This window comes from Erwinia sp. PPS120, assembly GCF_047918655.1.
In the GTDB taxonomy this organism is placed as follows: domain Bacteria; phylum Pseudomonadota; class Gammaproteobacteria; order Enterobacterales; family Enterobacteriaceae; genus Erwinia; species Erwinia tasmaniensis_A.
Genome location: NZ_JBLREF010000029.1, coordinates 1 through 56973, shown reverse-complemented (window position 1 = coordinate 56973; position 56973 = coordinate 1). Strand labels below are relative to the sequence as shown.

Here is a 56973-nt window from a genome sequence, read left to right as displayed (position 1 = left end):
ACGTTTTTCAGGCGCTGTTCGAACTCTCCTTTCACGCCGGCGCCCGCCTGCAACAGGCCGAGGTCAAGCGTGCGCAGGCTGAGGGTTTTCAGCGATTCCGGAACGTTGCCTTCGGCGATACGCAGGGCCAGACCTTCCACCAGGGCAGTTTTACCCACGCCGGGTTCACCGACAAGAATTGGGTTATTTTTACGGCGACGGGAGAGAATATCTACCATCTGACGGATTTCCGTATCGCGGCCGAACACCGGGTCGATGTTGCCCTCTTTCGCTTTGGTGGTAACGTCGAGGGTGAATTTATCCAGCGCATTTTGCAGGGCCGGGTTGAGTTCCCCTTCTTTCAGCTCTGCCCCGGCAGGACGGCCGACAAATTCCACCTCGCTGCCGTGATCCTGGGTCAGTTCGGCTTCCAGTTGCAAATCCGGACGCTCATCAGACTGCGCATCAAGCAGCGGCAGCAGCCGGGAGAGCTGGCTCATCCCGAGCGTCAGCAGTGGCCACAGACCATCACAGTGGGCCAGTTTCTGGTTTTCCGTCAGCGCCATCAGCAGGTGCACGCTGCGGATACTCTTCTCTCCGGCAAGCGAGGCCAGCATCCAGGCTTCCTGCAGCAGGCTCTGAATGGCGTCAGACAGCTGCGGACGGCTGCGCACCGAGCGCGGCAGATTATCCAGCCAGCCGAGCAAATCCTGCCACAGCGCATCCATGTCCCACTCATAACGACGGGCCAGCACCGTCAGGTCACCTTCACCCTGCTCAAGCAGCTTCAGCAGCCAGTGCTCCGGCAGGATTTCCGCGTGCGCCCGGGTCTGACACAGGGAGGCGGCACCTTCCAGTGCGCGGGCACAGTAAGGGTTCAGACGGCGTAACAGGATGGCTGGATTTTCCATGAATTCATTCTCTCTCTTTTTGACACGCTACCGCCCCTGGCCGTTAACCGATGCCCATAAGGTCAGTACTGATAAAAGGTGTGACTGCTTTGCAGAACGTCCGCGGGGCAGGCGTTGTGAAAAGCAAAAAAGCGGACAAAGAAACTCTGCCCGCTCGTAACTTACGCCGTGGCGCGTTCGTTCCACGAATCGGAATGAATAATGTTGCCGTCTTTGTAGGTCCAGGTGATTTTTTCGTAACGCAGTTCAATGCGCTCAAGGTGGTTGTGCTTCTCTTTAGAAGGATCCTTGATGTCATACATTTCAGGATTCACTTTCACCACTTTCACGTTTTCCAGTCTGGTGTTGAAGTACTCCACTTCCTGGCCCGCGTCGTTGATTTTGTACCACCTGAATTCCGCAGATTTCAGGGTCTGACCGGTGGTCACCGCCTTGTAGAGGTACGGGCTGGAGGAGTCGATTTCCTTGGTGAACAGGAACGGGGTGTGGATACGGGTGCCGGTCAGTTTGCCGGTGTTGTTATCGGTCGGGATGTAAAGGTTATGCTCCTGCGCGACAACTTCGATGCTGCCTTCACGATCCTGAACGTCCACGGACCCTTTAATGTCCGCACCGCCGTCGTCTTTCAGCCAAAGATAAACAGGGATTGCCATGTTAATTACTCCGTTTCATTTTTTAATACATCATCATCCTGTGATGACGCGTGGGTATTGCCTGGAATTCGACAGGCGTCGGCCTGTGGAACCAGACTGATTTCGACACGGCGGTTCAGCGCGCGGCCCTCCGGGGTGTCATTGGGCGCTGCCGGGCGGCTGTCGCCATAGCCCTGCACCGCAAAACAGCTTTCCGGCACATCGCCGGTGTCGCGCATCCAGTTACGTACCGCTTCGGCACGTTTCAGGGACAGCGGCTGGTTGATCTGCTGGCTGCCGGTGTTATCGGTATGTCCGGACACGACAATCAGCCAGCCCGGTTTCGCCTTAACGCCGACCAGATAATTCACCAGCATTTTGGTGGACCCGGCTTTCAGCGCCGATTTACCCGAATCGAACAGCGACATGCTGTCGAGACGAATGGTTTTCGGACCCTGAATGATTTTCTTAATAACCGGCGGTGGCGGTGGCGGCGGTGCCCAGTCACTGACGGCGGCCTCAACAATCGGTCCCAGGCGCAGCCCCTGATACAGACCCAGGCGATAACGCAGTGGCTCCCCACGACGCTGCCAGTCGTCCAGCAATGCGCCATCGGCCCGCAGGCGCTGCTGCGCACGCAGTTTCGGGGCAACAGGCTTGCCCGTCAGCTGGTGATACAACGCAAGGTGATCGCCAACATTACGGATAAGGCGCTGGTTGTTCATCCAGGATGCCAGCATGGCAAGTGCCAGGAAAATCCCGCCCAGTAATCCGGCATAGCCCCAGCACACCATTCTGCGGCTCACGCCACGTCGGCGTGGTAACGCCGGTAACAGCAGTTCAGGCAGCGGCAGTGGCTCAGTCGTCACAACGGCATCCGGTGGCAACGCCGTCACGGAAGTAATGTGCTGTTGCCAGAGATTGCCCGCGATACCGCTCACCGGCACCATACACATGCCCTGCACGCACGGCTTCATCACCGGCAGCTCGCCCCGCTGTACCGACAACAGGTCATTCACCGCGCTGTTCTGCCAGGCAAGCAGACTGTCCAGCCACAGGCCCTGACTCAGACGGGAAAGACGCCCGTCTGATCTGGTCTCCCGGGTCCACTCCGCCAGTGACACATTGCCCTGGGCGGACTGATAAACCTGAATACCGCTCCGTTGGCTTACCGTGGTAAACCAGACAGGCTCCGCATCGGTACAGGCCACAGGTGGCGATATCCAGGTCACGGTCCACAGCGGAGGGATCGTGCCAAATGCCGCACGGCACTGGACGACAGCACGCTGCCAGCCCCGCATACACTGGGTAAAATCCTCACCGGATGTATGCAGCTCAGGCACTACCGCCAGCATGACAGAGATTTGCGACAGCAGGGCCGGGCGCACCAGGCTCAGGTGCTGTGCAAAGAGTGGCAGCTGTTCCGCATCCTTCACCCACAGATACCAGCCCTGTCGGGTTTTCCGGTGACGGGAACCCGGCACAAACAGCGGGTTATTGTCGCTACAGACGAGGATAACCGCCCCCTGAAAATCTTCCGGCGGCAGATTTTCATCCACAATATCCCGGACAGCGGTCACCCGCGTCTGAGAAGCCCGACGCTGACGCCATAACATCACTCCAGAAACCAGAACAACCAGCAGGCTGAGTGCCACACGGCTGCCCGTGAACAGTGGCCAGAATCCCAGAATGAGCCACAGCGCCAGTACGGCACCCAGGGCAGTTAACGGACTTCGGTACGCATCCCGCATCGCTTACCCCGGCCTGACGGTCTGGCTTACCAGGTCGGTAAGCGAGGACGAGAGGAAGAACCAGAGAGTCGCCAGGGCGACAGCGGCCATAACCCAGGTCAGCCAGTATCCGCGACGGCCACTGCGCAGGCGTGATGTCCGGGCAATAATAGGGGCGTCCTGTGCCAGCGTGAAGGCCGGCACCCGCTCCGCAAGCGCGCGAACAATATCTTCACGACGCTCATCATCCTGAGCGCGATACTGACCGACAAAACCCAGTTGCAGGGTCCGGTACATGCAGGTCAGGACGGCGGCGTCAGGGGCGGTTTCTTTCAGCAGGTTTCGGATCCGTTCCCATAACTCCTCACCAGCATTCAGGGTGCCAAAGAAGTGTGCCTGCAGCGGGTCACGGTGCCAGGTAAGGTAACCATCATCGGTGGTTCCCCGGTTCATCACGCTCTCATCAAGCAGTGCACACAGGGCATACACCATATGATCGCGGCTGATGTCGCTGTAGCCTGCTTCCGGGAGCGCCGCCCTAACCTCCTGCACCAGACGGCAGGCCCGGCGATAGAGTCCTTCCCCGTCACGGACTTCCTGACCGCCGCGCAGCTGGCTGGCCATCAGCCAGCCTGGATAGAAAATGCGTTCGATTTGACTCTGTTCGGATTTATTCATGAGCGCAGCACCGCAAAGAGTTCAAGTTTCACCTCCCCCAGTGAGCGCGGGGTGTAGAAGGTGCAACTGCCCATCTCAAGCATTGCACGAGCCGCCTCAGTACGCAGATCCAGCGAGAAATACTGGTTTTCCAGACGTAAAGGAATCGCCGCCGGAACATGGCTGACAGGTCTGATGGTCATCCCGCTAAGAGCCACATTCACCACCTCCGAGACATCCTCAAAACTGCCTGCCTTGCACAGCTGTGGGAATTTCGTCTGAAGTTCATGATTCGGCATGGAGGAGCGTACCGAGAGCCAGAAATCTGCCCCTTCGCGCAGGCGCGCATCGTGCAGGGCACCTTTCCAGATCTGGTCCTGATGCTCCAGATGAATACTCACCACCCGCGACGGCAGGCTCGCTTCCAGCAGCTTATCGAGCAGTGTGAGCAACTGTGGGAATACCCGCTCCGGTGCATCGTGCTGGTAAGCAGGAATATCGCCTGCATCGTGCTCCAGTGAGAAGGTCAGCAGGCTGCCAGCCAGACGGGTCAGTTCGCGGTACAGCAATTCCGGATGGCGGGACGGCGTCTGTAACAGCTCCACCAGGACCGGTTCGGCGCTGTTCAGGGCGTTCAGCAGCCAGAACAGGGAGACATCCGCGACCGCAAAGTCGGCCATCCGTTCATTGCTTTCACGGCGCATGGCCATCAGGCGACGGCGGCGGGCCTGCAAACGGATCAGGAGGTCATCCAGCTCAGTGACCAGTAACGGACTGGCGGAAAGCGAAAGCATCGGCGGGATAAAGGCCGGGTCGCGACTCCACTGCCCCTGCGCATTACGCATCAGGCGGGCGACCGGACAGGTCAGGTATGCCGTATTTTCCTGGCTGGATAAGCGCAGCGTGATGGCATTACGCAGAATAGCCAGCTCCCCACTTTCATGCCCGGCCAGTTCCTGCACCACCACCCGCTCGGCTTTCCAGCGGCGAGGGCGTTCGCTGTCCTGCCCGTTATCAAGATTGCCGCCACTGGCACTCAACAGCGGCAGTGTGGCGACTACTTCAACGGCATCACTTCCGGCCGCAGAAGACAGGTCACAGACTGGCGGAAGCTGGTCCGCCAGATCCGTATCCACAATCGTGCCATCCTGAAACCGCAGCACCAGTCGGGTCGTATTCAGGCGGGAAAGCGCCAGGGCCGTATCATCAAATTCTGCCGCAACCACGCCCCAGGGATGAGAAAACCCCATCCGGGCGACCATGTCGGCAACGTGCTCACTCCAGCGGGCCTGCTGCTGAAACTGTTGCGGGGCAAGAGCGGCCCCATCCTCCCATAACGGGCGATAAATCTTCATCCCTGATTACCCCGCGCCTTATGCTTTCGCCTTCGGCATCTGAGAAACCAGTGACAGATTCACATCCATGCCTTCCACCTGGAAGTGAGGCACCGCATACAGCTTCACGCGGAAGAAACCCGGGTTATCTTCGATATCTTCCACGATCACTTTGGCGTCGCGCAGCGGATGGGAAGCCTGCAGTTCGTCACCCGGATCGGTCATTTCGGTCACCAGGCCGCGGACCCAGGTGTTCAGCTCCAGCTCCAGCAGACGACGGTCCTTGGTGGTGCCGATATTTTCACGCTGAATCAGCTTCAGGTGGTGGGCGATACGCGACAGCAGGAAGATATATGGCAGACGCGCGTTGATGCGGCTGTTGGCCGTCGCATCGGCGGTGTCGTACAGCGCCGGTTTCTGGGTGGAGTTCGCTGAGAAGAAGCAGGCGTAATCGCGGTTCTTGTAGTACGACAGCGGGATGAAGCCGAGGCTGGCGAATTCAAATTCGCGGGTTTCCGGGATCATGACCTCAGACGGGATCTTTACCTGATTGCCGGTACCCAGATCATACAGATGGATGGGCAGGTCCTGAACGGCACCACCGGCCTGCGGGCCCCGGATTTGCACGCACCAGCCGTTGTTGATAAAACTTTTCACCATGTTGGCTGCAAAGGCGAAGGAGGCGCTGGTCCACAGGTATTTGTCGTGATCCGGCCCTTTCACTTCTTCAATATAATTGAAGCTGCGCACCGGCATGGTGTCCGGGCCATACGGCAGGCGACCCAGTACGCGCGGCATCACCAGGCCGATATAGCGGCTGTCATCCGTTTCACGGAAGGATTTCCACTTGATATATTCGGCGCGGTCAAAGTAGTTGCCGATATCTTTGATGGCCGCCACTTCCTCCATCGACTCCTTCAGAAAGAATTTCGGGCCGGCAGAGCCAATAAACGGCATATGCGCTGCGGCAGAGACTTTTGATATGTTGCGCAGCAGCGCCACGTCCTGTGCAGAGGCATCAAATTCATACGCAGAAATCAGTGCGGCGAACGGTTCACCACCCGGAGAATCGTATTCTGCGGTATAGGTGTGCTGGTACAGTCCGCTTTGAATAATTTCCGGCGCGTCTTCAAAATCCTGACGCAAATCCTCTTTTGACAGGTCGAGCAGTTCGATTTTGACGTTCTGACGGAAGTCTGTTTTGTCGACCAGGGATTTCAGTCCACGCCAGGTGCTTTCTGTTTTCTGAAATTCCTCATGATGCATGACGGCATCCAGCTGGCGGCTAATCTGGTAATCGAGCTCAGCGATATGGTGGTCAATCAGAGACCTGTCCAGCTTCCCGACTTTTGCACCCGATTTAGTCAGGCATTCCAGAAAGACCTGCATACCGGCGGTCAGCCGCTCGTCAGCCGTGGCATCGGACATTGCCTGGCTATCCTGCCAGCTATCCAGCGCGCTCAGCGTTGATACCGGACTCAGGTTAATTTTTTCAAACAGAGAGGCATACACACCACCAACTTCCGGACGTTCCAGCACGATGCTTTCGCCACCCGCAGCATTCTCATTTTTTACAGACATCAGCATTTCCTTCATTAATCCGTCATTAATCCGTTAAGTATCGTGACCGTTATGGCTGTTTCGGTGCCAGGGCAGACAGCTCGGCTCTGAGTTCAGTGCTGAGCATCGGGTCGAGCAGGATTTTTTCCAGCTCTTTGCGGAATGTCACGTTGTCCAGCAGGTTAGCCTTCAGGTCGCGCAGCAGATTACGCATGGCAAGCATGGCCCTGAGCTGCGGGATTTGACGGGCAATCTGCTCAGGTTCAAAGTCTTTCATTTCACTGAAGGAAAGGCTGACGTTTTCTTCACTGCCGTCACCCGCCAGGGTGTTTTCTACGGAAAGGTTTACTGAGGGAGAGTATTCAGATAACACGTTGTCGAAGTTGTTTTTATTGATGCTGACGGTCTCACGCTCGGACACCGGGCGCTGCACGGCACCATTGCTGTAATCCCCCACGACCATAAGCTTGAGGGGCAGTTCGACTTTTTTCTGAGCGCCGCCCGTGTGCAGGCTTAACTGGATATTAACGCGGGCTTTGGGGATCTCGGACTGATAGGAGTTAGACATGACTATCCCTGTTCTATGGAGCAATAGAAACGGTCAATGCCAGTGAGAAATTAACTAAGAAAGGCAAACCCAGCCAGAACAACGTCCCGGTTCACGTCATCCGACATGAATCAAAACCCTGGTGTCAAAAGCGAGCACATTCCATTCACCAGCAGGCTGACACTGTATTTTGGGCGTTTATCTGAAAATAATAATTTCGGATAAAGCCCTGTAGACGGGAGTGTAGGAATGTTCATTGAGTGTATGGAAATAAAAATATGTAACATAATATTACAGATACCATGTTTAAGAAATAATAATCATCTTTTTGATTTATAAGAATTTTCCTAGGCTTAGTCTTTTAATCCTTATGGAATAAGGATGTACGGTAAATGATCAATTTGACTTAATGTAGAAAACAGCACAAAAAACCATCACTTGCATAAATAACCTGATTTTAACTTTTATTAAAAAATCTTAATCCACTCACTACCGGGCAAGAGGAGCGTTCATAAGCGTCTTCAAAGTAAAATTTTTGTTATTCACTTAAATACAGTACCCGTTGATTCCAGCCCTGAAAGCAGGCGATGCTGGCACTTCCACCGGACAAACCGGCTGAACAGCTGCTGATAAAAAAAGACATTCACTTCTTCGATTGTAACCCACTTCATCATCCCCTGTCGGTCTACGACATGTTCTGTCCGGGAGCCGCCTGATGACTGAAATACCACACCAGCGTCTGGCGCCGCTGGCTGAACAACTGCAGCTGGAAAGCCTGGCTGGCCCGGCATCAGCGCAAACAGGCGATGTATACACGTATGGCGGCCTTCCCTGCGGTAAAAACCTTCGAGGAGTACGACTTCCTCTTCGCCACCGGGGCTCCCCGGAAACAGCTGCAGTCCCTGCGTTCACTGAGCTTCATCAAGCGTGGTGAAAACGTGGTTCTGCTGGGACCATCCGGAGTGGGAAAAACGCACCTGGCCATCGCACTGGGCTATGAAGCAGTACGGGCCGGGATAAAGGTCAGGTTCACGACGGCGGCAGATCTGCTGCTTCAGCTGTCGACGGCCCAGCGACAGGGTCGTTACAAGAACACGCTCCATCGTGGAGTCCTGGCCCCGAAGCAGCTGATAATCGATGAAATAGGCTATCTGCCGTTCAGTCAGGAGGAAGCGAAGTTGTTCTTCCAGGTCGTGGCCAAACGATATGAGAAAAGCGCAACGATCCTGACGTCGAACCTGCCGTTCGGACAGTGGGATCAGACGTTCGCCGGGGATGCAGCCCTGACCTCTGCGATGCTGGACAGGATCCTGCATCACTCACACGTAGTTCAGATAAAAGGAGCGAGCTATCGGCTGAAGCAAAAACGTAAAGAAGGACTTATAACGGAGTCCAATCCTGAGTGAAGGGGTGAGTCAATATTAACCTGCTGTTGTTAAACAAAGGTGGGTCAAACTTCGACTGCTGTTGACACGCATAGCGATCTCCTTCATTAGCAGAATAAGTATGCCGGAAGATCTCTAAATGTGAATGGGCAGTTTTAGCGGGATACTTACACGGTAGCGGCAATGCTTTCGCTATCCATTGTCAGCCGACAATGGGAAAAGGAGAACCTGTGTACTGGGTTATGTCGTCTTAAGCGATCAGCATTCATAACGCGATCCTTCATCGCGTACCCTCAGGGTCTGAATGGGTCAGTGTAGCTCTCACGTGAGGAAGGCTCTGCGGATAATTTTGCTGAATAAACTCAATCATTTTTTCCCGCACGTAGCAGCGTAAATCCCACGCCGTTGGGGAATTCTGTGCAGTCATCAATAACCTGATCGTCATGGTTCTGTCAGTAGTTTCAGTTACCTGGAGCACCTGAGTCTGATTATCCCAGAGTTTTGTTTCGCTGAGGACTTTTTCAAAATGCTTGCGGAGGGGATCTAATGGCATGGAATAATCGAGATAAAGAAAAACAGAGCCTAATATCTGTGCGTTATTACGCGTCCAGTTCTGAAAAGGATTTTCTGTAAAATATGTAATGGGCAGGACCAGTCGACGCAAGTCCCAGATGCGCACAACGACATAAGTCAGATTTATCTCTTCTATCCAGCCCCACTCATTTTCGACGACTACAGCATCATCAATTTTTATCGGTTGCGTAAAAGCTATCTGGATCCCTGCAAACAGGTTGACAAGCGACTTCTGAAGAGCAAACCCAATGATTATTCCGGCAACCCCCGCCCCGGCTAAAATTGTCGTGCCGAATTTTCGAAAGCCGGGAAAGCTGAGAAGTATCAGAGTAAGACAGAATGACACAAGGAGTACAATAGCGACTTTTTTTACATATATTATCTGAGTGCGAATTTTTCGGGCACGCAGATTATTTGAAAGATTAATGTCATAGCGAATAAAAAGCATATCTTGCGCAACGTTGACCAGTCGAATCAAAATCGAGCAAAATGATAATATAATAAATATATTAAGTATGGAGGTAATAAAGCCCAGAGAGCTGGACTGAATATTAATATAATCAACCCCTACATTTATCAATAGTAAGGGAATGAACAGAAACATCGATCCACGAAGGTGCTTTTCAAGCGATTTAAAGAGCTTTCGGTCACGATTCTGCCAGTAGCGGATGAACCTGAGAAGTATAAATCGGGCCAGGAACCCCAGTGCGAGAGAGAGAGTGACGAGCAATACCGCAGGTACCCAAATTGGTGCACCAGATAACTCATCGAATATCATTAGCATTCTTTTTCCTTGTAACCAGCCAACAACCTCAGGTTGTCAGATCAGTAATAAAACTCCAGTAACCGCTGTCTTACCGGTTATCTTCAGAGTAAATGGTGAACGGACATGCGTTTATGAGAAATGTATGATTTTTTTCAAGATAAAAAACTCCGAAAGGAAACCGATAATTTAAGCGTAGCATAGATGCAACTCACTGAAATTAATGACGACGTTTAGTTACTAAACCCGTGTGCAGACTCTCCGTGCTCAAACCACCCGGGTGTCATCTGCCTCTCCCCGCCCCTTGTGCGGTGTTGATGCTGGTAGTACAGGTTACAGATATCCATGCCGCACCAGGGTACGCGCTTTTGCGTCTGGGTTACCCAAAACGCCAGGCCAGCTCCTGCTACGAAGCGTGCATAGCGCATATCAGCTAAGGCGCAGAACGGATGTGCGCCGACGCTTATAGCCTCACATATCCAGCGGATCAGCTGCGCGCGTTCGTAAGCAGGATGCCTGCACTCCGACCTTCACCCTGAACTCCGCACTGTGCAATGCCGCCTTTTTACTTCCGTCATTACCGCCCTCCTCCGTTGAGGCCCCTAACTTAAACTGCCTCAAAACGTTGATCCACTATACTGATCTTTGAGGGTGTCATTCCCATACAAGGCTGCGCAAGGGTAATTATCTGATAGCAGCCTTACCCATGACTATCAGGAGAACAACATGCAAAAAGGTAAAATCTTAAAAGGGTTGTTAACCGCATCGGCAGTGGCGGCTATGTTCTGCGCTGTCGGCGCGCAAGCCCAGACCCCCACCAGCGCCGCACAGAACAGCGCGGCGAGTCAGAGCGATACGAGCACCAGGCTTAGCTCCGGAGACGAAAAGGCGTTGAAGGACATGGCGCAGGCCGATATCAATGAGGTCGCCGCTGCCAAAATCGCGCTGAGCAAAGCCCACAGTGGTGAAGTTAAAGCATTCGCTCAGCAAATGGTCGATGACCACGGCGGTGCCCTGACCAAAGTACAGGCAGTTGCCCAGCAAAAGGGCGTGGCACTGCCGACTGAGCCGGACGCCAGTCATAAGGCCATGGCCGCCAGGCTGGAAAAGCAAAGCGGCGGTACATTTGACAAGGTGTATATGAAAAATGCCGGCACTAAGGACCATAAGATGGTGCTGTCGACGCTGAAGAGTGACGCCAGGAAGATTAAAGATCCGGATGTGAAGGCCCTGGCCGACGCGCACCTGCCGGTCGTTGAGCAGCACCTGAAGTCCGCCCAGAAGCTACAGATGTGACCAGGCATGCCAGCAGATGAGTAAACAGGCCGTTCGGTGGGCACGCAGTCCTGCGACCTGGACTGGCCTGTGTTGAAGATATTGCAGCAAGTCACAGCGGGGCTGGGAGCTGTTGTCCTCACCTCTCGCTGGCAGAGGAAACTATGGCGCTTTCGCACGAATTAATCCTGATTTATACCACTTACTTTGTTGCAACTGCCAGCCCCGGGCCAGGTAATATGGCCATTATGGGTACGGCAATGAAAAAGGGCCGCGGCGCAGCACTGGCGCTGGCGGGTGGTATTATTGGCGGTTCCATGCTGTGGGCATTGCTGGCGACCTGCGGCGTACTAACAGTACTGGCGACCTTTGCCCAGTTACTCATCGTTTTAAAAATCGGCGGGGGTTTGTATCTGTTATGGCTGGCATTTAAATCGGGTAAATCCGCGCTGTCCCGCTCTGGTGGGACTGAATTTGAGGCCGGTGATGAGAGAGTCGCGTATGGCAAACTTTTCCGCCAGGGTATCCTGATGCACGTTGGCAATCCCAAAGCCATCCTCACCTGGGTGGCAATCATGTCTGTTGCGTTCAAACCGGGCCTGTCAGCGTCCACGTTACCCATGATCATCTTCGGCTGTGCGGCTATTTGCGTAATGGTGTTCTGCGGCTATGCGCTGCTGTTTTCTACGGCAGTAATGGCCGCATTTTATCGTCGTATTCGCCGTGGGCTTGAGGCGCTACTGGCGTGCTGCTTTGCCTTTGCGGGCTTAAAGCTGATATTTAGTCGTAGTTGAAGAGGAAAAGTTTTACTGCTTAATTACCACGCCATGTGGTTGTAAGGTCCCCTGTGGGCACAAAGGACGGGCTGTCTTCGCGACCGTTATGGCCCACCGCAGTTTTTCCAGCGCGGGCCGCGTACTGAATCTCAGTCCGGCGGCTATCAGAAAACGATCGGACCGAGACCAGACTGGGCATCGGTCCAGACTGCGCATCGGTTCGGTATAGTGCGGCTGGATGGATCCCGTAATAGCCAGAAATAACCGGCTGCAACAGCGGAAATGACGAGATATGTCAGAGTCCACCATGCCGTATGACCTCTGGCGACATTGCACTCATGCTCCCGCGCAGATTATGCCGCTTCAGCCGCGGCTTTTAATCCGCTGAGTAGTCCTGCCCTCCATGCCCCCGTTCTCAACGGTGCAGCTCCCCCATTACGAGACGGGGTGCCTTAGCGCGCTACATATCATCAACGGTGAGACGCATCGGGAAACGGTGGAAGCTGAAAGCCCACTGCTCTTCCGTGAATCGGTGTAGCAGTATGCCGTTTACCCTCAGACTGCTATACCGATCGCTTGTCGTCACGCACTACGCGGCGTACGAAGGCTGCGTCAGAGTGCACAGTTCATTCCAGTAGCAAAACCTGACGGTCAGCTGGTAGCGGCTATTTTTCATAGATCTCCCGCGTACGGTAGTAACTCATCTCAAAACCATACAGCTGACTGACGGGCAGTAATGACTCGGCGATCCGGGACGCATCTGTCCCTTCATCAGAACGCGCCGTTGAAAAAAACCGACTGAGGATAGTGGAAAACGAACGCCTTGCGGTCAGTAATAATCGCTTCATGGTTTGCTCCTGCTCTGACATATAACCTGCTATGCGGTAAAGCTGATTTAAACTCAACGGACAAAAGGGGGGAAATATCTTATTGTTCGGAGAATAGCCAGAAACTGACTTAGGGCGGTCTGAGCATTCTCCTGAAAAGGGCCTGCCCCTGGCAATCTTGCTGCCATCTTATGCCATACTGAGATCTTTCAGGCAGAGCCATGTCTCGTTGCCACTTTTCCGATAATGAGATTTTCCATGAGTAACTTCCTCACCCCCGCCGCCGCTTACCTGAACCGACGTAACGAGCTCTTGGCCGAACGCTCGGTGGTAGACTCACCGGTGGTGATACAAACGGTCAATAAGGCCCTGATGGCCAGCGAAATCGCCATGGCGACCTTCCACGATCTGGAAACGCTGCGATCCCTTCAGCTCCGCAAAGCCAGGCCGATAGAGCAACACAGCCTGCGCATTCAGCAAGAGCTGCAGCAGTTCGAACTGGCCAGCAATCAGCTGGCGCTGACTGATACTGCCGATGAGGCCGCTTATCTCACCTACCAGTCCGCGTTTTTTCAGCTGAACGCGACCTTCCCCTGGCAGTATGCCAGCCTGCAGCGGGTTCAAAACGAACTCTTTGCCACCACTTTTACGCTGTGGCAGGAAACGCTCGAAGAGCTGTTCACCTCAAAGCATCGCCGCCTGCTGTTCGTGCGGGTGGAAAAAATACTCGCCTTTTCCATCAGTAAAATCCCCGTGCTGGGTGAAGCGCTGGCTGTCTATCAGCAGCTGGTGACCGCCATGCAGGCCAGCCACCAGCGTGCGCAGGAGACAGACGACTACTTCCGCTCGCTGGAGAGCTACAGCGATGCCGCTACGCTTTGCAGCCGCAGCATTTTGATTTTCTGTTTCACCGCGGAAGCGGTACTGCGCGGACGTCCCCTGCCGGATGAAGTCCAGTTGAATAAGCGCGTTAAAACTCACCATCAAAGCGTGATTGAAGGCACCCACCCCTACTTTTAATCGCCACTAATGATAGTATTACCCACCTTGTCACCCTATTACGTCCTGCAAAAACTGGACTGACCCATCTTTTATGCCCGCAACTGAGAAAAGAAAAAACGACCCGCAGGGGTTAAAGCTGCGCATCCTGGCCGGTGCGCTTACCACCTTTGCGGAGTTTGGGCTGCAGGGCGCGCGCATGGAGCAGATCGCCACCCTTGCTCAGACCACCAAGCGGATGGTGGTGTACCATTTCGCCACGAAGGAAAACCTGTACATTCAGGTGCTGGAATCGGTGTATCAGCAGATCCGCAGCCATGAAACCGGCCTGAAACTGTCAGATTTGCCGCCGGAGAAAGCGATGGCCAGGCTGGCCGAGGCAAGTTTTGACTATCACATATCCCATGCGGATTTTATGCGGCTGGTCTGTAGCGAGAACCTGATGCGCGGGCGTTATATCAGTCAGTCCACGCGTCTCAAAACATTGAACCAGAGCGCGCTTGAGGTGCTGGATGGGATACTGACGCGCGGTAAAGTCGCAGGCGTCTTTGATGCAGAGGCCAGCGCCGTTGATGTTCATCGCCTGATCAGCAGTATCTGTACCCACAACGTGTCTAATCGTTACACATTTCATGCGCTCTTTGGGGGCAGTGAAACCGAAGAACAAAGCATTGCGCGCAATCGCCAGCTGGTGGTGAATGCCACGCTTCGCTATTTGCGCCCTCGCGGATAAACCTGTACAGAAAGTATATATATGTACAGTTTTTATCTGGCCATGGCTGTATTTTAGGGGGCGGATCGGCTACGCTTGTGGGGAGTGAATATAAATTCAACCCTGCGCCTTTGTGCTTAATTCCCCTGATATTGTCCAGATCAAAGGAGCTGTCAATGACATGCGAAAATCCCGGCTACCCACGCCGTAAGCCGCAGCTGAGCGAAAATGACTCCCGACTGTGGAACTGGGCGCAAAATGGTCCCATTGCGGATAAACGTGCCGTGCGATCGCCACAGAATGAGGCTGAGCTACAAACGCTGGTGGCGGCGAGCGAAGGAAAAGTTCGCGTTACGGGCAGCAAAATGTCTCCCAGCCGGATGCTAAAGGTAGCCGGGCAACAGGATACGCTGATTGACCTGAGCAACCTGAGCGGTCTGATTGAGATTACCGACGATAGCGCAACCTTTGCGGGCGGCACGCCGTTACATGAAGTGTATGAAATGCTGACCGGCATCGGACGCATGCTTCCCTCCTCACCGGGCGTGATTGCTTCACAAACGCTGGCTGGCGCTCTGGCAACCGGTACCCACGGTCAGGGTTTGCAGCAGAGTTCCATCGCCGATGAGGCGCTGAGTATCCGCATGGTGCTGGCCGACGGCAGCACTGCCGAATTTACCCGCGACCACCGCTGGTTCCCGGCGGTTCAGCTTGGGCTGGGCGCATTAGGCGTGGTGACTCAGGTCACGCTGCGTACCCAGCCCCTGACTATCTATACCTGCTTTAAGAATGCCGTCAGCGCCGATACGCTGGAGCAGGATTTGCTGGACTGGAATCATGGCTTTGCGCTAAGCAAAGCCTGGTGGTTCCCGAATGAAAATCAGGTCCACGTCTGGACGGCCCGCGAGGCCAGCGACGTTGAGATCCGCCAGTATCGTGATAACAACGAAGAGTTGTTGACCCAGGAAGAAACCAGCGATGCGATGAATGACACCATCGATCAGACGCTGGAGCATATGCGCAGTGACACCAAAATCGTTGACGAAAACGGCAAGCCATTTCGTACCGTTACGCGTTTCAAGGATTTTTCCGACGTTACCGGGGACGTTTATCAGGTCTTTTGCCGGGGCATTGCCACCCCGCAGATTAACGTTGAAATCGGCATTCCACTGGCGCGCGCGCCTGCGGTTATTGCGAAAATTAAGGCCTGGCATACGGAAACTCAGCCGCATATGCACTATCCGATTATTTTACGCTGTACCGGCCCGTCATCCTCATGGCTCAGTCCGTCCGCACCTGAAGCAACCTGCTTCTTTGGCTTCGTGGTCTACTATGCCGAAGACGGTTCCCTGTCTGAAGAGGGCGTGAACTTTCTGCAGGCGGTGGAAAAGCTGCTGGCCGCAGAAGGGGGAAAACCGCACTGGGGGAAATATTTCGACGCGTCGCTTTATGACTGGCCAGCCCTCTACCCCGAGTGGCCTGCCTTCCTGGAAGCGCGGGAAGCGCTGGATCCACAGCATAAATTCGAAAACCACTTTACCGCAGTTTTGTTTGACTGAATATCAAGGAGAAGGCCAATGAAGGCATGGGCAACCCTGTTAACACAGCCGGGCTACGCCGTCGGCGTCAGGGCGCTATCAACGTCTTTGAAAAAGGCCGGTAGCCTCTACCCGCTGGTGGTGATGGTGACCAGGAATATCGACCTCCCGACCCGGCAGTCGCTTGAAGATCTGGGCTGCCGGGTGCAGGAAGTGCAGGCGCTCAGCCCGGACAGCAGCCTGAAGCATAACTACGCCAATGCGCGCTTTTCTGAAGTGTGGACCAAGCTGGCTGCCTGGAAACTGACCGACTACGACCGCATTGTTTTTCTGGATGCCGATATGCTGGTGACCCAGAATATGGACGAGCTGTTCTCGCTGACGCTGGAAGAGGAAGGTATTGCAGCCTGTCACGCCTGTCGCTGCAACCCCAACAAGATTGCCACCTATCCGAAAAGCTGGCGACCGGAAAACTGCTTTTACAGCTACTGTCAGGGCCTTGAGCATACGGAAGAACCGTCGGAAGTCGACAACTACCTGAACGGCGGATTTCTGGTGCTCACGCCCAGCCAGGCGGTATTTGATGATATGGTACACCGTTTGTCCGAACTGGATGATTTATCCCGCTACCTCTTTGCCGAGCAGGATTTCCTCAACGATTACTATCATCAGCGCTGGAAGCCGCTTCCCTATATTTATAATGCGCTAAAGACGCTGCCTTTCCAGCATGCGGCCATGTGGGATCTCGCCGAGGTTAAAAATATCCATTTTATTCTCGAGAAGCCCTGGGAAAAAGCGCCGGATAAAAACGACCGCTACTATCCGCTAAATACCCTCTGGTGGGAAATTTCTGCCAGTTGATGACAGAGTAACGCCGGCTGATGAGGTGGAGCCGTTCGCGCTCCGCCCCTCAGGACTTAAAAAGCGCCCGCTCGCGCTCCCTGCGCGGCAGCAAAATATCTTTCGCACTGCCGGCACGTTTCCACATCAGGAAAGCATCGGCTGCGCCTTTATAATCCCCGACGTTCAGCCTTCTTCGCAGGGTCGAATCACGGAAAGCACCAATGCCAATATTAAATATCAGGCTGCACAGGGCATCGTATTGATTTTGATTCATCGCTGCGCTGACATCTTTATTAATCGCTCTTTCAACCGTGCGCAGATCCATCAGTAAGAGTTCAGTCGCCTTACTGGCATCAATTCTCATTTCTTTATGGATGGGGATACCGTCAACGCTCCCGGTATGCCCCACGCCTATCGTCCAGATGCCCACCACATCACGATAGCTAACCAGCCGCTCGCCCTCCTCCTGTTTTATAAACCTGATACCTCTATCGCTTATTTTCATCGTCGTCGGCTCCAAATCGTTTATATAAGATGCCCGTAATGACATTGCGAATTCTTTCCACACCTGAAAAACCAATAATTCCCCCCACCAGCGTGGCCGCACTGTCGGGCAGCCCCAGATGCTCCAGAGAGCTACAGACCGCCAGGGTAAATACGCCACAAATGCAGGTACTGGAAATTATTTTCCACCATGATTTGCCGTCATAAATCCCCATAAAAAAGGCGATTAGCATTCCCGACAGGGCAGAGAAAAAGGTGGGTAAATATTCGACTATCCATTTTGCACACTCTTCCAGAATAAAATTTATCGTGGAATTCATCGCGGCCTCTGAACAGTCATACCGTTCTGGCCCGGTCAACGGGCCAGAACGCTGCGTGATTACCTGAAAACCCTATTTAAGTTCCCGCCAGAGCGTCGGTGCCAGACCTGGCGCCCATTCCGGCGAATGGGCAATATGCGTTTGCTTGCAGGTCCAGTTAAGCCCCCCATGGGAAATATTATCCCCGGCATTGTAGCGCTCACCCAGAATCCAGGCAGGATAGATGTTACCCCCGCCCGTATCTTCATCAGCCAGCGTGGTAACTTCGAGGACATTACTGGGGACGGAAAGCTGGCCTTTGACGTCAAGCGCCGCCACAAAGTACCGATACGCGGTTTCAGGCCGCAGACCACCGTCGCTGTATTCCAGTTGGGACAGGGGAACCCGCGCAATTTCATGACCTTCCCGATAAACGATATACTCCAACAGCGCGTTAACGCTGGTTGAGGCCATCCACATCAGATCTACTCGCGTGGACGTTACGGCCATGCTGTGCAGGTGCGTCGGCGCGGCTGGCGGTGTGTCCGGGTGGATGGTTCCGCTGGTATCGACCGAAAGGGACTGGCTCCGGGCAGACTCCACCCCGGCCTGATTCACCGCAGAGACGGCATAGTGATAACGGCTGTTCTGCTGAAGTCCGATGTCCTTAAAGGTCAGCTGCGGGCCATTGTAAATCAGCTCGTTATCGCGATAGAGCCGGTACGCGACCGCTGACGAAGAGGAGGCATTCCAGCTAAGCGTCACGCTGTCAGCGGTGATGTGAGTCGCACGCAGCCCCGCGGGCGCCGCAGGTACATCCCCACCGGGCTGGCTATCGCCGGTGAAATCCAGGTCGATAACGTGATAAAAAGCATTGCCGGTATTCGCCACTTCCCACACCGCAAGCAGCACATGATAGCCGTGCCGCTGAGGGAGCATCACATCGTGAACCGTTGGCTGCGGCGGAATAAGCGCTGCCCCATGGCTCCAGTAGGGCTGTTCGGTTAATTCAACCTTAAAGAAAGGCTGGCTTTCAAACTGCGCGCGGCTAAGCGGCAGAGAGGGGTTCCATCCCTCACGGGTGATAAAATAGGTCCAGCGGCGTGTGGCATGCACGGCGCTATAAGCCCAGGATATCGTCAACAAGTCTGAGGACTGTACAGCATGTTTTTTCCAGTGAGTGCCCGGTGCATCAAGGAATTCTGCATTACCCTGATTGGCGCTGGCAATTTTACCGTCCGCAGGCGGCGTACTGTTTGTCATATCGGAGGGGGCTACAGCATCAGACAGGCCCGATTGCACGGCGGGGAAAAACTTTCCCGCTTCGCGCTGATTGAGCTGGCCAGTATCCATCTGCCCTGCCTCCCAGGCGAACCAGGCGCGGGATGCCGGTGAAAATACATGGCCATGTCGTGTATTGCCGTTCGATTTTGCGGTACTGATAACCGGTGTATTCTTATTAGACATAATTTTACCTTTTAGTAGAGAAACAGCTCAGATAAGGTTCCAGAGCGAATGGGCGATATTTGGCTGCCAGAAGTTATTGGATTCATGTGGCATCACACACAGGTAGTGCTGATGGTTCCATCTGACCCGGTCGTTATCCCGGTAGCGTATGCCTGCCTGCCACTGCGGCCAGTCTGGATCGGGCGTTGGGTCCGGTGTGGGATCGGGCGTTGGGTCAGGCGTAGGGTCGGGATTGGGTACAGGATCCGGTAGCGGACCGGACAGATAGCCATAGCGCTTTATAAATTCACCATCGTAAGCCACGCCAGAACTTGAATAGCCTTCATCCCAGTTGACCGACCAGGTCATCAGGCCCGCAATCGACAGACCGGCCAAATCAAGGCGGTTGAGGGCGCGAATAAGGTCACCCGCCTCAGCAACATAACCGGTTGCCGCGGCATCATTATTCGCTGGCAGGCCAATAATAAATTTTTCCGGCGGTATCCTGATAAACTCTCCATTACCGGTGACCAGTCTTTCCGTCAGATAATAGAGAAAATCCTCTTTTACACTGTCATTATTCTGCTGAAGATAGCCTAAACCGTCGACGTAAAGGCCATCCCCGCCCTGATTGTAAAACTGCGGTGCCACATAATCGTAATACCCTTCAAGCTGATTGATATAGGGTGCATAGCTTCCGTTACGGCGCAGATAGGGGAACTCCGGCGCCATGCTGATAATGAAATATTTACCCTGACGACGAAAATGTTCTTTTACCTGCTTGAGTGCCGCCGGGATAACCGTCTGATTATCAGCTTCGGTAATTGCCGTCTGCTCAAGGTCAATATCAAGACCATCAAATCCATAGTGATCGGCCAGCGAGATAATACGCCCGACCAGCGCGCTTTCATCCTCCTTTCGCAGTGAGATATGCGCATCAGCTCCGCCTAATGAAATAAGGACTTTACGCCCCTGAGCATGCACAAGATCAACCTGCTGGCGAAATTCGTTCGCGCTCCCTTTATAGGGTTTAAAGTCAGGAATATTATCGCTTCCGGGCAACACCTTCATAAAGGCGACGGCAATTATGTTGTACTGAAGGGGCACCTGAGACAGCAGCATCTCACTGAAACGGCCACGCTGATAGCCAATGCCATCGCCTGCACCCCAGTTATGCCAGAAACCGATGATAACCTTATTTGTGCTTCCAGATGCAGCGGGAGCCGTTGAATATATCGACGCTCCGGTGGATTGATTCATATAACCTCCAGGTCAGTAACAAAGATAATAAAAATTATTTTCCAGGCATTAATTACAGGTAATATATTTAGCAGCAGAGTATGTTCTTCCACATCAACCAGATGAAGTATTACTCGCGATAAGGACGTTTTTCAACTGTAATAATTTCACCTGCCATAAATCTTAAAAACATCAATTCATTTTTATCTGGTGGCAACCCTGCCACCATCGGCTTCTGAAGCCAAAAAGTAAATAATAAAATTCTGTACTGGCGTATAAAAAACAAAAATAATTGCCATGCCAAATAAAAAGATATTAAGCAATAAATTCTATCGGCTAAACCGGTTTTTTTATGCCAGGCCTGCTGGCTGAGCGTTAATTATCAGAAGATAAATATCGGAATAACGTTAATTTATTTAGCGTCAGTATCCAAAAGGGTATGCCGAATAAAGATAAAAAAACCACCGTGGCATTGCTGCCCGGTGGCTGTGACGGCGCGCGACAGGCGCGGCTAACGCGAAGCCAGCGTTTAATGGCTTATTTTGGGAAGTCCGTGCCGACCGACATCTCTTTCCAGGCTTCTATTTCGTTCAGGCGTGCCTGAAGCTTTGTGGTTACCGCATCATGGCCCCATGCGCCCATGACCAGATGGCGCGGCGGATTTTCCGCTTCTGTCAGGGCAATCATCGCCTGAGCCGCGCGGACCGGGTCACCCGGCTGCTTGCCGCTGCCTTCAGCGGTGCCTTTTAAGCGCACGCCTGCCGTTTCGGCATAATCAGCGAGGGTATTCGGCGTCTGACGCAGCGAGCGACCCGCCCAGTCGGTACGAAATGGCCCCGGCTCCACGCAGGTGACGGCAATACCCAGCGGGCCGACTTCCGCCAGCAGAGCATCTGACCAGCCTTCAACAGCGTGTTTGCTGGCGGAGTAGTAGCCCGAACCGGGGAAGCCGATCTGTCCGGCGACGGAAGTAATGTTAATAATGTGGCCGCTTTTTGCCTTACGCAGAACGGGCAGCACCGCGCGGGTCATTGCAAACAGGCCAAACACGTTGGCGTCGAACTGAGCGCGAATCTCATGTTCCTCGCCCTCTTCTACCGAGGACTGATAGCCATACCCGGCGTTATTGACCAGCACGTCGATGGTGCCGAATTTATCCACGGCGGCCTTAACCGCCTGCTCAATACCGGCACTGTCGGTGACGTCCAGCGAGATGGCCAGCGCACGATCTTCCACACCGGAAACCAGATCGCTAACCTTCGCTTTATCGCGAGCGGTAACCACGACGTTGAAGCCTTTTTTCAGCACTTCTTTTGCCAGTTCGCGGCCAAAGCCGGTGGAACAACCGGTAATAAACCAGACGGGATGGGTGGGAGTGGTCATGGGATATCCTCAATTATTTTGCGGTTACAACAGGCCCCGCCGCGCATGGCAGGGAAAGCATCGTAAAAAGGGTAGTGGCTTCCGCCCCACCCTGCTCTCTGTGATTGTGCATAAATGTTACATCACGACTTACCCGGCATCACCTGATTGAGCAGCTGGCTGGCGGTATCTGCCAGCACCCTGCCCGCGCCGCGATCGCCTTTTACCATCGACGCCATAAAGGCTTTTGCCTGTTTCAGAGTGATATGCGGCGGCAGCGGTGCCACCTCCGGGTCGGTTTTAACTTCCAGCACCACCGGGCGGTCTGCGGCCAGCGCCTCCGCCCAGGCCGCGCTGAGCTGCGTCGGATCGTCCACGAAAATCCCCTTAAGCCCCAGGGATTCAGCAAACTGGGCGTAATGCACGTCGGGCAGCTGCTGCGATGCGGCGAAACGCGGATTGCCCTCCATCACCCGCTGCTCCCAGGTCACCTGGTTGAGATCCTGATTGTTGAATACGCAGACCACCAGCTGCGGCGTGGCCCACTGCTGCCAGTATTTCTGAATGGTGATCAGCTCGGCCATATTGTTCATCTGCATCGCCCCGTCGCCCACCAGCGCAATCACCGGCTTTTCAGGCTCAGCAAACTTGGCCGCAATGGCGTAGGGGACCGCCGCCCCCATGCAGGCCAGGCCGCCGGAGAGGCTGGCGCGCTGGCCCTGCTTTACGCGATAGTCACGGGCAAACCAGTTCGCGCAGGAGCCGGAGTCAGAGGTCACGATGGCGTTGTCCGGCAGCAGCGGTGACATCTCCCATACCACTCGCTGTGGATTCACCGGGCTGGCGGACGCCATTGCCCGCTCCTCCATCACCTTCCACCATGCCTGTACCTGTACGGCGATATCCTCCTGCCAGCTGCGATCCTGCTTTTGCTCAAGCAGCGGCAGCAGCGCGCGCAGCGTTTCAGCCGCGTCACCGTGCAGATTGACCTCCGTTGGATAGCGCAGCCCGAGCATCGCCGGATCGATATCAATCTGTACGCCGCGCGCCTGTCCCTCTTCGGGCAGGAATTCAGTCCAGGGGAAGCCGGAACCGATCATCAGCAGCGTATCGCAGGATTTCATCATCTCCGCCGAGGGTTGCGTACCGAGCAGCCCCACCGAGCCAGTGACAAAGGGGGCATCGTCGGGCAACACGTCCTTGCCCAGCAGCGCCTTCGCCACGCCCGCACCGAGCAGGTTCGCCGCCTGCACCACCTCGACCGCCGCCCCGCGTGCGCCTGCGCCAATCAGTATCGCCACGCGTTTCCCGGCGTTCAGCACCTCTGCGGCGCGCCGGAGGTCGTCCGGGTAGGGAATGACGCGCGGGCGCTGATAGCCCACCGCCGAGTGGGTAAAACCGTGGGCATGGGCAGGTTCTTCCCAGGGTTCATCCTGCACGTCCTTGGGGATAATCAGTACCGCGACGCCATTTTGCGCTTTCGCCAGGCGCACGCCGCGATCGACCAGATGACGCAGCTGTGAGGGCGTGGCGGTCTCCTGCACAAAACTGGCCACGTCGGAAAATACCCGATCGAGGTTCAGTTCCTGCTGATAGCTGGAGCCCCTTGCGGTGGTTTCAGCCTGTCCGGCGATGGCCAGCACCGGCGCATGATCCATTTTCGCATCGTACAAACCGGTCAGCAGATGCGTGGCGCCTGGTCCGCCGGTTGAGAGGCAAACGCCCATTTCGCCGGTAAATTTGGCGTGACCGACCGCCATAAAAGCTGCCATCTCCTCATGACGCACCTGGATAAACTCTATCCCCTCACCGCGTTTTTCTGCCCTTTGCAGCGCGCCCAGCACGCCGTTGATGCCGTCGCCAGGATAGCCATAAATACGCGTTACGCCCCAGGCTTTGAGGCGCTCAACGAAGAAGTCACTGGTTTTTTTGCTCATTATTAGCCTCGTGTTTTTTTTTCGCACAGGCTGTTAATGATAGTAGAGTCACCCCGACGCGCTGCGATATCCGCTCCGGCGCGCAAAGGTTAGGGTCAGTATTCGACCTGGGTATGGCGGGAAATAAGCGAGCGCAGCGGCACGCTGCTTTTGATAATCGGGGATTTGATCACAATGTAGCTGAAGTACTTATCAATACCGACTTTGGCATCCAGCAGCCCTTCAATCACTTCCTGGTAGTGCTCAATACTGCGGGTAATAAAGCGCAGCAGATAGTCATAGCCGCCGGTGATCAGATGGCACTCCATCAGTTCATCCACCTCACTCAGCGTCGCTTCGAAACGCATAAAGTCTTCACGACGATGCCCGGCCAGCGTGACCTCGGTGAATACGGTGACCGAGTCGGTAATTTTGGTCAGATTAATATGCGCCTCATAGCCGGTAATAAAACCGGCCATCTCCAGGCGCTTAACGCGCTGCAGGCAGGGGCTGGGAGAAAGGCCGACGGCATCGGCAAGATTGACGTTGCTGATGCGGCCATCTTTCTGTAGCTGCACCAGAATATTGATGTCAATGCGGTCGAGTTTCATTAAACCGTTCATAGCACCCTCAATGTGGCAACATTGTTAACCGATACGATGGTATAGCATGCTTTCCGCCAGCCGCGCCAGCGTTTTACCGCGCGGCGAGGGCCGCGCTCCCTGCCGCTAATTCCTTATAAATCAATTAACAGGGAGCGTTCAGCCCAGCCTGCCGGTGGCGCGGGCCAGCGCAATATCAACGATATGCAGCGCCTCTTCCAGCTGCGAATCACTGGTGACCAGCGGCGCGAGAAAGCGGATGGTATTGCGCTGCACGCCACATTTGATCAGCAGCAGCCCCTCTTCGCAGGCGCAGTCAAGGATCCTCTGCGTCAGGGCTGCATCAGGCTGGCCGCTTTCAACATCAATAATTTCCATCGCCCGCATAAAGCCGATGCCGCGCACGTCGCCAATGCAGGCATACTTTTCTGCCAGCTGATGCAGCCGGGCGTTAAGCTGTTCGCCCAGCTGGCTGGCCCGCGCCAGCAGGTCGCCCTGCTCCAGCAGATCCATTACCGCCAGCGAGGCCGCGCAGGCCAGCGCATTACCGCCATAGGTGCCGCCCAGTCCGCCGGGCAGCGGCGCGTCCATGATTTCGGCCCTGCCCACAACGCCGGAGATTGGCAGACCGCCGCCGAGGCTTTTTGCCACGGTGATCAGGTCAGGCAGGATGCCGGTATGCTGGAAGCCGAACATCTTGCCGGTGCGGCCAAAACCGGTTTGCACCTCGTCGCAAATCAGCAGTATGCCGTGACGGTGGGTGATCTCCCGCAGCGCCTGCATAAACGCCGGAGAAGCGGGCAGGAAACCGCCATCGCCCTGTACCGGCTCGATAATGATCGCCGCCACGCGATCCGGGCTGATTTGTACCGCAAACAGCGTATCCAGCGCCGCCAGGCAGGCCTGCTCACTGATGTGATGGAAAGGATTAGGGAAAGGTACGCGGTAGATATCGCCAGGAAAAGGCCCGAAATTTTGCTTATAGGGCTGGCTCATGCCGGTCAGGGTACAGCCCAGCAGCGTCCGGCCGTGAAACGCGCCGTCGAAGGCAATAATCCCGGGGCGGTTACTCCACGCACGGGCGATCTTCACCGCGTTCTCAACCGCTTCTGCGCCGCTGGTAAACAGCACGCTCCTGAACGCCTCGCCGTTACCAACGGCCTGATTGAGTCGCGTCGCCAGTGCGATATAGCCCGGATAGGCCGCCACCTGAAAGCAGGCGTGAGAGATTTGTTGCAGCTGATCGCTAACCGCCTGCACCACCGCCGGATGGTTATGTCCAACGTTTAACACGCCGATCCCGGCAACAAAATCCAGATAGCGGTTCCCCTCGACGTCCCACACTTCCGATCCTCTGCCCTTTGCTATCACCACCGGATGCGCCGTAACTACCCCGCGCGGAACCTGCTCCTGCCGTTTATCCAGCAGCAGGGCGTTATCAGAAATTGTCTGCTGCTCAGCCAGTAAATTGTGCATCTCTCTTCCTCATCGCATGTCGTTATGGGGTTAAGTATCGCAATAACTTTTTTTGTGCCGCTGCCGTACTGCGCGCGGCAGCAGCATTACCTGTTGAAATGGGGCGTGAAACAGCGCATTACGTTTTCAGGGCCAGCCTGTCCCTGACCACTTCGCAAAACCAGCGGATACCCAGCGGGATTAGCGCATCGTTAAAGTCATAGGCGGGATGGTGCAGCGGACGGCTCTCTGCCGACCCCAGCCAGAGGTAGGCGCCGGGTACCGCCTGCAGCATAAAGGAGAAATCCTCTGAGGTCAGCGCAGGTTTATCTGCCACTGACGCGCGCAGCCCGGTACGCTCAGCGGCGCGCAGGGCCACCTGCGCTTCGGGCGCCGTATTCAGGGTCGCCGGATAGTAACGCTGATAGGTTACCTCCGCCTTCAGCCCCTGCGCAGCGGTGACGTGGGTCGCCATCTCGCGCAGGCGGCGTTCGATAATGTCCTGCACCTGGGGATTAAAGGTGCGCACCGTACCGGTGATGCGGGCCTCGGCGGGGATCATATTGTGCGAGAAGCCGCCCTGAATGCGGGTGACCGTCAGCAGCGCCGGTTCGCAGGGGTCCACCGCACGCGCGACGAGGGTGTTTAACTGCACCACCAGCTCGCTGGTCGCCAGCAGGGTATCCGGGCTGAGGTGGGGCTGGGCGGCATGACCGCCGCCCCCGGTAACGCGGATATCAAAGCGGTCAGCGGCGGCCATTATCGCGCCGGGGCGGGTTTGCGCCGCCCCCAGCGGCAGTTCGGGCCAGTTATGTACCGCATAGACGGCATCGCAGGGGAAACGGCTGAACAGCCCGTCATCGATCATCGCCTTTGCCCCCGCCAGCCCCTCTTCGGCGGGCTGAAAGATAAAAATCACCGTCCCGTCGAAATCCGCCTCGCGGGCCAGTCGATCGGCCGCGCCCAGCAGCATCACCGTATGCCCATCGTGGCCGCAGGCGTGGCAGCGGCCCGGATGCTGGCTTTTCCACGGCTGCCCGCCGGCGTCTTCCATCGGCAGGGCATCCATATCGGCGCGCAGGCCAATAACCCCGGTACCCCTGCCGCGCCGCAGCACGCCGACCACCCCGGTTTTGCCGATGCCGCGATAAACGTCAATCCCGCGCGCGCTCAGAAATGCGGCCACTATCCCGGCGGTACGGTGCTCGGCAAACCCCAGCTCCGGGTGCGCATGCAGATCGCGGCGCAGGGCGACCAGCGCTGCGATCTCAGCGTCAGCTGCCCCGTTCAGCTCTCTGCTGCCTGCCTCAACCGTACCGTTCAGCCCTGCGTTATTTATTCCAGCCGCATCGCTCTTATGCATTTCACGCTCCACCCGTTGCTCCTCGCCTCTGCATTTTAGTACCCCCGCGCCCGATCGACCCGCCCGACCATCGGCTCACCGCGCTGGTGGCGGCGAATATTGTCCAGCAGCGCCCGCACCGCGCTTTCTGCCCGCGTCTGACTGGCGATATGCGGCGTCAGCCAGATGGCGGGATGCTGCCAGAATGGATGCTCCGGCGACAGCGGCTCCGGGTCGGTGACATCAAGCACCGCTGCGCTCAGCTGCTGGCGCTCCAGTGCGGTCAGCAGATCGGCGTGGTTAAGCTGCCTGCCGCGCCCCGCCTGCACCAGCGCGGCGCCTGGCGGCAGCTGGCTGAACAGCCCGGCGTTAAGAATGCCTTCGGTCCGTGCCGTGAGCGGCAGCAGGCAGACCAGGATATCGCTGCGGGCGAGAAAATCGCCCAGCTGCGCCTCACCCGCATAGCTGCGTACATCGTCAACGTTTTTTTCCGTCCGGCTCCAGACTGCGCAGTCATAGCCCAGCGCCACCAGCGGCCCGAGCACCGCCTGGCCGAGCGTCCCGGCGCCCATCACCCCCACCCGACAGGCCGCTGCCCCGGTAACCGGATGCGTCTGCCATCGCTGCTCCCGCTGCTGCGCCAGATAGCGGGGCATCCCGCGATGCAGCCCCAGCACGGCGAAGGTAACGTACTCCACCATGCCCTGCGTCAGGCCCGGCTCAATCATCCGCACCACCGGCAGTTCAGGCGGCAGTAAGGCATAGTCGAACTGGTCGGCACCGGCCCCCACCGAGAACAGCGCTTTCAGGTGAGGAAACTGCTGCATCAGGTTGTCCGGCGGCTGCCAGGCGATTAAATAGTCCACCGCCTGCGCATCCCCAATGTCAGGCCAGACCCGAAAGGTCGCCTCCGGTGCCAGTCTCGCCACCAGTTCCGCCCACTGGCGTCCCCGTTCGGGCTCAGATTTATAGACGATATTCATCAGGCCATTGCCTGGGACATCAGTCCGAATGCCTGCATCTCCTGCGGCTGCCAGGGTACGCCGCGGATCATGGTGACAGGCCGATCGACTTCGATCAGGCCCAGCGAGGTGAGCCACTCTCCCAGCCCGCTGGCCGCATCGGTGTCAATCCGCACAAATTCACCGCTTAACTCAGCCAGCAGCGCACTTATCAGCAGCTTCGCGCGGGTGAGATCCTGACAGATAATGGGACCCACGGCATAGCCGTGTCCGAAGCGGCGCAGGCAGGCAAAGCCGGTCGCAGTACCCTGCTCTTCCAGCACCTCTATGCGCAGGGCGGCATCGTCCAGCAGCAGCCGAATCAGCCTGTCACGCTGCTGCCCGTGGGCGCGCGCATCCAGCCGGATTAGCGCCGGGGCGTCATCGGGGCAGGCGGGCCGACGTCGCTGCCCCCCGCCCGGCAACAGCGGGGTCACCCGTTCCAGCGCGCGGCACTGATGCTGAGCGACGGCACCGACGCCCGCGAAGCCAAGCTTCTGGTACAACACCCTGCCCGCCCCGGTGGCGTGCAGCCGGACCTGATACCCTTCCAGCTTTGCCAGCGCCGCCTGCATCAGCGCCTTACCAATGCCTTTGCCCTGCGCCTCATCGGCGACAATTACCAGCCCAACCGTGGCGGCGTCGCTGCCCCAACGCCAGAAAAGCGTGGTGCCAAGCAGCACTCCATCCTGTTCCGCGACCACGCCCTCTCCCAGCCGAAGCGCCTGCCGCCAGTCTTCACGACGGTGCGGCCAGCTCAGCCGCTGGGTCAGGCCAAAGGCGGCGTCCAGATGGCTCTCATTCATTGCGTTAATCTGCATTGTCATCCTGCTCCCTACATCATGCCCGGCGCGTTAAGGCCGGATCCGTCAATCAGCCGTGAATAGCAAAACGGCGTGGGGTCCACCACCGGGGTGGCATCGGTCGCCAAATCGGCGGCCAGGCGACCCGCACCGGGGCCAATACCAAAACCGTGCGCGCTGAAACCCGCAGAGATAATCAGCCCCGGTAGCGTCGGTACCGTTGAAATCACCGGCACCGCATCGGGGGTATTGTCGATCATCCCGCCCCAGGCCTGTTCGACGCGGATCTCGCCCAGCGCCGGGTACTCTTTGCGCATCGCGGCAATGCCTTCCGCCACCATCGCCCTGTCGGCGGCCGGGTCGAGAATGCGCACTTTCTCAAACGGCGAGACCCGGTCAAACTGCCAGCGCGCCAGCGACTCCGGGCCGCTAATAAAAGGCCCCAGCCCCAGCTGCAGGCTGAGGTTTTTGCGGCGGGATTTAAAGGTCGGCCAGAACTGACGCGCATAGCGCAGCCCCTGCGCACCCGGTGACAGGCGACCGCGACCGGAGACGGAGACGGTGTAGCTGCCGTCGAGCTGGGGGCGGCAGGCAAAGGTGGGTGTATAAAGCGGCACGCGGATCGCCTGCTCAACCGGCGTGGTGCGAAACGCCGTGCCGATGACGTTGCCGAGCGGCAGGTCAATGCCGTGCCGTCGGCAGAACATCGAGGTCCAGGCTCCGCCCGCGCAGATCACCCTGGGCGTTTTTATCAGGCCGCGTTCGGTGATCACTCCGCTGACCTTACCGGCAGAGATATCCAGCCCGCGCACCGCGCACTGCTGAAAAACACCTGCACCCAGCCGCTGCGCCGCAATCGCCAGACCGGCCGAGGCCAGCGACGGCTCTGCATGTCCATCCGTGGGGGACGAGACGCCGCCCAGCCAGCGGCTGGTGCTGCCAGGAGTCATCGCCTTCGCCTGCGCGGCGGTAAGGATGTCGCTGCGCACGCCGTAGGCTTTCGCCATCTGGCCCCAGCGATCCCAGGCGTTAATGTCCTCCTGGCTGCTGGTGGCATAGACCAGTCCGCTGCGGCGAAAGCCCAGCTCCTCGCCGGTCTCCTCACCCAGTTCCTGCCAGCGCTGGAGCGCGTAGATAATCAGCGGCAGCTCGCGCTCGTCGCGGTTCTGCTGGCGGCACCAGCCCCAGTTGCGACTGGACTGCTCACCGCCGACCAGGCCCTTCTCTATCAGCACTACGCTGACACCCTGCTTTGCCAGCTCGTAAGCGGCGGCCGTGCCGGCAATACCGGCGCCAATCACCACCACATCCGCCGACTCGGGGAAAAATCGGCTGTCCTGTACGTATCGAATCGGTGCGGGCATCTTCTCTTAACCTCGTCTTCGCATCATAGTGTTAACTCATCATCAGTTGCGGCATTTTGCCCGCCGTCAATGCGTAATATCGCAGGCATCATGCTCATCCCGTCCGCCGTTAAAGCGCAATATCGCTGGCATCGTGCTCGTCAAGCCAGCCCTGTCGCAGCTCCGGCACCGCCCGCTTCAGTCGCTCGTAATAGAGATCGGTGGAAGGCTTATCGTAGTCGGCCCGCGCCACCTGCGTCACCATCCGGCCACTTTTCACCACGATGATTTCGTCACAGACCGACCGCACCGCATGCAGATCGTGACTGATAAACAGCACCGACAGCCCCAGCTCGCGGCGCAGCTCGGTGATCAGATCGAGGATCGCCGCGGCCACGACCGTGTCCAGCGCCGAGGTCACCTCATCGCAGAGGATCAGGTCGGGTTCCGCCGCCAGCGCGCGGGCCAGATTCACCCGCTGTTTCTGGCCGCCGGAGAGCGCCCAGGGGCGGCGCCACAGTACGCTCCGCGGCAGCCGGACCAGATCGAGCAGGCTAAAAAGGCGCTGCTGGCGCGCGGCACCGCGCAGCCCGTGGAACAGCTTCAGCGGTCGGCTGAGAATTTTTTCAACGCTGTGCGCCGGGTTTAGCGCGGTATCGGCCATCTGGAAGACGTACTGAATGCGCCGCAGCTCATTCTCCGGGCGCTGCCGTAGCGCGCTGGCAATATAGTGGCCGTTAAACAGCAGATGCCCCTTTGACGGGGGATTTATCCCGGCAATGGCGTGCGCCAGCGTGGTTTTGCCCGAGCCGGATTCGCCAATAATGCCGATCGCCTGCCCGCGATAGAGACGAAAATTGATGTCGTGCAGAATCGGTATTTTCGGCTCACCCTGCGCATTAAGCGGGCCATAGCCCGCCGACAGGTCGCGCACCTCCAGCAGCGGCTGAATGGCGGCCTGTTCCGGTCGCCACGGGCTGGGCCGGGGCTTCTGTCTCGCCGCTTCCAGCAGCTGCTGGCTGTATTGCGCCCCGGGCGCGCGGAGCAGATCTTCAGTGGTGGCATATTCAGCCACCCTGCCTTTCAGCAGCACCAGGATGCGATCGGCCATCTGAGCCACTACCGCCAGATCGTGACTGACGTAGATGGCGGTCATGCCGCGCTGGCGCACCACGCGCCGGAATGCCTTAAGCACTTCAACCTGTGTGGTCACGTCCAGCGCGGTAGTGGGTTCGTCAAGGATAACCACCTCGGGGTCGCCGATCAGCGCCATCGCGGTCATCAGCCGCTGTAGCTGCCCGCCGGAGACCTGGTGCGGATAGCGGCTGCCGATGGTGTCAGGATGAGGCAGCGCCAGTTCGCGGAACAGCGCGATGGCTTTCTCCTCGGCTTTGGCACGGCTCATCACCCCATGGATCACTACCGGCTCCACCACCTGATCCATAATTTTCATCGCCGGATTAAACGACGCCGCCGCGCTTTGGGCGATATAGGCCACTTTATTACCGCGAAACTGACAGAGCTGTTTTGCCGTCAGCGCGGTGACGTCGGTTCCCGCCACGTGGATATCGCCCTCCGCGATGCGACAGCCGTGGCGGGCATAGCCCATCAGCGCCAGCGCGATAGTGGTTTTGCCCGATCCTGACTCGCCGATCAGCGCCAGCACCTCGCCCTTCTGCACGGAAAAGCGGATATCGGAAACCAGCGAAATCTCCTGCCCCTCATCCGACCGGGCAGTGACGCAGAGATGGTTTACCGCGACGACAGGTCGTGCCGTGTGTGCCGTTACCGTCATGCTACCCCCTTCGCCTGGCTCAGCGGACGCATTGCCTGAAGGCTGTCGATAAACAGATTGGCACCGATGGTCAGGCTGGCAATAGCCAGCGCGGGCATCAGTACCGCCGGAGACCCGTCAAACAGCCCCTGTAAATTCTCACGCACCAGCGTCCCCCAGTCCGCATAAGGCGGCTGCACCCCCAGGCCAAGGAAGCTCAGGCCGCTGAGCAGCAGAACGATATAGACAAAGCGCAGGCCGAAGTCGGTCAGCATCGGGTGGACCATGTTGGGCAGGATATCGTGAAGCGCAATATAAATGCGGCTCTCACCGCGCAGCCGCGACGCCTCAACGTAATCCATTGAGCGCAGGTTGGCCGCCATCGCCCAGGCTATACGGTAGGCACCGGGCCAGTAGGTAAAGACGGCGGTAACAATCAGCATCGGCAGTGAGGAGCCGAAGACCGCCACGATCATCAGCGCGAGGATTTTACCGGGCAGCACCAGCATGGCGTCGTTGATCCTGCCGAGGATCTCTTCAAACCAGCGTCCCGCCACGGCGGCCAGCAGCGCCAGCAGCGTACCGATCAGGCTGGCCAGCAGCGCGGCGCTGAGCGCCAGGCCAATTGAGTAACGCGCGCCAAAGAGGATGCGGCTCAGCATATCGCGCCCGAGATAATCGGTGCCGAACCAGAAATCCCGGCTGAATCCACCGAGCATCGGGCCTGCGCCAATGTCCTCCAGATTATGCGGGGCCAGCGCGGATCCAAACAGAGCGAGAAATATCCAGACGAGGGTCACCAGCAGGCCCGCGCGCCCGCTGCCGCTGAGCGACATAAAGAAACGCCAGGGAAGTGTGAGAAGCGACATTATCAGCCCCTCCCTTTAGGATTAAAAGCAATGGTGAGAATATCCGCCAGCAACAGCAGCAGCAGATAACAGACGGCAAACAGCATGACGCAGAGCTGCACCACCGGCAGATCGCGATTGCTCACCGCATCCACCAGCTGGCTGGCTACGCCGGGATAGCTAAAGATGCTTTCGATAATAATGACCCCGCCAAACAGGTAAGAGAGACTGAGAGAGATGGCATTAGCAATCGGCCCGACCGCATTCGGCAGCGCATGGCGCAGTATCGCGCGCAGCGGCGACACGCCTTTTAGCAGCGTCATCTCCAGATAAGGGCTGTCCATCTGGTTAATCAGCGCCGAGCGGGTCATGCGCGCCATCTGTGCCACCAACACGCAGCAGAGCGTCAGCACCGGCAGGGCATAATTCCGCAGGTAGCTGAGAAGGTCAGCCGGGGGCGTGCCGGGCGACATCGCGGGCACCCAGTGCAGCCTGACGGCAAAGATAATCACCGCCACGGTCGCCACCAGAAACTCCGGCACCGCCACCACCGCCAGGGTCGCCATCATCAGCCCGCGATCGAAGCGCGAGCCGCGCTTCATTGCCGCCGTCAGCCCAATCAGCAGCGCCAGCGGCACCGACACCAGCGTGGTCAGCCCGGCCAGCTCAAAGGTGGCGGGCAGGCGCTGGGCCACCAGCTGCGAGACCGGCAGATGACTGGCAAACGAGGTGCCGAAATCGCCGTGCAGCATACCGGTCAGCCAGTGCAGATAGCGCATCAGCAGGGGCTGATCCAGTCCGAGCTGCTGCCGAAGGGCTGCGACCGTTTCCGGGGTGGCACTCTGGCCCAGTACCATCTGCGCCGCGTCACCCGGCAGCAGGCTGGTGATAAAAAACACCACCGCCGAAACAATCAGCAGGGTAAGCACACCCGCCCCACAGCGGCGGGCAATCAGGAGGAGCATAGAGCGGTTCATCGCCGTTCTCCTTATGGATTAGCGGTTATCAGGCAAGCCAGGCGAATTCGTGGAAGCGATAGCCCATCATCATGCCCGACGGCCAGGCTTCTAGCCCTTTCACCCGGCTGCTGTATCCATCCAGCGAGCTGATAAAGGTGGGAATGATCGTGCCGCAGTGGTCGTAAATCAGCGCCTGCATATCGCCGTACATCTGTTTGCGCTTTGCCTGGTCGCGTTCGCCGCGCGCCGCCACCACCAGCTGGTCGAACTGCGGGTTTTTCCAGCCGGACTCATTGTTGGGGGCGTCGGAGAGGTAAAACTGTGAGAAGAGCAGATCGAGCGTCGGGCGCGGGTTGATGGAGCCGTAGCCGAGCGGATCTTTAGTCCAGTGCGTCGACCAGTAGCCGTCGTAGGGAACGCGCCGTACCTGGAAATTCACCCCGGCCGAACGGCCGAGCTGCTGAATAAGCTGTCCGCCCTCCACCGATCCCTCGATATTCTGGGTGGTGATAATCTCGGCGCTGGCGCCCGCCATCCCGGCTTTTTTAAAGTGAAAGCGCGCCTTTTCAACGTCCATTGGCCGCTGGGGGATTTCCTTATTAAACAGCGGATGCCACGGCGGCACCGGCGTATCGTTCGCCACCTCGCCAAAGCCCTGCATCACGGTTTTCACCATAATCTCGCGCGGCTGGAGATACTTCATGCCCAGCACGAAATCCTCACTGCTGCCGGGCTTCATATCGGTGCGAACAATCAGGTTGGTGTACATGCCGGACTTGCTCTCCAGCACGCCAAACTGGCCGGACTGGCGCAGACGCTTAACATCATTAGCGGTAAGCGTGGCAACGATATGCAGATCGCCGGACATCAGGGCGTTAACGCGGGCGGCCTGATCGGTAACGCCCATCAGCTCCACCTCGTCCAGGTGCGGCAGACCGGGCTTCCAGTAGTGGGGGTTCTTCACCCCGACCGTACTGACGCCGGGCGTAAAGGATTTGCACTGATAAGGGCCGGTGCCGACGGCCTTGCTGAAATTCTTCGTGCCGTCCTGAAGGATTAAAAACGGGCTGGTCGCCAGCACGGCAGGTATATCGAAATTAGGCTGGGTCAAAACCAGCTTCACTTCGGTGGGGCTGACGGCGGTGATGCTGCTGAACTGCTTCGCCTGGTTAATCGCGGTGGAAGCAACGGCGGGATCTTTATGGCGGCTGAGCGAAAAGACCACATCCTGCGCGGTCAGCGCTTTGCCATCGTGGAAGGTGACGCCCGGCCGCAGTTTGATCTGCCAGCTGATACCGTCGCTGCTTTCAATGGATTCAGCCAGCGCGGGCCGGGCGGCCAGTTTATTATCCAGCTCGGTCAGGCCGCTGTAGAACATAAACTGGCGGGTGTAGTCACCGCTGTTGTTGCCTTTTGCCGGGTCCAGGGTGTCGGTCGCCGAGGCATTCGCTACCGCCGCGCGCAGCCTGCCGCCCTTTACCGGCGTCTCAGCGTCGGCGCTTATCGCCGGGAACGCCACCAGCCCGGTGCTCATTACCGCCCCCGCCGACAGCAGCTTAATGATGCTGCGGCGCGACAGAGAGACCTCATTAATCGCCTGGCTTAATGACGGGTTAACACGACCAAATTCTTTGCGAAATTTACTCATCTGCACACCCTCAAAGTCGAACATTAGAGTCTCAGGAGATCAGATCCCGAGCTTTGTAATACAGCCCCGCCACCGGCAGGAACCAGGGTTTTCCAAAATAGCCGGGCACGGCAGGCCAGCTGTCGCGCTGCCAGGGGTTAGCGGATGCTTTTTCGGCAATGATGTCGGCCATCACGCGGCCCATCCATACCGACATCTGGGTGCCGTGGCCGCTGTAGCCCAGCGAATAAAACACCCCCTCCTGCTCGCCCGCATGCGGCAGCCTGTCTGCCGTCATATCCACCAGGCCACCCCAGCAGTAGTCGATTTTTGCCGATGCGAGCGCAGGAAAAATTTTGCTTAAGCCAGCCTGTAGCACCCGGCCGCTGCGCGCATCGGAGGTGGGATTACTGATGGCAAAGCGGGCGCGGCCGCCGAACACCAGGCGCCGATCGGCGGTGGTACGGAAATAGTTGCCGATATTCAGCGAGGTGACGCAGGTGCGGTTAGCGGGCATCAGGGCGTGAAGCTGTTCAGGCGGCAGCGGCTCGGTGACCACGATGAAGCTGCCTACCGGGACAATGCGGCGCTGGAACCACGCGAAGGGGCCGACATTGGAGCAGCCGGTGGCCATCAGCACTTTATCGGCGAGGATCTCACCGCGCGGCGTGCCAACCCGATGCCGGTATCCCTGGAGACGCGTCAGTTGGTTAACCGGCGTATGTTCGAAGATCTCAGCGCCGCTGCTGACCGCCGCCTGCGCCAGACCCACGCCAAACTTCCCCATATGCATCTGGCCGCCGCGCCGCTGAATCAGCCCGCCGTGAAAGGCAGCAGAGTTGACCTCACGCCGCACCTCGTCGGCCCCCAGCAGTTCAACCTCGGGATCGACGATGCTTTTCAGCGCCTTGTAGGTGGCCTTCAGCCCGGAAAAGTGCGCGGGCTTGCTGGCGAGTTTGATTTTGCCGCAGCGCAGGAAATCACAGTCGATCTGCTCCTCTTCCACCAGGCTCTGCACGTAGTCAACCGCGCTGGCGAAGGCGCGATAGTAACGGCTGGCCTGCTCAACGCCCCGGCTGGCCACCAGTGAAGCGAAGTTCTGCGATACGCCGGTATTACAGTGGCCGCCGTTGCGGGAGGAGGCCTGGCTCATCACCGCCCCGGCTTCCAGCACCACCACCTTAAGTCCGCTGCGCGCCAGACTGAGCGCCGCAGAGATACCGGTAAAACCACCCCCGATCACCACCACATCTGCCGTGGCGGGCAGTTCGCCCTGCGACGCGCCGGTAAAGACCGGGGCCGTGACCTGCCAGAAAGATTCCAGTTTCATGCCCTGCTCCTGGTAAAGGGTTACAGGCCCACCACGGCCGGAAGGCCGCCAATGTCCTGGATTTCGGTATAGCCATAGGCGGGATTAGCCGGATCGTGTCCGCGGTTAACGAACACCGTATGGGTGATCCCGAGGTCAAAGGCGGTCATCAGGTCATAGCGCAGGCTGCTGGAGACGTGAAGGATTTCGTCAGGCGCGCAGTTAAGCCTGCTGAGCATGTACTCAAAGCCCTTCATCTGCGGCTTGTAGGCCCCCACCTCTTCGGCGGTGATGGTCATATGGATCGGGACGCCCAGCCGGGGAACGTGATGCTTAATCAGCGCATCGGTCGAGTTCGTCAGCAGCACCAGCGGGAATTCAGTAGCAACTTTCGCCAGGCCAGCGGGGACATCTGCATGTGGCCCCCAGCTGGCGCAGGCGGTCATAATCGCCGCGCAGTCCTGCTCCGTGCACTCAACGCCCCACTTGTTACAGGTGCGGTAAAGCGCATCGCCTACCACCTGGGGATACAGCTTAAACGCGCCCAGTACTTCGTCCCGGCGATAGTAAGCAAAGTCGGTGGTGAAGGCGGTCATCTTCTCCGGGCTGACGCGGCTGGCAAAGCGGGCCGCCGCCGCCCCGGCCATATCAAAGTTGATCAGCGTGCCGTAACAGTCAAAGGTGATAAATTTCGGTTTAAACAGGGCCATGGTGCATACTCCTGGGTATCGGTGACTGAATTTTGAACGCCGTTCGGCACAATGCGACCGGCTGACGTCGCGGTAACGGTTGATAAATGACATGCTGGCTTCGCTGAAGAACGCTCAAAGCTCGCCCATTACGCGCCGAAGACTTTTGTCAGGCGCTCAGAAGTCGTTCAGCACGCGCTGACGACTTTTGTCAGCCGCTCAGAAGTCGTTCAGCACGCGCCGACGACCCTTAGCAGGCGCTTAAAAATCGATCAGCACGCTTTTGTAACGCTGGCAGGCTTCAAATGCCTGTCGGCCCAGATCTTTGCCGATGCCCGATCCCTGAAAGCCGCCGGTGGGAATAATGAAGTCGCCGGAGCGGCCGTAGCGGTTAATCCATACCGTACCCGCGGCAATCCCACGCATCGCCCGCATCGCGCGGTCAAGATTTTTGGTGTGTACCCCCGCACACAGGCCGTAGGTGGCATGGCCTGCCAGCGCCAGCCCCTCCTCTTCCTCATCGAATAGCTGCACGGTCAGGACCGGGCCAAAGATCTCCTCCTGCACCGCGGGACTGTCGGGCGAGACGTTGGCTATCAGCGTCGGCTGCCAGAAACAGCCCTCACCCGTGTCAGCAAATCGCTGGCCGCCCACCAGGATTTCACCGCCTAGCCGCCGGGCCTCCGTGACGATCTGCTCCACTTTCGCGGCCTGACGGCCATCAATCATGGGGGCATAGCGGCTGTTTTCGTTCCAGGTGACGCCCGGCGTAAAGCCCTGACAGAGCGCAGTCAGCCGTTCGATCAGCGCCGAGGCAATGCCGCGCTGGACAATCAGCCGGGTACCGGCCACGCACGCCTGGCCGCCGTTGGCGGTAAAACCGCGCAGGATCCGCAGCGCAATCTCCTGCACATCACCCGCGTCGTCAAAGACCAGCTGCGGGCTTTTACCGCCCAGCTCCAGCGTAACTGGCTTCATCCCATGCCAGGCGGCCTCGCTCATAATGCGCGCGCCGGTCTGCGTTGAGCCGGTAAATGAAATTTTTCGCACCAGCGGATGCGCCACCAGCGCGCTGCCGGTCACCGCACCACTGCCCTGTACGATGTTCAGCACGCCCGCTGGCAGCCCGGCCTGTACCGCCAGCTCGGCGAGCCGTACGCTGGAATAAGGCGTCAGCTCGGACGGTTTGAGCACCACCGCATTGCCTGCCGCCAGCGCCGGACCACACTTCCAGGAAGCCATCGACAGCGGGAAATTCCACGGGGTAATCGCGGCAATCACGCCGTAGGGTTCCGGGATCAGCATCCCAAGGCTGGCGTGCCGGGTCGGCAGCAGGTCGCCGCTGTATTTATCTGCGCACTCGGCATAGAACCGAATCGCCTCGGCGGTGAACGGAATTTCGTGATTAACGACATCATGGATCGGACGGGTGGAACCCAGTGCCTCAAGCTGGGCGAGCGGCAGGTCGTTTGCTATCAGATCGGCCCAGCGCCGCAGTACCGCGCCACGCTGGCGGGGAGGCGCGCTGGCCCAGCCGCTCTCCCTGACGGCCCGATCGGCGATGGCAACGGCTTCATCTACCTGCGCGGCGTCGGCGTCGGCCAGTTCGCCGGCCAGCAGCCCGTCGGAGGGGCGCTTTACGGCGAATCCTTCCCCCTCTCCACGTCGGTGCTGGCCGTTAATATAGTGGCCTTCTGGCAGTGCAATCTTTTCAGGATCGAAACTTAGCATTAATAAACCTCTATATTTACCGGACCTGTTGCCCATGCGATCCCGCCTGTATTTAGCCTGCTAACTAAATAACCGTCCGGCGGTTCTGGCCTGAATAAACTAATGCAGTAAGCATGCCAGTCCGTAAAAAAATATAAATGCGTAAACCCTGGCTGAAAAAAATTTTATGCCGTAATGAGCGGCTAAATCTCACTGATTAGCCGCATCCGTAAGCAGATGATTTTTATTGCTTTATAAACGCACCATTGCAGAGCAAATGCGCCTTTTCCTGCACCAGATATGAGAAAACATCAGAAATGCATGGCCGCAATATAATAAAAAAAAGCCCGCAGCAGGTTAACCAGTGCGGGCGCGTAATAGTTTTTCACGGCTAACCTTAACTCAAACTCCCGAAATGAAAGGCCTTAATTTCAAGATATTCGTCCAGACCATGATGTGCGCCTTCGCGCCCCACGCCGGACATTTTTATGCCGCCAAAGGGCGCCACTTCCAGGGAGATGGCGCCGGTGTTATAGCCCACCATGCCAAATTCCAGCGCCTCACCCACGCGCCACGCGCGGCGCAGATCTTCAGTGAAAAAGTAGGCCCCCAGGCCATAAGGCGTATCATTGGCCATGGCGATCGCCTGATCTTCCGTGTCAAAAATAAACAGCGGGGCGACCGGACCAAAAGTTTCTTCACTGGCGATGCGCATGTCGGGAGTGACGTTGCCGAGCACCGTGGGGACAACAAAGGTGCCTGGCCCCTGACTGACACCGCCCGTCAGGCACGTGGCACCCAGGCCGAGGGCATTTTCAATATGGGCATTGACCTTGCTCACCGCCGCCGCATTGATCAGTGGCCCAAGGGTGGTGCCTTCCTCAAAGCCGTCGCCAACGCTAAGGCGGCTGACCTCTTCCAGCAGGCGCCGGACAAAGCGGGGATAGATGCCGCGCTGAACCAGTATCCGGTTGGCGCAGACGCAGGTTTGTCCGGCGTTACGAAATTTGCTGACCATCACCCCGGCGACGGCAATCTCCAGGTCGGCGTCATCGAAGACGATCAGCGGCGCATTACCGCCCAGCTCAAGGCTGAGACGCTTAATGCTGTCTGCGCTTTGCTGCATCAGCAGCTGGCCGACGCGGGTGGATCCGGTAAAGGAGATTTTACGCACGGTGCGGCTGGCGGTGAGTTCGCCACCAATGCCCTGCGGCAGGCCGGTGAGGATTTGCAGAACGCCAGGCGGGATGCCCGCGCGGGTGGCCAGCTCCATTAGCGCCAGCGCTGAGAGGGGCGTCACTTCAGAGGGTTTAACCAGAATGGGGCAGCCAGCCGCCAGCGCCGGGGCGACTTTCCGGGTAATCATCGCAATCGGGAAGTTCCAGGGGGTGATGGCCGCCGCCACGCCGACCGGCTGCTTGATGACCAGGATGCGGCGATCGTTTCCCGGCGCGGGGAGGGTTTCGCCGTAGATACGTCGGGCCTCTTCGGCAAACCACTTCACAAAGCTGGCGCCGTACAGCACCTCTCCTTTCGCTTCGGCCAGCGGTTTACCCTGTTCAGCGGTCATAATCACCGCCAGGTCATCGGCATGGTCGAGGATCAGCTGGTGCCAGGCTTCCAGCCGCTGCGCGCGCTGGGCGTTGGGCGTTTTCGCCCACTCGTGCCGGGCGGCCTCGGCAAAGGCGATGGCGCGGGCAGTCTCCTCCGCACCCAGAGCCGGGATGGTAGCTATTCGCTCGCCGGTGGAGGGGTTAATAATGGGCAGCGTTTCACCGTTATCGGCGTCGCGCCAGCCGCCCGCAAAGAAGGCCTGCTGGCGCAGCAGCAATGGATCGTTTAAACGTTGAGTAAGCATGTCGTCCCCTTATAAGTGTTATTTCCACTCTAGCGGAGGACCGGGAACGAATGCTGCGCTATGTACAGGGCAGTCAACGGGCTAAACGCCCATTTTCAGCCCCAAACAAAATTTTATGCCGTGGGGGTCAGATCTGGAAATCTATAACCGGCTCCTCCTCGCTGGCGGAAAGCGCCTGACGCTTGATCTCCTCCAGGGAAAGGTTGGCATTACAGAGTTCCAGGAACTGCCAGACATAGTTACGCTGTAGCTGCCCACGCTTCAGCCCCAGCCAGACGGTATTCGACTCAAACAGATGCTTCGCTTCCAGCCGCGTCAGGGACGAATGCTCATCCAGCTGACAGGCCTGATCGGCCAGCACGCCGACGCCCAGACCCAGCTCCACATAGGTTTTCACCACGTCTGAATCCTGGGCGCTTAATACGATATCAGGCTTAAGGCCCGCCCCGTGGAAAGCGCGGTCAACCCGGGAACGCCCGGTGATGCCCTGGCGATAGGTGATCAGCGGATAGCGGCTCAGCGCGGCCAGGGACACCGGCTGCTGCAGCTCAAGCTCATGCCCCTTAGGTACCAGCAGCGCATGGTGCCAGCTAAACCAGGGGAAGGCCGCCAGCGACGGATTATTAACCACCTGTTCGCTGGCGATCCCCACATCGGCCTCACCTGCCACCAGCATCGAGACGATTTCCTGTGGCGATCCCTGATTCAGTTCGAGCCTGACGTTAGGATAGAGCGCACGGAAAGCTTTAATTACCCTGGGCAGGCTGTAGCGCGCCTGGGTATGGGTGGTGGCGATGGTCAACACGCCGCTGGACTCATTGGTAAAGACATCGGCCAGCCGGCGCACCTTGCCCGCCTCATCCAGGATGCGCTCGGCGATGGTAAGCAGCGCCTTACCCGGTTCGGTCATGCCCAGCAGGCGCTTGCCGCGCCGGATAAAAATCTCAACGCCCAGTTCATCTTCCAGATCGCGGATATGGCGGCTGACACCGGACTGGGAGGTGAACAGCGCGTTTGCCACTTCGGTAAGATTAAACTCGCAGCGTGCCGCTTCCTTAATAATTTTAAGCTGTTGAAAATTCACGCGCGTCCCTCCCTCTGTTAACTGATATTTCACATCATGTTAAGGAGGCACACTCATAGCAACAAATAATAAAAAGAGGTTTTATATGCTTTTTAGTGCTAAGTGGGCGGGTTTAGTGGCCGAGTGAGGAATGCAGATATACTGCTCGTCGGGCAGGAGGATGAATAAGCTGGAGCGGCTGTTAACACGCCAGCGCTGGGAAGTGCATGGCACAGTCGCGTGAGGCGCAACAATATGGAGCGGTATCCTGCCCCTTTCGACGGCGCTTTCGCGGCGGGCCGCTTTAAGCCATAACGTTCTCAACAATAATGATTTTTTTCTAATGCCTTATAGATATCGTAATTCTCCTCTTCAAAGCAGACGATAATTATTTTTTCAATATTATGATGATTTATCAGGCTGCGGGTGATCGTTTTCAGTGCGATTTCTGCCGCTTTCTGTTTCGGGAATCTGTAAATCCCGGTGCTGATATTCGGAAAAGAGAGGGTATTTATATGATTATCCTCTGCCAGCCGGAGGCAATTTATATAACAGTTTGCTAACAGTGCATCCTCGTTATTTCCTCCCGGACGCCAGTGAGGCCCGACGGTATGAATGACATATTTGGCCGGCAGATGCCCCGCGACCGTAATCACGGCGTCGCCCACGTTACAGCCCCCCTGTTTGGCCCGTACAGCCTGACAGGCTTCAAGTATTTGTTTCCCTCCCGCGCGATGGATTGCCCCATCCACTCCCCCGCCCCCCAGGAGAGAGCTGTTAGCCGCATTAACAATCGCATCAACGGGAATTCGCGTGATATCCCCCTGGATGATTTCTATTCGTTTATCCATCGGTTGAAGCCCCCGTTAAGATCATTTTCACAAGACAGGTGCTTGTTCAGGCCCCTGAGAAGTGGTTTAAGTTTAGGGTAATAACTCGGGTTTAACAGTAACAAACGTTGGCTGAACGCGGCAGGAGTGAGTTCGCACCTCATCCCGCCGCTAACCACAACAACTTTACGAAATAGTTATCATGGCTGCGCAACATCATAAATCCGAACAGGTTTCAACCAAAGCCCGCCGTTATACCATGGGTTATGGCCGGGTTCACATTAAGCTCCAGCCGTCACCGTCGATCACGCTGCGGGGCCACTGGATGGGGGCGCTGGGTTTTGATACGGGCAGGAAGATTGAGGTGATTTGTGAGCAGGGCGAGTTGATCATCCGGCTGGCTGAGGAGTAAGCGGCAGGTAAAACTATCCCGGCCTGGTGGCCTGGATTTGCGTATGTTACCGGGGATTTAAAGGCGAGGCCGGTTTCTCTTTCGACATGAGGCATTGCCCCACACCAATAATAATCCCGCATCCGATTGATATTTCAGTGCCTCTGATTAAGTGATTTCGATCAAAATCAAAATCACTCACTAAAAAATAGGATGCCAGAGATATAAGTAATCGACCACCTACAAGAGTAATGAAAAGACCAACTATCCACGAAGTGACCAATAATAATAAGAGCTTAATTTTCTTATTTTGCATCACTCTTTTTCTCCAATTTTTGCTGAACTTTTTTGTCTAAATTCTGTGCGAAACTTCCAGGATATTCAGAACCGGCAGATTCCGCGACTGCCCCTGTTATTTTAGGTATAGTGAATTGAGGAACTGTAGCTTGTAGTCGCTCCACACCTTTTCCTATGGTAGCACCTCCAGGGTTCCCAAGCCTGCATCGGGGATCGGAGCTGTAGCATCTTTCCCCTGCAATTTAGCGCCTGTATAAGCACCAGTAACACTTGCTACTTCAGTCAACCGGTATCCTTTACCCTGAGTTAGTCCGCTGATACCTGTGGCTATAAGCGCTTCGGAGCACTGAAAAGCCCCCACTGTTTAACTGATTGAATACATTTGCCTGGCCGCCGCAGACAGACGCAGCCAGGCGGGCATAAAGCTCTTTAAGCGGAGGCCGTCAGGCCGGCCTGCCTTATTGCTGTTGCCTGACACGATGAACAGGCCAGCGCCACCAGGGATGGCGGCCCCACCCCGCCGCGGAACGGGGGGCGCACGTCATAATGTGTATTATAAGCATACGGCCCTCACGATAACGGCGGGCCGGGGGCCGGGCGCTGAGGCTGAGCGGGACGGGTGCGTATAATACCCACACATCATGTTTAATGGCCGGGCAGCGGCCACGCCTGAACCGCCATATTGTGCGCCGCCTGTACCGCTGTATGGCCATTTACCCTCGCGCACACGGGACGCGATGAAGGCAGAGCCCCGCACAGACGCGGCGCTTAGCCGCACAGCGAACAACTCAGCTCACAGACGGCTCCGCTAACTTTACGGGCTGTCCGGTGGCTCTGATGCTCCGTCCGGTTCTGTGAACAGCGTTATAATATCCCGTGAGCCATGCAGCAGCCTCTCTATACGCACTTCAGTATCAAGCACCCTGAACACGATGAGATAGCGCCCGTAAGCACAGCTTCTGACGCACTGCCCCAGCTCGGGTCTTTCTCTGTAGATGCCCGGTGATTCCCCTATCAGCAGGCACTGCTGATACAGCTCTTCCGTGAAGCTCACTGCCCGTACCGGGTTATCCTGCGCGATATAGTCACCTATGGCTTCCATATCCTGCTCTGCCAGTGGTGATATACCCAGTTTCATTTCGTCTGCTCACCTTCGCCCATGCGTTGGTATTTGCGTGACAGACGCCCGAACACCTCTTCAGCACTTTTGCTTTCACCGCTGTTTATCCCTGCGCTGACCGCTTTTTGCAGTGTTTCAAGTTTCATCTGCTGCTCCCGTTCTTCCAGTGCTCTGAGTCCCGCACGGATCACTTCACTGGTGTTGTTGTAACGCCCGCTTTCTATCTGTTCGCGGATGAACGCTTCGAAGTAAGGACTGAGTGCTACGCTGGTTGGCATGGTCGTTTCTCCACCCGGATTACTATCAGTTAATAACTGTTAGTATTTCAGAGTTACTCTTCTCCATCAACTTTCGGTTTATCTGCCTCCCCCTGCTCCGCAGGATGCGTACCCGCATGCACCGCCTGCAACGCCCGGATACTCACCTGCGTGTAGATTTGCGTACTCTGTACGCTCCGGTGGCCCAGCATCGCCTGTATCCAGCGCAGGTCCGCGCCGTTCTCCAGCATCTGCGTCGCCATTGCGTGGCGGAACAGGTGGCAGCTCCCTTTGTCGATGCCCGCCGCTCTCAGGTACGGCACCACCGCGCCGGTAATGCCGTGTGCCGTCAGACCTGCCAGACCGTCCATGGCCAGGAACAGCGCCTTACAGTCCGCTGCCGCCAGCAGCTCTGGCCGCACATGATGCAGCCAGCGGTTGAGCCACCACAGCGCCCGCTCACCCACCGGTATCACTCTGTCCTGCTTTCCTTTGCCCTGCACGATGGTCAGTATCTTCCGGCTGAAGTCCACGCTGTATATCTCAAGGCTGGCCACCTCACCCCGCCGGATACCCGTTGACCACAGCAGCTCCAGCAGCGCCCGGTCACGGATACCCTGAAGCGTGCTCAGGTCGCACAGGCTGACTGTCTCTTCAACCTGTTCAACACTCAGGATGGTGCGCGGCAGGCGCTTCTCCAGTCTCGGTAACTCCAGGTCTGCCGCCGGGTTCGCCAGTATCAGCCCCTGTTTCGCCATCCAGCTGAACCACACCTGAAGCGGCTGGAGCGTGGTGCGCTGCGTCCGGCTGGAGAGCGGCTTACCGTTGGTTTTGCGATACTGGTACAGATGCCGCTGATAACGCTCCAGCACCGGGCGGGTACCTGCGCGACTTAACTTACTACGTAAAGAGCCTGGCCTGTCCCAGCAGGCGATGGCTGATGCCGTTGGCCTGCACGTTAACAGCTGGAAGTAGTACGAGAGCGGCCAGGCGATGCCTTCTCTTGATGCACTGAAGAAGATTGCCACCACGCTACATGTCAGTACCGATTTTTTGTTGTTTGATGGACATGAACGTGGACCTGAAGGTGAGCTGGCGCTTCAGTTTGAAGCCATCAGCCAGTTGCCGGTGAACGAACAGGCGATAGTCCGTGAAGTACTGGAGAGCCTGATTACCGAGTACCAGTCCCGCCGCTAGGACTCTGCAAGGAAGGCGGCTAAAGAAGAGAGTTAACACGAGCGCGGGCTGAAGGTGGTGGAACAGCGACAACCCGCTGACCACAACCAATTAAGTGAGGTAGCTAATCATGGCTGCGCAACATCATAAGTCAGAATACTTTTCAACCAAAGTCCGGCTCTATACCGTGGGTTACATTAAGGATCATATTAAGCACCGTCCGTCACCGTCGATCACGCTGTGGGGACACTGGATGGGGGATCTGGGGTTTGAGACGGGCAGGAAGGTTGAGGTGATTTATGAGCAGGGCGAGTTGATCACCAGGCTGGCTGAGGAGTGATCGGCAGGTAAAAGGATCCCGGCTCGTTGGCCGGGATATTAATTAATATTCTTTTCTTAGGTATACGCAGAACCCACTACCATTTTTAATCGGTTTTGGATAATCAAGACGTATTATATTTACATCAAAATTACAATCTTCATTAAAATCAGCCATTACTTCAGCCTCTATTTCAGAGACTATTTCTTCGTCATTTTCATGTACTTCACCATCATAATAAAAAAATAACTTAATATCATTTTCACTTAGTTCTGCCATTATTGCTCGCATGTTATTAGTGACATTGCCAAGTAAAGCCCTTTGTATGGATAGCTTAAAATAGTTATTAAAATCAGTTGTTTTTTTCATGGTTTCGTTTACTCCGACGGCCTTGCAGGAACAATATGAACACCATTTTTTCCATAGTGAACAATACCATTGGTAGTCGGCGTGGACACGCCAGTTTGAGGGTCTATATAGTTCCCAATGACTTTACCATAGTTAATCCTTTCCTTAGAGCCTAGTGTTCCAATAGCCGTATTACCGACCTGTTGACCTGTTCCTAATTTTGAAAGTAATGAATCAGGCTGAACTGTGAGTACACTTTTATTTAATCCAGCTTCAGACGCTATTTTGTATTCATTAGTGCCTGGTACGTGTTTATTCTGCTGGCCTTGATTAATCGAAGGTTTAGCTGTGCTGTTTGCGGAGCTACCAGAACCTTTACCAACCTTACTCACCCCACCCAGCGCACTTAACGCCACACCCGCAATAATATCGGCCTGAACCTGATCAAGGCCATATTTCGCCATGATCTGCTCTGACACTTTATTGCTGGCGACGATCCCGTCTGCATCCATCTGATGCGCCCAGGTCGCCGTCAGATCGTAGACCATTTTGATGGGGATATCTTCGCCCATCGCACGATCCAGCGCCTGTTTTACCGCCATACTGTCGGCCAGTACATCACCGTATTTCTGCTGGCAGGTCGCCGGACTGGTGGCACAGTCGCTGATAAGCTGCTTCTGCTGGGCGGTGCTCAGCTCTTCATACTTAGTGATAATACCGCTACAGTCACCGCCGCCAGCCTTGCACTGCTTCATTTCAGCGGACCAGGCATCTATCTGCTTACTGCTCAGATAGTTATTCTCAACAATTTATCTTTGTAATTATAATATCGTTAGTTCTATCCATAATTAACGTGTCTGCCAAAGGCAATGACATGATCAATTTTTCTATCGTCCCTCTAGGAAAGCGATCCTCGTTAAAACTATTTTCGAAATCTAAAGTATAGATTAGACGATCTTCATTACCGTCAAATCCCAACCAAAAATTACACCCGTAATCATATAATTCAGCAACATCCAATGATATTAATTTTTCAGGTATACCTTCCGAAAAATCCATTTTTTCTATAGGTATATTACCGACATCCTCATTAACTCCTTTGAGCCCTACCTCCAAACTCTCTTTCAATGAAGATATTACAATATAAAGATCTATAGTAACTCCTTTACCAGGGATTAACATATCATTGATAATAAAGTTAAAAACCCCACTGGGAGAGCATAAAACATCTATCTGCTCCACTTGTATTGCAATTTGATAAGGATTGCCAATTATCATTTAATTTTCCACCCTTCTTGCTTGCGTAATTGAGCTTTGGTCTTATTATCTAGCTGCATCGGATTTTTTGAATCCCCCGTACTTCCAGACCAATGATAGGTTCCTGTGTTATCAGGGAAATAACGGTGAATAGAACCATCATCTCCCATACTATAACGAGCTTTATTTCCATCAATTGATACTGAGTTTCCAAATAAATCTAAGGAATTTTTTGGTTCTATACCAGCATTGGGCCTAAATCCTTGCGCCCCCGGTGTGTGTTTAGTGTTGGATTCTACTTTTAATCCATTACTGGCAGTTGTCGCTTCCGGTATTGGTAATCTTGGATCATAACCCTGACTTTCCATGTAATTCGGTAAATCAGGAGCACCTTCAGTATTACCGGTATTGTTCGGTAATTGTTCTACAGATTGATCTCCGCCTGTATGATTCGGCCCGGTGTTTATCTGGCTTTCATTTCCGGTATGATTCGGCCCGACATTAACAGCATCAGTATTTCCTGTATGGTTTGGTCCGGTATCAATCTTTCCGCTATTGTTCCCCGTATGCGAAGGGCCACTCTCTCCGGTTCCCATCATCGCAGCGATGGCCGTCATCGCAACCTGCGCGGCCAGCGGGTACTCTCCCCCGGACAGACACTGCTTCACCTGCTGCTCACCGAACTCTTTCACCGCTGCATCCAGCTTCTGCGCGATGGCCGCATTGGCTTCCGTCTGCGGCGTCGTCTGTCCGGCCACTGGCGGCGGTGGCGTCAGCAGCGAGAGCAGGAAGTTATTCTCAACAACAACTTTATCCGGTGCACATCCTGCCGACGAACAAAATTTTTCCCTGTGCTTTCCGTCAGTTAGGGACGGTTTTTCCTGACGCACTTCCCGGACCGTAACTTTTTGCCCCGACGCGCCTTTTCAGCACCGGACACGCTACCGCCCCGGTGAGTATCACCGCGCTCAGCAGCCAGCACATGGCTTTTCTTGTCCGCTTCATTCCGCTTTCCCTGCGTCAGCCAGACCGGTATTTTAACAGCATGTTCTCCACTGTCATTACCGGTTTTCATTGCGGCGGGAACCGGGTCACAGCTCGCCTGTGGCCCGGTGAACCGTCTGCCGGGCGTGGGCTGGCGAGGCCCGCAAGGGCCGGAACGGCACTCTGTGGCACACCTGCACGACCGGGGGTTGATTTTGCATGACCACTCTGAACCGGGGCGGGTAGCGGAAGCTGGCGAGGCGGGAAGGAGCGAGGAGGAACGACTGCGACCCGCCGCAGCCAGACGCAGCCGGGCGGGCATGAAGTTGTTCAGCGGAGGCCGAAGGCCGACAACTGCCAGGCCGTTTGCTGAGGGTTTCCACCAGGCCGGAAGCCGCCAGGGACGGCGGCCCCACCCGGTGCTGAACGCGGGGGCGCACGACATAATGTGTATTATACGAAGACGGCCCGCTCATTAAGGGTGGGCCTGGCTGTGAAGCTCTGCGGGACGGCTGCGCATAATACCCGCACATTATGTTGAATGGCCGGGCAGCGGCAACGCCTGAACGGCTATATTGTGCGTGGCCCGTGCCGCTGCACGGCCATTTACCCCCGCGCACACTGCACGCGATGAAGGCAGATCGCCGCACGGACGCGGCGCTCTGCCGCACAGCGAACAACTCAGCTCACAGAGGGCTTACGGGCTGTCCGGTGGCTCTGGCGCTGCGTCCGGCTCCGGGTTCTCCCGCTGCTCCGCAGGATGCGTACTGGCATGCACCGCCTGCAACGCCCGGATACTCACCTGCGTGTAGATTTGGGTTGATTCAACGCTCCGGTGGCCCAGCATCGCCTGTATCCATCTCAGGTCTGCGCCGTTCTCCAGCATCTGTGTGGCCATCGCGTGGCGGAACAGGTGGCAGCTGCCTTTGTCGATACCCGCCGCTCTCAGATACGGCACCACGGCCAGGGTGATACCGCTGGCCGTCAGGCCCGCCACGCCATCCATTGCCAGGAACAGCGCCTTACAGTCGGGAGCAGTGAGTACCTCCGGGCGTACCTGGCTGATATAGCGCTCCAGCCACCACAGCGCCCGCTCGCCCACCGGTATTACCCGGTCCACCTTTCCCTTGCCCTGCACGATGGTCAGTATTCGCCGCGAGAAGTCCGCGCTGTATATCTCAAGGCTGGCCACCTCACCCCGCCGGATACCCGTTGACCACAGCAGCTCCAGCAGCGCACGGTCACGGATGCCCTGAAGCGTGGTCAGGTCGCACAGGCTCACGATGTCCTCCACCTGTTCCACGCTCAGGATGGTACGCGGCAGGCGCTTCTCCAGCCTCGGCAGTTCCAGGTCTGCCGCCGGATTAGCCAGTATCAGCCCCTGTTTCGCCATCCAGCTGAACCACACCTGAAGCGGCTGGAGCGTGGTGCGCTGCGTCCGGCTGGTAAGCGGTTCGCCGTTACTTTTGCGATAGCCGTACAGGTAACGCTGGTAGCTTTCCAGTACCGGGCGCGTGACGTCACCGGCATGGTACAGACCGCGTTCGCCAGCCCAACAGATAAAGCGGTAGCTATGATGGGTCTGCGTCTTCAGCGTGGTCTCTGACCAGTTGCGCTCACGCCGCCACTTCACGAACCGCAGCAGCAGCACGTACAGGCTTTTCGGGTGGGTGGCCGGGCCGACCGGCTGGCGGTAGATTTCATCAACGGTAAGAAGATAGTTTGAACGCGTTTTACGGTTGGCCATATTGACGCTCCGGTGTCAGGGCTGGCGACTAAGAAGAGGATTCAGATAACGAGGGCGAAGGCGGTAGCGGGGTTTTCTTTTTTTCCCTTATTACTGCGTTTTGCTCCGGACAGACTTGTGTAGCGCTTAACCCGTGTTCTGCCTGCTCTGAGGCCATATTTTGCGGGGCAGACTCAGCCCTGACTTGCACCAGACCTGGGGCAGACCTGCCTGCCCCCACATCAGACTTGCTATTAATATGACCAGACTTACGCTCACTGCCCTCGCTGTTTTCTCCGTTTCCGGTCACGTTCAGCAGCCCGCACAGGTGGTTTTCATCACCGTTACCGCCGTCCCACAGCAGCTCGTAGCGCAGCAGATGGCCACGACTGCCGCCGTGCAGCAACAGGTACTCCATTTCAGTGAGGCGCATACAGTGGTTCTTTAACTGGCTGTCGCTCCAGTTTGTCCACGCCCGGATATCCCGCCGCGTGAACCGTACTTCGCACGGCTGGCAGTTCTGCGCCGTGGCCATCTCCTTCACCATCGCCTGTATCAGTACCAGCAGCTTTCGCGTCTGCGGCGGCATCTCGTCCAGCGTCCGCCCCAGCACCTCATGCGCCAGCCGGTTCGCCAGGGCAATATCAGATGGCTGCACCCCGATATACTCCATCACGGCCCCGCGATGTTCAGCCCGTTTCACCTCCCGCTGGTACTGGTGCAGCAGCGCCACCGACTGGATTAACGTCAGGTACTTCATATGGTCGCGCCGCGTCCGGGTTTTATCACTGAGGAAGGTGAGCTGTTCCGCATACGGGTTGACCACCTTCAGCGGGCGTAACAGCCGCTGGGCGTTCTGGTGCAGCTTCGTCAGGTGACTCTTCTCCGACTGCGCCAGCAGCCCGGCCAGCGTCTGGCTTTTACGCTGCGCTGCGTGTATCGCTTCGGTCTGTGCCTGGCTCTCGTTGACCGTCAGCACCAGGCAGCGGTTCAGCAGCTCTTCATCCACGTCCGACGCCGTTGTCGTTAACATCAGCATCACCGGCCCCTGGACGCTGTACTCCCGCGTCACCAGGTCGCCGCTGGATTCGTCCTTGCCCGTCGAGGCGATTTTCAGCTCGCCGTCCGACTGCAACAGCTTCAGCGCGTAGGCCGCCTGCCTGACGCCTTCTTCCTCCGCTATCGCCAGGATTTTATGCTGCAATGACGTCTCACCGAGGTAGTAAAGGCTCTGCCCGGTCATGGCGCTGTACTGGATGCGCTCTTCCTCCGGTATCAGCGACAGCACCGCGTCCATCAGCGAGGACTTGCCCGCCGCCGAGCTGCTTTGTATCAACACGGCTAACGGCTTATCCAGCTTGCGCGAGGTTGCCGCAAGATAGCCGGTCAGCAGGTTGGCCGACTCGCCGACCACGCCACAGGATGCGAGGTCACTGACGATGCGTTCTGTAAGAAGAGGTGATTTCAGCAGCGCCAGCGCTTCGGCTTCTTCGTCACAGGAGACTGTCACAGCGCCGGAAGCCTGCTCCGTCTCTGCCGTCCGGCGCTGTTCGTCCTGTTGCTGTTCCAGCGCCAGCAGCACCCGGCCAGCCTCGCGTTTTATCACTGCGATATCGCAACCAAGCTCGTTTGCGGCACAGCTGATATACGCCTGGCGCTGCTTCGCGTGGTACATGTCGAAGCTGTCCACGTGGAACGCGCCTGTTGACTCGTCCAGCACCTGCACGTTGACCTTCATCACCTCTGCCAGGGTGTTCTTCTGCCAGCCGCGCACCCGCCACACGCGCGGGCCGGAACGCAGCAACAGTTCACCGGAGGGCGTGATTTCGCAGGCGATGGCAACGGTTGCAGGGGCAACGTTTGCCGTCTGAACGACCGGCCGGGCGGCTGAGGAAGGGAGGTTTTCACCGCTGACGGGCACGGCTTCAGCCGCAACACCTGAGCCGCTGTCGGATATCACCGGTGCCGCCATTCTGACTGCCTGCTCCAGCGCCAGCGCGAAGGCGGATTCAGGACTGCCACTTTTTAGCGCATACGCATTCGCATCCAGCCCTGCCGGGAACCGCACCCGCCAGGCCTCGATCCCCGCCCCGGCAAGCTCTGCCGCGACAGCTTCCGCCCCCCGATCCCCGGCCTCGTCCCTGTCGAAGGCGATCATCACCCGCTTCACCCCGTGAGACTGCAACGCCGCCAGGTGATCGGCGGTAAAGCCATTCACCCCGTAAGCAGCGATCACGTTGTGGTAACCGGCGCACCAGAAGGTCATGGCGTCGATCAGCGCTTCACACAGGATCACTTCGTCACAGCTGGTTAACGCCTGCTCATTCCACACCCCGGCCAGCGGCGATGGCAGATACAGATGTTTTGCCGATCCCTTTTTTATCTGATGATCCGCCATCGTGCGGCGACCGTACAGCTGCAACACACGGCCACGGGCAGCCGGATCATAACCCTCTGACCAGCCGCTAACCGGTACGATCAGACAGCCCCGGAAGTGATCCTGCCGGCTTGACTCACGCACCACGCCCAGCGCCGTAAGCCTTGCGCGGAGGGATTTGCCTTCCTTCGAGTGCGGCGACGGCAGCGCCCCCGCCACGCCGTGCGCCCCGGCGAACCCCAGCTTAAAGTGGCTGACCAGCTCAGGATGGTTCAGGCCGCGTTTTTCCAGCCAGGCCAGCGCATCCGGGCTGTTCAGCAGGTTCTGGTGATACCAACCGGTGACCTGATGCAGCAGCGCCTGGCCGTCGTCGTCCAGGTCGGTAAGCGTCTGACGGGCCACAGGCGGCGAAGAAGGTGCAGGAACGGCAGCGGCTGAGGAACTGGCAGAGCCAGCCAGCTCCCGTAGCCGTACCAGCGTCTGCGGATAAGTCAGCCGTTCAGTGTGTTGCAGCCAGTCCAGGACCGAACCGCCCGCCTCGCAGCCGAAGCAGTGCCAGAGGTTTTTGTCCGGGCTGATTGAACAGGAAGGCGTTTTCTCATGATGGAACGGGCAGAGGGTGACGAAGGCCTTTCCCTGCTTACGCAGCTTATGGCCCTGGCTTTGCGCCACCATAACCAGCGACACGTCACACTTTAGCTGCTCCAGTTCTTCCGGGGTCATTCTGCCTTTCATACCGCTGCTCCCTTAAAAACCTGTCAATAGGGTTTCAGTAAAAATAACTCGACAAGCATATACCACAGTAGGTAGTATTTACAACAGTGGGATGTAAAAAAGGGGTAGATTATGGTCATCAAGTCACAGGTAATACGGATAAAACCGACGATGGCCGCATCAATCAGCAGTGAAGAACAGGTATTTATGACGGAGTTAGGTCACCGCATCAGCGCCCTGCGTAAAGACGTCGGACTGACTCAGGTACAGATGGCTGAAGCGCTTAACGTTTCCCAGCAGGCGGTGCAGTCCTGGGAAGCGGGCAGGAGAAGGATACAGATCCCGATACTGCCCGCCGTGGCGAAGATCCTTTCGGTTTCACTGGAAGGATTGCTGGGTGAGGAAGCAGAGAACGCACCACGCAAGCGGGGACCGGCCTCACGGCTGGAACAACAGATCCAGACGATCGGCCAGTTGCCGAAGAGTAAGCAGAAGCTGGTTTCGGAGATGCTGGACGCCGTGATAGCCCAGGCACAGCAGGCAGGAACGGACAGTTAAAGAAGAGATTTAGCGCGGGCTGAAGGTGTCTCACCACCAACGGCCCGCTGACCACAACCAACTATGCGAGGTAGTTAATCATGGCTGCGCAACATCATAAGTCAGAACACGTTTCAACCAAAGCACGGCGTTATACCGTGGGATATATCCGGGATCAGCGGAAGTTTCAGCCGTCGCCGTCCATTACCCTGAAGGGGCACTGGATGGCGGATTTTGGGTTCAGTACCGGGCAGAAGATTGAGGTGATCCCGGAGGCAGGCCAGCTGATTATCCGGCTGGCTGAGGAGTGATCGGCAGATAAAAAAATCCCGGCTCGTTGGCCGGGAATAATTAATACTCAGAGTGGTAAATAACAATATAGTTATCTCCAAGTTCTTCTTGAAGAAGATAAGTCAACTTATAACCATCATCAATAAATCGTTTTTCTTCCTCTTCACTTTTAAAACCAGATGACGCCGGATCATCCATATTAAGTATGGCATCATATCGTTCAGCCCATTCTCTGAGACTGCATTTCAGCTCCGATGATATCGGTAGTTCTTCAGGAGATATATCTCCAAAATCTCCCAGAGTTGTCCCCCATAATGGATGACAATGGTAGTCAGCCATCAATTTTATTTTTTTCATTTTACTGAACCTCGTAAGTTAGCACCCACGATATACCCGTTATTCCCTACAGTAATAGCAATATTGTATTTTTTACCGTTTATCATCGCTTCATATATTGGCCGACCAGTTCCAGACCCTTGGTAACCAACTATTTTACCATCCGTGACAGCTTTCATTACCACATCAGGAATTCGTGCTTCTGATACACCTATTTTTGCAAATTGACTACCATGTTCTTCGACAATATGTTGTAGCCCTGATTTAAAATTACCCTTCTCAAGGAAAATGATCTTTCCACTATTATCCTTTGCAGCACCCACAACATTTTCTGGTGTAAATTTAATACCCTGAGTTGTCATCTCTTTAAATAAGGATTTAGTTGCAAAACTATTTTTTGCTATCAGGAAAAGATCTTTACCCAACATTCCCAGCGATGCTACTGCTGCCTGATTCTCAGGATCAGACACGAACGCAGCATACTTCGTCCACTCAGGACTATTTGTATCGATCTTCGCCAAATCCTGACCGTTCCACTGCTGAACGTAAGCTTTTGCTTCGTCGCTGGTCATCACATCCACGCCGGGAAGATTCCCCAGCCAGCCGGGGCGCTCTGTCATATCAACGCCGCCCTGAGCCAGCTCCTTATCAACAACCACGGCTTCCAGCGGGTTATCTTTCAGCTTCTGGTCGGTTTCGGCGCTTTGTTTATCACTGACCTGTTTCCACTTATCAATAACCGACTGGCAGTTACCCCCCGATTTCCGGCAGTCCGACAGCTCTTTATCGAACGTCAGCGCCTGATCTGCATGAAGATAGTTATTCTCAACAACAACTTCATCCGGTGCAGAGTCTGACAGCGAACCCGGTTTTTCCCTGTCCTTTCCGACGCTTACAGCCTGTTTTCCCTGTTGCACTTCCGCAACCGCAACTTTTTGCCCCGACGCGCCTTTTTCTCCCGTACACGCTACCGCCCCGGTGAGCATCACCGCGCATATAAGCCATGCCAGCGCTTTTTCTAACCGTTTCATCCCGCTTTCCCTGCGTTATCCGTCCGCGCATTTTAACAGCACTGACACCGCTGTCATTACCGGTTTTTCATCGCGGCGCTGAGCCGGGCCACAGCTTGCCTGTGGGCCGGGGAAGCGTCTGCCGGGCGTGGGCTGGCGAGGCCCGCAAGCGACGCCCTGCGGCGCTCTGAGGCACTGCGGGTTGAGGGAACACCGGATTTTGCATGACCACGCCACACCGGGGCGGGCAGCGGAAGCTGGCGAGGCGGGAACGAGCAACGCAGTGCGAGCCGCCGCAGACAGACGCAGCCGGGCGGGCATGAAGTTGTTAAGTGGAGGCCGTCAGGCCGACAGCTGCTTTGGGGTTGCTTACAGACGATGCACAAGTTTGCGCCGCCAGGGAGGGCGGCCACACCCCGGCACTGAACGCGGGGGCGCAAGACATAATGTGTATTGTGCGAAGACGGCCCGCTCGCCAGCGGCGGGACGGGCTTCGCTGCCTGCCGGGGCGACTGCGCATAATACCCGCACATTATGTTTAATGGCCGGGAAGCGGCCACGCCTGATCGGCATAGTGCGCGTGGCCCGTGCCGCTGCACGGCCATTTACCCCCGCGCACACGGAACGCGATGAAGGCAGATCGCCGCACGGACGCGGCGCTCTGCCGTCCATTGAACCCGCCACACTCACAGAGAACCGGCTAACTCAGCGGACTGTCCGGCAGCTCCGCTGCTGCGTCCGGCTCTGCCTCCTCTGGGTTCTCCCGCTGCTCTGCCGGATGCGTCGAACTGTGCACCGCCTGCAATGCCCGGA

The 56973-nt window shown here is 56.8% G+C and carries 53 protein-coding genes and 5 pseudogenes (1 of these 58 only partly in view); 14 read left to right on the top strand and 44 right to left on the bottom strand.

The features are described 5' to 3' along the window. The 7 genes from ACLRGG_RS15030 to tssB all read right to left on the bottom strand — a co-directional run. On the bottom strand, window positions 1-890 hold the 5' portion of the coding sequence (locus ACLRGG_RS15030; protein ID WP_416250531.1) for a Clp protease N-terminal domain-containing protein. The gene continues 655 nt to the left of window position 1, outside the view; only the first 890 of its 1545 coding nucleotides appear in the window; the start codon lies at window positions 888-890; its stop codon lies off the left edge, out of view. 161 nt (window positions 891-1051) lie between these two features. After that, window positions 1052-1543 carry a type VI secretion system effector Hcp gene (gene hcp, locus ACLRGG_RS15025; protein WP_050862713.1) on the bottom strand — a complete coding sequence of 164 codons (492 nt, stop codon included), beginning with the start codon at window positions 1541-1543 and terminating at the stop codon, window positions 1052-1054. A 5-nt stretch (window positions 1544-1548) separates the two neighbouring features. Beyond that, window positions 1549-3273, bottom strand: a complete 1725-nt coding sequence (locus ACLRGG_RS15020) for an OmpA family protein (protein WP_416250530.1) — start codon at window positions 3271-3273, stop codon at window positions 1549-1551. A 3-nt stretch (window positions 3274-3276) separates the two neighbouring features. After that, window positions 3277-3930: a type VI secretion system protein TssL, short form gene (gene tssL / locus ACLRGG_RS15015; RefSeq protein WP_416250529.1), complete on the bottom strand. Its 654-nt coding sequence runs from the start codon at window positions 3928-3930 to the stop codon at window positions 3277-3279. Beyond that, window positions 3927-5264 carry a type VI secretion system baseplate subunit TssK gene (gene tssK, locus ACLRGG_RS15010; protein WP_416250528.1) on the bottom strand — a complete coding sequence of 446 codons (1338 nt, stop codon included), beginning with the start codon at window positions 5262-5264 and terminating at the stop codon, window positions 3927-3929. Before tssK ends, tssL begins: the two co-directional genes overlap by 4 nt. 18 nt (window positions 5265-5282) lie before the next feature. Next, complete coding sequence (gene tssC, locus ACLRGG_RS15005) at window positions 5283-6830, bottom strand: type VI secretion system contractile sheath large subunit (protein ID WP_416250533.1); 1548 nt, start codon at window positions 6828-6830, stop codon at window positions 5283-5285. Window positions 6831-6873: 43 nt separating this feature from the next. Continuing rightward, entirely contained in the window at window positions 6874-7371 is a 498-nt protein-coding gene (gene tssB, locus ACLRGG_RS15000; protein ID WP_416250527.1) for a type VI secretion system contractile sheath small subunit, read from the bottom strand. Window positions 7372-7937: 566 nt separating this feature from the next. On the opposite strand from tssB, the gene ACLRGG_RS14995 reads away from it, so the two are divergent. Both ACLRGG_RS14995 and istB read left to right on the top strand, forming a co-directional pair. Continuing rightward, a complete protein-coding gene (locus ACLRGG_RS14995; protein WP_416250526.1) occupies window positions 7938-8066 on the top strand; it encodes a hypothetical protein in 129 nt (42 codons plus the stop codon). Then, window positions 8066-8756: pseudogene (gene istB, locus ACLRGG_RS14990) on the top strand (IS21-like element helper ATPase IstB). The gene ACLRGG_RS14995 and the pseudogene istB overlap by 1 nt, the downstream one beginning before the upstream one ends. Window positions 8757-9015: 259 nt before the next feature. Here the strand turns inward: istB and ACLRGG_RS14985 are convergent. Beyond that, a complete protein-coding gene (locus ACLRGG_RS14985) occupies window positions 9016-10092 on the bottom strand; it encodes a mechanosensitive ion channel family protein (RefSeq protein WP_416250525.1) in 1077 nt (358 codons plus the stop codon). Window positions 10093-10797: 705 nt separating this feature from the next. Here ACLRGG_RS14985 and ACLRGG_RS14980 point away from each other — a divergent pair. The 3 genes and pseudogenes from ACLRGG_RS14980 to ACLRGG_RS14970 all read left to right on the top strand — a co-directional run. Continuing rightward, window positions 10798-11367, top strand: a complete 570-nt coding sequence (locus tag ACLRGG_RS14980; protein ID WP_416250523.1) for a DUF4142 domain-containing protein — start codon at window positions 10798-10800, stop codon at window positions 11365-11367. 143 nt (window positions 11368-11510) lie between these two features. Then, on the top strand, window positions 11511-12140 hold the full coding sequence (locus tag ACLRGG_RS14975; RefSeq protein WP_416250522.1) for a LysE family translocator: 630 nt from the start codon (window positions 11511-11513) through the stop codon (window positions 12138-12140). Between the two features lie 385 nt (window positions 12141-12525). Further along, window positions 12526-12660: pseudogene (locus ACLRGG_RS14970) on the top strand (LacI family DNA-binding transcriptional regulator); the annotation flags it as partial. Window positions 12661-12787: 127 nt separating this feature from the next. Here ACLRGG_RS14970 and ACLRGG_RS14965 read toward each other — a convergent pair. Beyond that, the gene (locus ACLRGG_RS14965) at window positions 12788-12970 is read right to left on the bottom strand and encodes a hypothetical protein (protein WP_416250520.1); all 183 of its coding nucleotides are present in this window, start codon (window positions 12968-12970) and stop codon (window positions 12788-12790) included. A 237-nt stretch (window positions 12971-13207) separates the two neighbouring features. Between ACLRGG_RS14965 and ACLRGG_RS14960 the strand changes: the two genes are divergently transcribed. From ACLRGG_RS14960 to ACLRGG_RS14945, 4 genes are all read left to right on the top strand, one after another. After that, a complete protein-coding gene (locus ACLRGG_RS14960) occupies window positions 13208-13969 on the top strand; it encodes a hypothetical protein (RefSeq protein WP_416250519.1) in 762 nt (253 codons plus the stop codon). A gap of 73 nt (window positions 13970-14042) precedes the next feature. After that, a complete protein-coding gene (locus tag ACLRGG_RS14955) occupies window positions 14043-14681 on the top strand; it encodes a TetR family transcriptional regulator (RefSeq protein ID WP_416250517.1) in 639 nt (212 codons plus the stop codon). 155 nt (window positions 14682-14836) lie between these two features. Next, window positions 14837-16219 carry a D-arabinono-1,4-lactone oxidase gene (locus tag ACLRGG_RS14950; protein ID WP_416250516.1) on the top strand — a complete coding sequence of 461 codons (1383 nt, stop codon included), beginning with the start codon at window positions 14837-14839 and terminating at the stop codon, window positions 16217-16219. Between the two features lie 18 nt (window positions 16220-16237). Further along, entirely contained in the window at window positions 16238-17059 is an 822-nt protein-coding gene (locus tag ACLRGG_RS14945; RefSeq protein ID WP_416250514.1) for a glycosyltransferase family 8 protein, read from the top strand. Window positions 17060-17108: 49 nt separating this feature from the next. Here ACLRGG_RS14945 and ACLRGG_RS14940 read toward each other — a convergent pair whose 3' ends face one another. From ACLRGG_RS14940 to ACLRGG_RS14835, 22 genes are all read right to left on the bottom strand, one after another. Continuing rightward, on the bottom strand, window positions 17109-17546 hold the full coding sequence (locus tag ACLRGG_RS14940) for a lysozyme (RefSeq protein ID WP_416250513.1): 438 nt from the start codon (window positions 17544-17546) through the stop codon (window positions 17109-17111). Continuing rightward, the gene (locus ACLRGG_RS14935) at window positions 17530-17865 is read right to left on the bottom strand and encodes a phage holin, lambda family (protein ID WP_345827993.1); all 336 of its coding nucleotides are present in this window, start codon (window positions 17863-17865) and stop codon (window positions 17530-17532) included. Before ACLRGG_RS14935 ends, ACLRGG_RS14940 begins: the two co-directional genes overlap by 17 nt. Window positions 17866-17937: 72 nt before the next feature. After that, window positions 17938-19311: a lytic polysaccharide monooxygenase gene (locus ACLRGG_RS14930; RefSeq protein WP_416250512.1), complete on the bottom strand. Its 1374-nt coding sequence runs from the start codon at window positions 19309-19311 to the stop codon at window positions 17938-17940. Between the two features lie 27 nt (window positions 19312-19338). Then, window positions 19339-20550, bottom strand: coding sequence for a glycosyl hydrolase family 18 protein (locus tag ACLRGG_RS14925; protein WP_416250511.1), 1212 nt, complete (start codon window positions 20548-20550; stop codon window positions 19339-19341). Between the two features lie 516 nt (window positions 20551-21066). Continuing rightward, window positions 21067-21912 (bottom strand): oxidoreductase, encoded by an 846-nt coding sequence (locus ACLRGG_RS14920; protein ID WP_416250510.1) that lies wholly within the window; start codon window positions 21910-21912, stop codon window positions 21067-21069. Between the two features lie 122 nt (window positions 21913-22034). After that, window positions 22035-23828, bottom strand: a complete 1794-nt coding sequence (locus ACLRGG_RS14915) for a thiamine pyrophosphate-requiring protein (protein WP_416250509.1) — start codon at window positions 23826-23828, stop codon at window positions 22035-22037. Between the two features lie 95 nt (window positions 23829-23923). After that, window positions 23924-24430, bottom strand: coding sequence for an Lrp/AsnC family transcriptional regulator (locus ACLRGG_RS14910; RefSeq protein ID WP_416250508.1), 507 nt, complete (start codon window positions 24428-24430; stop codon window positions 23924-23926). A 138-nt stretch (window positions 24431-24568) separates the two neighbouring features. Next, window positions 24569-25885, bottom strand: a complete 1317-nt coding sequence (gene gabT, locus ACLRGG_RS14905) for a 4-aminobutyrate--2-oxoglutarate transaminase (RefSeq protein WP_416250507.1) — start codon at window positions 25883-25885, stop codon at window positions 24569-24571. Between the two features lie 118 nt (window positions 25886-26003). Continuing rightward, window positions 26004-27131, bottom strand: coding sequence for a M20 aminoacylase family protein (locus ACLRGG_RS14900; protein ID WP_416250532.1), 1128 nt, complete (start codon window positions 27129-27131; stop codon window positions 26004-26006). Window positions 27132-27262: 131 nt separating this feature from the next. Beyond that, complete coding sequence (locus ACLRGG_RS14895; RefSeq protein ID WP_416250506.1) at window positions 27263-28189, bottom strand: 2-hydroxyacid dehydrogenase; 927 nt, start codon at window positions 28187-28189, stop codon at window positions 27263-27265. Further along, a complete protein-coding gene (locus ACLRGG_RS14890; protein WP_416250505.1) occupies window positions 28189-29034 on the bottom strand; it encodes a GNAT family N-acetyltransferase in 846 nt (281 codons plus the stop codon). Before ACLRGG_RS14890 ends, ACLRGG_RS14895 begins: the two co-directional genes overlap by 1 nt. Window positions 29035-29042: 8 nt before the next feature. After that, on the bottom strand, window positions 29043-30374 hold the full coding sequence (locus tag ACLRGG_RS14885) for an NAD(P)/FAD-dependent oxidoreductase (protein ID WP_416250504.1): 1332 nt from the start codon (window positions 30372-30374) through the stop codon (window positions 29043-29045). 109 nt (window positions 30375-30483) lie between these two features. Further along, entirely contained in the window at window positions 30484-32148 is a 1665-nt protein-coding gene (locus ACLRGG_RS14880; protein WP_416250503.1) for an ABC transporter ATP-binding protein, read from the bottom strand. After that, on the bottom strand, window positions 32145-32996 hold the full coding sequence (locus ACLRGG_RS14875) for an ABC transporter permease (protein WP_416250502.1): 852 nt from the start codon (window positions 32994-32996) through the stop codon (window positions 32145-32147). The genes ACLRGG_RS14880 and ACLRGG_RS14875 overlap by 4 nt, the downstream gene beginning before the upstream one ends. Window positions 32997-32998: 2 nt before the next feature. Further along, window positions 32999-33952, bottom strand: coding sequence for an ABC transporter permease (locus ACLRGG_RS14870; protein ID WP_416250501.1), 954 nt, complete (start codon window positions 33950-33952; stop codon window positions 32999-33001). A 28-nt stretch (window positions 33953-33980) separates the two neighbouring features. Then, a complete protein-coding gene (locus tag ACLRGG_RS14865; RefSeq protein ID WP_416250500.1) occupies window positions 33981-35582 on the bottom strand; it encodes an ABC transporter substrate-binding protein in 1602 nt (533 codons plus the stop codon). A gap of 31 nt (window positions 35583-35613) precedes the next feature. Beyond that, on the bottom strand, window positions 35614-36891 hold the full coding sequence (locus tag ACLRGG_RS14860) for an NAD(P)/FAD-dependent oxidoreductase (protein WP_416250499.1): 1278 nt from the start codon (window positions 36889-36891) through the stop codon (window positions 35614-35616). Between the two features lie 20 nt (window positions 36892-36911). Then, entirely contained in the window at window positions 36912-37580 is a 669-nt protein-coding gene (locus ACLRGG_RS14855; RefSeq protein ID WP_416250498.1) for a haloacid dehalogenase type II, read from the bottom strand. 240 nt (window positions 37581-37820) lie between these two features. Further along, window positions 37821-39290, bottom strand: coding sequence for an aldehyde dehydrogenase family protein (locus ACLRGG_RS14850; protein ID WP_416250497.1), 1470 nt, complete (start codon window positions 39288-39290; stop codon window positions 37821-37823). 376 nt (window positions 39291-39666) lie between these two features. Beyond that, window positions 39667-41127: an NAD-dependent succinate-semialdehyde dehydrogenase gene (locus ACLRGG_RS14845; protein ID WP_416250496.1), complete on the bottom strand. Its 1461-nt coding sequence runs from the start codon at window positions 41125-41127 to the stop codon at window positions 39667-39669. 127 nt (window positions 41128-41254) lie between these two features. Beyond that, window positions 41255-42211: an HTH-type transcriptional regulator Cbl gene (gene cbl, locus ACLRGG_RS14840; RefSeq protein ID WP_416250495.1), complete on the bottom strand. Its 957-nt coding sequence runs from the start codon at window positions 42209-42211 to the stop codon at window positions 41255-41257. Between the two features lie 299 nt (window positions 42212-42510). Beyond that, window positions 42511-43041, bottom strand: a complete 531-nt coding sequence (locus ACLRGG_RS14835) for an O-acetyl-ADP-ribose deacetylase (RefSeq protein WP_416250494.1) — start codon at window positions 43039-43041, stop codon at window positions 42511-42513. Between the two features lie 181 nt (window positions 43042-43222). On the opposite strand from ACLRGG_RS14835, the gene ACLRGG_RS14830 reads away from it, so the two are divergent. Next, window positions 43223-43432 carry a SymE family type I addiction module toxin gene (locus tag ACLRGG_RS14830; protein WP_416250493.1) on the top strand — a complete coding sequence of 70 codons (210 nt, stop codon included), beginning with the start codon at window positions 43223-43225 and terminating at the stop codon, window positions 43430-43432. 284 nt (window positions 43433-43716) lie between these two features. Here the strand turns inward: ACLRGG_RS14830 and ACLRGG_RS14825 are convergent, their stop codons facing one another. The 4 genes and pseudogenes from ACLRGG_RS14825 to xerC (ACLRGG_RS14810) form a co-directional block, all read right to left on the bottom strand. Next, window positions 43717-43872, bottom strand: coding sequence for a hypothetical protein (locus ACLRGG_RS14825; RefSeq protein WP_416250492.1), 156 nt, complete (start codon window positions 43870-43872; stop codon window positions 43717-43719). Between the two features lie 650 nt (window positions 43873-44522). Then, window positions 44523-44846 carry a type II toxin-antitoxin system RelE/ParE family toxin gene (locus tag ACLRGG_RS14820; protein WP_067710085.1) on the bottom strand — a complete coding sequence of 108 codons (324 nt, stop codon included), beginning with the start codon at window positions 44844-44846 and terminating at the stop codon, window positions 44523-44525. After that, window positions 44843-45106: a type II toxin-antitoxin system ParD family antitoxin gene (locus tag ACLRGG_RS14815; RefSeq protein ID WP_067710087.1), complete on the bottom strand. Its 264-nt coding sequence runs from the start codon at window positions 45104-45106 to the stop codon at window positions 44843-44845. Before ACLRGG_RS14815 ends, ACLRGG_RS14820 begins: the two co-directional genes overlap by 4 nt. Window positions 45107-45159: 53 nt before the next feature. Further along, a pseudogene (xerC, locus tag ACLRGG_RS14810) lies at window positions 45160-45966 on the bottom strand (site-specific tyrosine recombinase XerC); the annotation flags it as partial. Between the two features lie 52 nt (window positions 45967-46018). On the opposite strand from xerC (ACLRGG_RS14810), the pseudogene ACLRGG_RS14805 reads away from it, so the two are divergent. Both ACLRGG_RS14805 and ACLRGG_RS14800 read left to right on the top strand, forming a co-directional pair. Then, window positions 46019-46282: pseudogene (locus ACLRGG_RS14805) on the top strand (helix-turn-helix domain-containing protein). Between the two features lie 109 nt (window positions 46283-46391). Then, entirely contained in the window at window positions 46392-46601 is a 210-nt protein-coding gene (locus tag ACLRGG_RS14800; protein ID WP_416250491.1) for a SymE family type I addiction module toxin, read from the top strand. A 42-nt stretch (window positions 46602-46643) separates the two neighbouring features. Here the strand turns inward: ACLRGG_RS14800 and ACLRGG_RS14795 are convergent, their stop codons facing one another. The 7 genes and pseudogenes from ACLRGG_RS14795 to ACLRGG_RS14765 form a co-directional block, all read right to left on the bottom strand. Continuing rightward, window positions 46644-46949, bottom strand: coding sequence for a MafI2 family immunity protein (locus ACLRGG_RS14795; RefSeq protein ID WP_416250490.1), 306 nt, complete (start codon window positions 46947-46949; stop codon window positions 46644-46646). 8 nt (window positions 46950-46957) lie between these two features. Next, window positions 46958-47734 (bottom strand): annotated as a pseudogene (locus tag ACLRGG_RS14790) (polymorphic toxin type 50 domain-containing protein); the annotation flags it as partial. Then, entirely contained in the window at window positions 47730-48206 is a 477-nt protein-coding gene (locus ACLRGG_RS14785) for an Imm42 family immunity protein (protein ID WP_416250489.1), read from the bottom strand. The pseudogene ACLRGG_RS14790 and the gene ACLRGG_RS14785, both read right to left, overlap by 5 nt. After that, window positions 48203-49075, bottom strand: coding sequence for a hypothetical protein (locus tag ACLRGG_RS14780; protein ID WP_416250488.1), 873 nt, complete (start codon window positions 49073-49075; stop codon window positions 48203-48205). The genes ACLRGG_RS14785 and ACLRGG_RS14780 overlap by 4 nt, the downstream gene beginning before the upstream one ends. After that, window positions 49047-49190: a hypothetical protein gene (locus ACLRGG_RS14775; protein WP_416250487.1), complete on the bottom strand. Its 144-nt coding sequence runs from the start codon at window positions 49188-49190 to the stop codon at window positions 49047-49049. The genes ACLRGG_RS14780 and ACLRGG_RS14775 overlap by 29 nt, the downstream gene beginning before the upstream one ends. A gap of 676 nt (window positions 49191-49866) precedes the next feature. After that, the gene (gene xerC, locus ACLRGG_RS14770) at window positions 49867-50916 is read right to left on the bottom strand and encodes a site-specific tyrosine recombinase XerC (RefSeq protein ID WP_416250486.1); all 1050 of its coding nucleotides are present in this window, start codon (window positions 50914-50916) and stop codon (window positions 49867-49869) included. 28 nt (window positions 50917-50944) lie between these two features. Further along, a complete protein-coding gene (locus tag ACLRGG_RS14765; protein ID WP_416250485.1) occupies window positions 50945-54007 on the bottom strand; it encodes a CHC2 zinc finger domain-containing protein in 3063 nt (1020 codons plus the stop codon). Between the two features lie 111 nt (window positions 54008-54118). Here ACLRGG_RS14765 and ACLRGG_RS14760 point away from each other — a divergent pair, with 111 nt between their 5' ends. Further along, window positions 54119-54544, top strand: a complete 426-nt coding sequence (locus tag ACLRGG_RS14760; protein ID WP_416250484.1) for a helix-turn-helix domain-containing protein — start codon at window positions 54119-54121, stop codon at window positions 54542-54544. 80 nt (window positions 54545-54624) lie between these two features. After that, on the top strand, window positions 54625-54834 hold the full coding sequence (locus ACLRGG_RS14755; protein ID WP_416250483.1) for a SymE family type I addiction module toxin: 210 nt from the start codon (window positions 54625-54627) through the stop codon (window positions 54832-54834). Window positions 54835-54874: 40 nt separating this feature from the next. Here ACLRGG_RS14755 and ACLRGG_RS14750 read toward each other — a convergent pair whose 3' ends face one another. Together ACLRGG_RS14750 and ACLRGG_RS14745 are read right to left on the bottom strand one after the other, a co-directional pair. Continuing rightward, window positions 54875-55171, bottom strand: a complete 297-nt coding sequence (locus tag ACLRGG_RS14750; RefSeq protein WP_416250482.1) for an immunity protein CdiI family protein — start codon at window positions 55169-55171, stop codon at window positions 54875-54877. Further along, window positions 55168-56181 (bottom strand): hypothetical protein, encoded by a 1014-nt coding sequence (locus ACLRGG_RS14745; protein ID WP_503369249.1) that lies wholly within the window; start codon window positions 56179-56181, stop codon window positions 55168-55170. The genes ACLRGG_RS14750 and ACLRGG_RS14745 overlap by 4 nt, the downstream gene beginning before the upstream one ends. Window positions 56182-56973 lie beyond the last annotated feature (792 nt).

What these genes read in the sequence shown, in the direction of transcription:
- hcp (WP_050862713.1), bottom strand. Translation starts at nt 1,543, where the DNA reads ATGGCAATCCCTGTTTATCTTTGGCTGAAAGACGACGGCGGTGCGGAC.
- ACLRGG_RS15020 (WP_416250530.1), bottom strand. Translation starts at nt 3,273, where the DNA reads ATGCGGGATGCGTACCGAAGTCCGTTAACTGCCCTGGGTGCCGTACTG.
- tssL (WP_416250529.1), bottom strand. Translation starts at nt 3,930, where the DNA reads ATGAATAAATCCGAACAGAGTCAAATCGAACGCATTTTCTATCCAGGC.
- tssK (WP_416250528.1), bottom strand. Translation starts at nt 5,264, where the DNA reads ATGAAGATTTATCGCCCGTTATGGGAGGATGGGGCCGCTCTTGCCCCG.
- tssC (WP_416250533.1), bottom strand. Translation starts at nt 6,830, where the DNA reads ATGCTGATGTCTGTAAAAAATGAGAATGCTGCGGGTGGCGAAAGCATC.
- tssB (WP_416250527.1), bottom strand. Translation starts at nt 7,371, where the DNA reads ATGTCTAACTCCTATCAGTCCGAGATCCCCAAAGCCCGCGTTAATATC.
- ACLRGG_RS14995 (WP_416250526.1), top strand. Translation starts at nt 7,938, where the DNA reads ATGCTGGCACTTCCACCGGACAAACCGGCTGAACAGCTGCTGATAAAA.
- ACLRGG_RS14985 (WP_416250525.1), bottom strand. Translation starts at nt 10,092, where the DNA reads ATGCTAATGATATTCGATGAGTTATCTGGTGCACCAATTTGGGTACCT.
- ACLRGG_RS14980 (WP_416250523.1), top strand. Translation starts at nt 10,798, where the DNA reads ATGCAAAAAGGTAAAATCTTAAAAGGGTTGTTAACCGCATCGGCAGTG.
- ACLRGG_RS14975 (WP_416250522.1), top strand. Translation starts at nt 11,511, where the DNA reads ATGGCGCTTTCGCACGAATTAATCCTGATTTATACCACTTACTTTGTT.
- ACLRGG_RS14965 (WP_416250520.1), bottom strand. Translation starts at nt 12,970, where the DNA reads ATGAAGCGATTATTACTGACCGCAAGGCGTTCGTTTTCCACTATCCTC.
- ACLRGG_RS14960 (WP_416250519.1), top strand. Translation starts at nt 13,208, where the DNA reads ATGAGTAACTTCCTCACCCCCGCCGCCGCTTACCTGAACCGACGTAAC.
- ACLRGG_RS14955 (WP_416250517.1), top strand. Translation starts at nt 14,043, where the DNA reads ATGCCCGCAACTGAGAAAAGAAAAAACGACCCGCAGGGGTTAAAGCTG.
- ACLRGG_RS14950 (WP_416250516.1), top strand. Translation starts at nt 14,837, where the DNA reads ATGACATGCGAAAATCCCGGCTACCCACGCCGTAAGCCGCAGCTGAGC.
- ACLRGG_RS14945 (WP_416250514.1), top strand. Translation starts at nt 16,238, where the DNA reads ATGAAGGCATGGGCAACCCTGTTAACACAGCCGGGCTACGCCGTCGGC.
- ACLRGG_RS14940 (WP_416250513.1), bottom strand. Translation starts at nt 17,546, where the DNA reads ATGAAAATAAGCGATAGAGGTATCAGGTTTATAAAACAGGAGGAGGGC.
- ACLRGG_RS14935 (WP_345827993.1), bottom strand. Translation starts at nt 17,865, where the DNA reads ATGAATTCCACGATAAATTTTATTCTGGAAGAGTGTGCAAAATGGATA.
- ACLRGG_RS14930 (WP_416250512.1), bottom strand. Translation starts at nt 19,311, where the DNA reads ATGTCTAATAAGAATACACCGGTTATCAGTACCGCAAAATCGAACGGC.
- ACLRGG_RS14925 (WP_416250511.1), bottom strand. Translation starts at nt 20,550, where the DNA reads ATGAATCAATCCACCGGAGCGTCGATATATTCAACGGCTCCCGCTGCA.
- ACLRGG_RS14920 (WP_416250510.1), bottom strand. Translation starts at nt 21,912, where the DNA reads ATGACCACTCCCACCCATCCCGTCTGGTTTATTACCGGTTGTTCCACC.
- ACLRGG_RS14915 (WP_416250509.1), bottom strand. Translation starts at nt 23,828, where the DNA reads ATGAGCAAAAAAACCAGTGACTTCTTCGTTGAGCGCCTCAAAGCCTGG.
- ACLRGG_RS14910 (WP_416250508.1), bottom strand. Translation starts at nt 24,430, where the DNA reads ATGAACGGTTTAATGAAACTCGACCGCATTGACATCAATATTCTGGTG.
- gabT (WP_416250507.1), bottom strand. Translation starts at nt 25,885, where the DNA reads ATGCACAATTTACTGGCTGAGCAGCAGACAATTTCTGATAACGCCCTG.
- ACLRGG_RS14895 (WP_416250506.1), bottom strand. Translation starts at nt 28,189, where the DNA reads ATGAATATCGTCTATAAATCTGAGCCCGAACGGGGACGCCAGTGGGCG.
- ACLRGG_RS14890 (WP_416250505.1), bottom strand. Translation starts at nt 29,034, where the DNA reads ATGACAATGCAGATTAACGCAATGAATGAGAGCCATCTGGACGCCGCC.
- ACLRGG_RS14885 (WP_416250504.1), bottom strand. Translation starts at nt 30,374, where the DNA reads ATGCCCGCACCGATTCGATACGTACAGGACAGCCGATTTTTCCCCGAG.
- ACLRGG_RS14880 (WP_416250503.1), bottom strand. Translation starts at nt 32,148, where the DNA reads ATGACGGTAACGGCACACACGGCACGACCTGTCGTCGCGGTAAACCAT.
- ACLRGG_RS14875 (WP_416250502.1), bottom strand. Translation starts at nt 32,996, where the DNA reads ATGTCGCTTCTCACACTTCCCTGGCGTTTCTTTATGTCGCTCAGCGGC.
- ACLRGG_RS14870 (WP_416250501.1), bottom strand. Translation starts at nt 33,952, where the DNA reads ATGAACCGCTCTATGCTCCTCCTGATTGCCCGCCGCTGTGGGGCGGGT.
- ACLRGG_RS14865 (WP_416250500.1), bottom strand. Translation starts at nt 35,582, where the DNA reads ATGAGTAAATTTCGCAAAGAATTTGGTCGTGTTAACCCGTCATTAAGC.
- ACLRGG_RS14860 (WP_416250499.1), bottom strand. Translation starts at nt 36,891, where the DNA reads ATGAAACTGGAATCTTTCTGGCAGGTCACGGCCCCGGTCTTTACCGGC.
- ACLRGG_RS14855 (WP_416250498.1), bottom strand. Translation starts at nt 37,580, where the DNA reads ATGGCCCTGTTTAAACCGAAATTTATCACCTTTGACTGTTACGGCACG.
- ACLRGG_RS14850 (WP_416250497.1), bottom strand. Translation starts at nt 39,290, where the DNA reads ATGCTAAGTTTCGATCCTGAAAAGATTGCACTGCCAGAAGGCCACTAT.
- ACLRGG_RS14845 (WP_416250496.1), bottom strand. Translation starts at nt 41,127, where the DNA reads ATGCTTACTCAACGTTTAAACGATCCATTGCTGCTGCGCCAGCAGGCC.
- ACLRGG_RS14835 (WP_416250494.1), bottom strand. Translation starts at nt 43,041, where the DNA reads ATGGATAAACGAATAGAAATCATCCAGGGGGATATCACGCGAATTCCC.
- ACLRGG_RS14830 (WP_416250493.1), top strand. Translation starts at nt 43,223, where the DNA reads ATGGCTGCGCAACATCATAAATCCGAACAGGTTTCAACCAAAGCCCGC.
- ACLRGG_RS14820 (WP_067710085.1), bottom strand. Translation starts at nt 44,846, where the DNA reads ATGAAACTGGGTATATCACCACTGGCAGAGCAGGATATGGAAGCCATA.
- ACLRGG_RS14815 (WP_067710087.1), bottom strand. Translation starts at nt 45,106, where the DNA reads ATGCCAACCAGCGTAGCACTCAGTCCTTACTTCGAAGCGTTCATCCGC.
- ACLRGG_RS14800 (WP_416250491.1), top strand. Translation starts at nt 46,392, where the DNA reads ATGGCTGCGCAACATCATAAGTCAGAATACTTTTCAACCAAAGTCCGG.
- ACLRGG_RS14795 (WP_416250490.1), bottom strand. Translation starts at nt 46,949, where the DNA reads ATGAAAAAAACAACTGATTTTAATAACTATTTTAAGCTATCCATACAA.
- ACLRGG_RS14785 (WP_416250489.1), bottom strand. Translation starts at nt 48,206, where the DNA reads ATGATAATTGGCAATCCTTATCAAATTGCAATACAAGTGGAGCAGATA.
- ACLRGG_RS14775 (WP_416250487.1), bottom strand. Translation starts at nt 49,190, where the DNA reads ATGAAGCGGACAAGAAAAGCCATGTGCTGGCTGCTGAGCGCGGTGATA.
- xerC (WP_416250486.1), bottom strand. Translation starts at nt 50,916, where the DNA reads ATGGCCAACCGTAAAACGCGTTCAAACTATCTTCTTACCGTTGATGAA.
- ACLRGG_RS14765 (WP_416250485.1), bottom strand. Translation starts at nt 54,007, where the DNA reads ATGAAAGGCAGAATGACCCCGGAAGAACTGGAGCAGCTAAAGTGTGAC.
- ACLRGG_RS14760 (WP_416250484.1), top strand. Translation starts at nt 54,119, where the DNA reads ATGGTCATCAAGTCACAGGTAATACGGATAAAACCGACGATGGCCGCA.
- ACLRGG_RS14755 (WP_416250483.1), top strand. Translation starts at nt 54,625, where the DNA reads ATGGCTGCGCAACATCATAAGTCAGAACACGTTTCAACCAAAGCACGG.
- ACLRGG_RS14750 (WP_416250482.1), bottom strand. Translation starts at nt 55,171, where the DNA reads ATGAAAAAAATAAAATTGATGGCTGACTACCATTGTCATCCATTATGG.
- ACLRGG_RS14745 (WP_503369249.1), bottom strand. Translation starts at nt 56,181, where the DNA reads ATGAAACGGTTAGAAAAAGCGCTGGCATGGCTTATATGCGCGGTGATG.